The sequence below is a fragment of the Paenibacillus tyrphae genome (assembly GCF_024158745.1).
GTDB lineage: Bacteria > Bacillota > Bacilli > Paenibacillales > NBRC-103111 > Paenibacillus_G > Paenibacillus_G tyrfis_A.
Window position 1 is genome coordinate 57,344 of record NZ_JAMZAW010000022.1, and the last position, 57,671, is coordinate 115,014.

Consider the following 57,671-nt stretch of genomic DNA (forward strand, 5'->3'; position numbering starts at 1 on the left):
CAAAGCGACAATCAAACCGGCGCTTGCCGCAGCGATGGCCGCCGTCTTGGTCAGCTTGCTTCGCCAAGTGCGAAGTCCAAGCTCCCGCCGGGCCTGCTCGATCCCCAGCCTGCTCCGCTCGCGCAGCTCCCGGGGGATTTCGATGGATTCGATTTCTTCGGTCACTTTGTTGCTCATGAAATCTCACCTCTCGTTAAACGTTGCCGGAGCTTGTTCAAGCCTCGGTACAGGATCGTCTTGGTCGAGCCAAGCGGCAGATTCAGCAGCTCGGCAATCGATTGGATCGTATAATCCTGGTAATATTTCAGCATAATGACGCTTTTCTCGTTCGTATCGAGCTTCTCGATCAAATCGTTCAGCGTCACCGAAAGGGCAATTTCCTCGTCGCCGCCGTCGTCCCGGCCCCCACTCAATTGTTCCGCATCTTCCGATTCGAACGGAATGATCTTGTTCCGCTGCCTCAGCACGTTCATGGAACAGTTCATTGCAATTTTGATCAGCCATGTTTTAAAATATTGCGGCTCTCTCAAGCTTTGGATCGATTTGAACGAAAGATAGGCGGTTTCTTGCACAACGTCCAGCGCGTCCTCCTTATTGCCGACGTGGACGTACGCCGTCCGGTAAATCGTCTCTTCGAAGTGCTGGAACAATTGTAAATACGCTTTGTCGTTGCCCTTTTGCGCCTTCTTGACTAGCTTTTCTATATCCATGCGGTCACCCCCGGCTCCTTGCCTTCTCATACTATTAGACCATGGACAGATGCATTTGGCTTTCGATGGCGAAAAATTTTTTCAAAAACGAAAAGCCGCCTCCCGGAAAAATGCCGGAGGCGGCCTGCCATTCATGATTTTGCTAATCCAATCAAACAATTAATACGCCTTCAAAATTTCCTGAAGCTTCAAAGCCAAGCCGACACGCCCGTCCACTTTGAGCGAGCCGAGCATAAACGCCATTGTCGTGTTCAAGTCGTTGCGAAGCAGCTTAACGAAATTGGAGGCTGACAGCTTCAGCGTGCAGTCGGCCGGATGGGGCGTTCCTTCCAGTACTTCGACGGTGCCGGAATCGAAGCGGACCTGAAACGGCTCGTTTTCGTCCAGCTCGAACTGATACACGTAATGAAGCGGCCGGATCGGCTCCGGATTCGCCTGCATCCGCTCTACCATCTCCTGTAAGCTTTCCTTGACCGTCATTTGCCGTCCTTCCCTCCTTCCTCCTAAATGATAATGCCCTGTCACTCCGGTTTATTCGGTCCCCCGCCATTCGACGATACGGAACGTTCCGGTGCCGAAGGCGCAGAGCTGCCCTTCTTCGTTATACACATGCCCTTGCGCGGTGATCATGCGCCCCGAGCTGTGTATGATCTCGGCGGTGACTCTCATTTCCCCCTTGGCGATTGGGGCCATATAATGCAGATTCAGGTTCGTCGTGACGACGTTCTCGTTCGGCCTCGCAGCCATGGCGACAAGCCCCATGGCGGAGTCGAGCAGCGTAGCGTGGACGCCGCCGTGCACGATGCCGATCAGATTATGATGATGCGGCTGGATGCTCAGCGATACGGCCGCCCGATCCTGAGCGAACGTATCGATCCGGGCTCCGATATGTTCCCAGAACGATCCGCGTGCCGCTTGTTCCAGGCGTTTGATAAATGCCGATGCTTGATTGTCCATACCAGGCCCTCCCGGAAATAAAATGTAAGCGTCCTAGCCGTTTTTCTTGAGCTTCTCCGCTTCTTCCTCCGCCAGCTTGTGGCGAAGCACTTTCCCGACCATCGTTTTCGGCAAGCTATCACGGAACTCGTACTGCTTCGGCACCTTGTACGCCGCAAGCCGCTCCTTGCACCATGCCTTGAACGCATCGGCATCGCCCTTCGCTCCGGGCTTCAGCACGATATACGCTTTAACCGTTTCTCCGCGGTAGGTGTCGATGATTCCTGCGACGACCGCCTCCTCGACATCGGGATGCTCGTATAATACTTCTTCGACCTCGCGCGGATAAATGTTGTAACCGCTCGCAATAATCATGTCCTTGCGCCGGTCCAAAATGTAAAAATACCCTTCCTCGTCCATTCGGGCCAAATCCCCCGTATACAGCCAGCCGTCCTTCAATATTTTCGCAGTTTCCTCCGGCTTGTTCCAGTAGCCCTTCATGACTTGCGGACCGCGAACCGTCAGCTCTCCGATTTCGCCGATCCGCATTTCCTCGCCCGTCTCCGGGTTCACGATCCGGGCATCCGTATCGGGGAACGGAATCCCGATGGAGCCCAGCTTGCGCTTCTCCCAAATGTTATTGGCATGCGTCACGGGGGACGCTTCGGTCAAGCCGTACCCTTCGATCAGTTTGCCGCCCGTAATCGATTCGAACGATTCCTGCACTTCCAACGGCAAAGAAGCCGAGCCGCTGATACAGAACCGGATGGACGACAAATCGAAGCGCTTGATGTTCTGATGATGAATAAGCGAAATATACATCGTCGGCGCACCGGGAAAAACGGTCGGTTTCAGCTTATCAATCGTTTGCAGTACCTGATTCACCTCGTAGCGGGGAATCAAAATCAAAGTGCCCGCCGTATACACGGCTTGATTCAGCAGCACCGTCATCCCGAACACATGAAAAAAAGGCAGGACCGCCAAATACGTTTCTTTCGCAATTTGCGAGCGGTACGACCAAAGCCTGCTTTGCATCGTATTGGCGATCAGATTCGTGTGCGTCAGCATGACGCCCTTCGGAATGCCGGTCGTGCCGCCGGTATATTGAAGCAGCGCCAGATCGCGGTCGGCATCGGCCTGCACCTCGTGCGGCGTTGCCGTCGCCTGCTCCAGCAGCTCCATAAACGAAGCGACGCCGTTTCCGTAGACAACGTCGCGTTTCAGATTATCTTTTTTGGCCTTTAACGGATAAAGCACGTTCTTGGGAAAAGGAAGATAGTCTTTGATGGAAGTAACGATCACATGCTTGATCCCGGTCAGCGGGACCACCTTCGCGACGCGCTCGTACAACAGATCGAGCGTAACGATTACATGGGCGCCGGAGTCCTTCATCTGGTACTCCAGCTCCCGCGGCATATACATCGGATTGGTCATGACGACGATGCCGCCCATGAGCAGCGTCCCGTAATAGGCGATCACCGCCTGCGGACAATTGGGCAGCATCACCGCGACCCGATCCCCCCTGCGAACGCCCAGACTCGCAAGGGCGTTCGCAAAGCGGTAAGCGGATTGAAGCAGTTGACGATACGTTATTTTTTTGCCTAAAAAGTATAAGGCCGTTTGGTTCGGATAGTCCGAAGCCGTTTGTACCAAAAAATGCGCTAAGTTTTGCTTCGGGTATTCGCAGGTCGATGGTACTTCGACAGGATAATGTCTTAACCATGGCTTGTCGGACAAGTTCGACCACCCCATTTGTCAGGTTTCAAGCTTAAATTACGTATTTTTCGGCTTCGATGACGCGAGAAGCGATTTCGCGCTTGATCTCGATCGCATTGATCGGGGTTTTGCGGGTCAGTTTTTTCAAGACGGACAACTGGGTGCGCAGCATGTCGCCGGATTCCATCGCAGCCAGCGCTTCTTTCGCCCATTCCTCAATCCGTGCGAACGATTCGTGGACGAAGACGGTCGTCATGTCCGTGGCGTTCAGCGCTTTGCCTTCGCCGCCTGCGGCGATCAGCTTCTTCGTGCGCAGCAGCGCGCTTTCCATCGCGAAGACGGAAATCATGATGTCGGCCAGATGGCTCAAAATTTCCTGCTCCTGGTCCAGCTTCGTCTGATACTTTTGCACCGCTTGCGCACCGACCATAAGAAATATTTTTTTCGCCATGGCCAGCAGATGGTTCTCCTGCTCCAGCGTCCCTTCGAACGTCTGCCCCGGCACCAGCGACAGCAGCTCGGACTGCAGTCCCATCGCTTTTTGCATCAAAGGCAGCTCTCCCTTCATCGCGCGCTTGATCAGTGTTCCGGGGATCAGAAGCCGGTTGATCTCGTTCGTGCCTTCGAAAATGCGGTTAATGCGGGAATCCCGGTAAATGCGCTCGATCCGGTATTCCTGGGTAAACCCGTAGCCGCCGTGAATTTGTACGCCCTCGTCGGCCACGAAGTCCAGTGTCTCGGAGCCGAATACTTTGTTGATCGAGCACTCCAGCGCATACTCGGCGATCGCTTTGGCCGATTGCTGCCCGACGTTGGCGCTGCCATGATCGACTTCGCTCAAGCCTTCGTCGAACAAGCCTGCGTTCCGGTACACCATGCTTTCCAGCACGTACGTACGGGTGTTCATGTCAGCCAGCTTGGCTCCGATGAGCGGGAAGGACGAAATTTTGCGTCCAAATTGCGTCCGTTCGTTGGCGTATTTGGCCGAAAGCTCAATCGCATCCTTGGCGGCGCCGACGCAGCCTGCAGCAAGCTTGAAGCGGCCGATGTTCAGGATGTTGAAGGCGATCAAGTGGCCCTTGCCAACCTCCCACAGAAGGTTTTCCACCGGCACCTTCACGTCTTCCAGAATGAGCGGGCATGTGGACGAGCCTTTGATGCCCATTTTCTTCTCTTCCGGTCCGATGCTCACTCCTTCCATCGTCCGTTCGACGATGAACGTGCTGAAGTCGGTTCCGTTCACTTTTGCGTACACGATGAACACGTCGGCAAAGCCGGCGTTCGTAATAAACTGCTTCGTACCGTTAAGAATATAATGGCTGCCGTCTTCGGACAAGACCGCCGTCGCTTTCGCGCCCAGCGCGTCGGAGCCGGAGGAAGGCTCCGTCAGGCAGTAAGCGGCGACTTTCTGGCCTGTCGCCAGCTGCGGCAAATATTTTTTCTTCTGTGCTTCGGTGCCGAAATACACGATCGGCAGTGTGCCGATTCCGACGTGCGCGCCTACGGTCAACGCGAAAGCGGAAGCCTTGGTCAGCCGTTCGTTGATCAACGTCGAGCTGACCTTGTCAAGGCCGAGCCCGCCGTACGCTTCCGGTACGTCCGCGCCGAGCAAGCCGAGCTCCCCGGCCTTGCGCAGCATTTTCACGGACAGCTCGTAATCGAGCTTCTCGATCTCCTCGTCGTGAGGAGCGATGTCGCCGGCGACGAAGTCTTCCGTCGTCTGCGCGATCATCCGATGCTCTTCCGTAAAGTCCTCCGGGGTCACGACCCGTGTAAAATCGATATCTTCGATAATAAAGCTTCCGCCGATCACTTTGCTCATCATTTTGCTCATGTCCGAATCTCTCCTTCGTTTATTTGGATATGGTGAAAATAGGCTGTGCGAGCGGATCATTCTTCCGATCGCTGTTGTCCCCGAATTCTTTGATTACATAACCCATTTATTGGTTAGAATCCGGGGACAAAGGCGACCAGCTATGCTTACGATGTGACTTTGCTGCGCAAAGTCTGGACCAGAATGATTCCGCTCCCTCCGCTTTTTTTCACTCGGATTTTTAACCCGCATGAACCTCGAACACACCGGCCGCGCCCATGCCGCCACCGATGCACATCGAGACGACACCGATGCCGCCGCCCCGACGGCGCAGCTCGTGAATCAGCGTCGTGGTCAGCTTCGTGCCCGTGCATCCGAGCGGATGACCGAGCGCGATCGCGCCGCCGTTCACATTGACCTTCTCTTCGTCCAAGCCAAGCTCGCGAATGATATGCACGCATTGGGACGCGAACGCCTCGTTGATTTCAAACAAATCGACATCGCCGATCGAAAGGCCGGCCATCCGGAGCGCTTTCGGAATCGCCTCCACCGGCCCGACGCCCATAATTTCCGGGTCGACCCCGGCCAGCGCGAACGAACGGAACGTCGCGAGCGGCTTCAAACCGAGCGCTTCCGCGCGCTCCTTGCTCATCAGCACGGCTGCGGCCGCGCCGTCGCTCATTTGCGACGAGTTGCCCGCCGTTACCGTGCCGCTCAACTTGAAGGACGGCTTCAGCTTGCCCAGCACCTGGGCCGTTGTCTCGGCGCGGACGCCCTCGTCGGTATCGAACGCGAACGATTCGCTCTTGACCTTCCCGCTGTCGTCCACCTGCGTCCATTGCGTCTGCAGCGGAACGATTTCGTCGCGGAATTTCCCGTCGCGGATCGCAGCCGCCGCTTTTTCGTGGGAACGTGCGGAGAACCGGTCCTGATCCTCACGGGAAATGCCGAACCGCTCGGCGACATTTTCGGCCGTATGGCCCATGCCGATATAGACCTCCGGCATTTGTTCCACGATCTTCGGATTCGGCGACAGCTTGAATCCGGTCATCGGCACGTGGCTCATGCTCTCGACGCCGCCGGCAACGATCACGTCGGACGAACCGAGCATAATCCGCTCAGCCGCGAAGGCGATCGATTGCAGGCCGGATGAGCAAAAACGGTTGATCGTCAATGCCGGAACGGTCACCGGAAAACCGGCATAGAGCGACATGATGCGGGCAAAGTTCAGCCCCTGCTCGCCTTCCGGCATGGCGCAGCCGATGATCACATCCTCGACATCCTCTTTTTTCAGACCGGGCGCCCGCTCCATGGCGGCTTCGAGCACGGCCTTGCCCATATCCTCCGCGCGCGTTTGGGCCAACCGGCCTTTTTTCGCTTTGCCGACCGCGGTGCGGGCGACCGATACGATTACAGCTTCTCTCATGGGTTTCACCTCTCCCGGGATTATTAATTGCGCAGCGCTTTGCCTTTGGACAGCATGTGCTGCATGCGCTGCTGCGTTTTCGGCTCGCCGCACAAGCTAAGGAACGCCTCGCGCTCTAGATCGAGCATGTACTGCTCCGTCACCAGCGAGCCTGCGGGCACATCGCCTCCGGCCAGCACGTGCGCCAGCTTATTGGCAATTTTCACATCATGATCGCTGATATAGCCGCTCTGCCGCATCGAATAAGCACCGAGCTGCATCACCGCTTTGCCTTCGGCTCCGGCGACACGGATTTTTTCTTCGCGAATCGGCTCGTAGCCACCTTGCACCATGCGCAAAACGGACTGCTTCGCTTCGTGAATCAAGTGGTCCTGATTGATGACGATCCGGTCCGTCGGCTGGAACAGCCCCAGCTTGAACGCATCGTTGCCGCTGGCCGACACCTTCGCCGTGCCGATCGTCTCGAACGCCTGGTTCAAGTATGGCTGCAGATCAGCGTCCGGATGCGCGGCATGCTGGCTCACGCGAAGCGCCATCTCCTTGCAGCCGCCCCCGGCCGGAATCAAGCCGACACCGACTTCCACCAAGCCGAAGTACGTCTCCGCCGCAGCGACGATCTGATCCGCCGGCATGCACGCCTCCACGCCGCCGCCAAGTGCCATCCGGTGCGGCGCCGCCACGACCGGCTTTTCGAACCGCTTGACTTTGTACATCGTGTTCTGGAACAGGCGGATGATGCTGTCGATTTCGTCCCATTCCTCGTCCTGCGCTTCCATGAGCAAAATCATCAGATTCGCGCCCACGCAGAAGTTCCGCCCCTGGTTGGCGATGACAAGCCCGTCGTAATTGCTTCGCACTTCATCCAGACTTTGCTGGATCATCGTCAGAATGTCCGCCCCGATCGCATTGTTCGGCGAATGGAATTCGAGGCACGCGACCCCGTCGCCGATATCGATAAGGCTGGCGCCGCTATTGGATTTCACGACGCGGTTCTGCTCCTTCAGGCTGCGCAGCGTGATGACTTCCGGCGCCGTTTCCAGCTCCTTATATTGCCCGCTGTGCACGAAGAACGCTGCGCCGTCCTGCTTCTTGTAGAACGACGTATTGCCCTGTGCGATCCATTCCTTCACCCAGCCGGGAACAGCTGTGCCTTCCGCTTCCATCCGCTCAACCGACCGGACCAGGCCGATGGCGTCCCACGTTTCGAACGGACCGAGCTCCCAGCCGAAGCCCCATTTCATCGCTTCGTCGATTTCGCGGATCGAATCGGCAATTTCGCCGAGCTTGGCGGCCGAGTACACGAGCACCTTCTTCAAAATGTTCCACGCCAGCTCGGAGTAACGGTCACCCGCTCCGAGCAGCGCCTTCGTTTTCTCCCGCGCGCCCTTCGCAAGCTTCGCCGCTTCCAACGAGGCGGAGGATACTTTTTTCTGCGGCACGTAGTCCATGGTCGAGAAGTCGAGCGACAAAATTTCGCTGCCGTTCGGCCCTTTTTTCTTCAAATAAAAGCCTTGTCCCGACTTCTCGCCGAGCCAGCCTTTGTCCACCATGCCGCGCAGCACGGGCGATTCGGCAAACACGGCCTTCTCGGTTTCGTCCGAGACGTTCTCGTATACGTTATTCGCCACATGTACGAACGTGTCAAGTCCGACGAGATCGAGCGTGCGGAACGTCGCGCTTTTCGGGCGGCCGAGCGCCGGACCCGTTACGGCGTCCACCTCTTCGACGCGGTACCCCTTCTCCTGCATTTCCTGCAGGGTGACGAGCAGTCCGTACGTGCCGATCCGGTTGGCGATGAAGTTCGGCGTATCTTTAGCCAGGACGACGCCTTTGCCGAGACGGTTCTCGCAAAATTGCTTCATGCCGCTGACGATGGCCGGGTCAGTATGCTCGCCCGGAATCACCTCAAGCAGCTTCATATAGCGCGGAGGATTGAAAAAGTGCGTGCCGAGAAAATGGCGCTTGAACGCTTCGCCGCAATCGGCGGACATGGCATTGATCGAGATGCCGGACGTATTCGAGCTGACGACGGTGCCTTCTTTCCAGTGGGCCTCAATCTTGCTAAGAAGCTGCTTCTTGGCGTCCAAATTTTCGACGATCACTTCAATGACCCAGTCGACGTCCGCAATTTGCGCCAAATGATCCTCCAGGTTGCCCGGCGTGATGCGCTCTGCGAAAGTATTGTCGTACAGCGGTGCCGGCTTCGTCTTTTTCAGCTTGGCTATCGCTTGGACAGCCAATCGGCTGCGCACGGCAGGATGCTCCAGAGTGAGCCCTTTGGCCGCTTCCTCTTCCGTCAGCTGCTTCGGAACGATGTCGAGCAACAGGCAGGGAATTCCAGCGTTCGCCAGATGGGCGGCAATGCCGGAGCCCATGACACCCGACCCGATGACGGCTGCTTTGCGTATCGATCTCATCATGATATTGCTTACCTCCCAATACGTTTTTGATATAGATTGCTTAACCAAACGTGTGAGTAAAGCATTCGGCGGCGTCTTGCAGCCAGGCAGGCGAATCTCATTGCGTAACTATCGGCGCCCACCGTCCCCGCCAAGCATTCGCCTCACAGGGACGGCAGGGGCCGGTCTTACGATCCGCCCACGCCGATTGCATCGTTCGCCGGTTGTATATGGGATTCGCCGAATACGGATTGCTCCAGTATTTCGGCGATATCTCTCGCCTTGACGCGGTCTTCCGCTTCCTTCATCTTCGTGCCGTCCTCCATCATCGTCAGACAGTACGGGCACGCGCTGCTGATGACCGTCGGGTTCGTTTCGAGCGCCTGCTCGGTCCGCGCCAGATTGACGCGCTTGCCCGACGTTTCTTCCATCCACATCATGCCGCCGCCCGCTCCGCAGCACATCCCGTTCTCACGGGTGCGCTCCATCTCAACGAGTTCGACGCCGGGGATCGCGCGCAGCACGTTGCGGGGCTGCTCGTAAACGTTGTTGTAACGGCCCAGGTAACACGAATCGTGATACGTGATCCGCTCGTTCACCGCATGGCGCGGCGTCAGCTTGCCCGACCGGATGAGCCGGTCCAGCAGCTCCGTATGGTGAAGCACCTCCACGCCTTCCAACCCGAAGTCCGGGTACTCGTTTTTGAGCGTGTTGTACGTATGCGGACAAGCGGTAACGATTTTTTTGACGCCATATTTCTCGAAAACGGCGATATTTTCCGCGCACAGCTGTTGGAACAGCATTTCGTTGCCAAGCCTGCGCGGCGTGTCGCCGGAATTTTTCTCCTCGTTGCCGAGAATCGCGAAGCTGACGCCGGCCTCATGAAGCAGCCGGACAAACGCCCGCGATATTTTGCGGCTGCGCAGATCGTAGGAGCCCATCGAGCCGACGAAGAACAAGTACTCGAAATCCGGATTTTCCTTGACCGTCGGGACCGCGATGCCGTCGATTTCCCCGGTCCACTTCACCCGGTCGCTGCGGCTGAGTCCCCAAGGGTTGCCCTGCCGCTCGATATTTTGCATCGCACGCTGGCCCTCGTGCGGCATGCTGCCCTGCATCAGGACGAGATGCCGGCGCAGATCGATAATTTTGTCCACGTGCTCGTTGCCGACCGGACATTGGTCTTCGCAGTTGCGGCACGTCGTACAGGACCAGATCTCGTCCTCGGTCATCACGTCGCCGATCAGCTCCGCTTCCTCAGCGGGCTTCTCCCGCACCTTCCATGCGTTCTTCTGCCATGCCAGCGTCGGACGAATGTCGGTGATCCCTTCGGTCTCCCACCGGACGCCCGGCTCGGCCGCCGCCTCCATCGAATGGGCCCCTGCCGCGGAGAACGCGAACTCCGGCACCCATGGGGACTTGGACGTCACCGCGGTGCCTTTTTCCGTGAGATGATCGCGCAGCTTGACGATCAGGTGCATCGGCGACAGCGTCTTGCCGGTGTTCGAGGCCGGGCATACGCTCGTGCAGCGCCCGCACTCGACGCAGGCATAGAAGTCGAGCATCTGCTTTTGCGTAAAATCCTCGATCTTGCCGACGCCGAACGACTCGGCTTCTTCGTCTTCCAAATCCAGCTTTTTCAACCGTCCTACCGGCTCCTTGCGGCGGAACCATATATTGATAGGCGCGGTCAAAATATGAAAATGCTTCGATTGCGGCACGTACACGAGAAATGCCAGCAGGATCAGCAGGTGGAGCCACCAGCATACATAGAACAGCACCGCCGCCGTCTGGCCGGATAGGCCTTCGAACGCCGCCGCAATCGCGGAGGAGATCGGAGCGTAAGCTGCGCTCGTATGCGAGCCAAGCCACAGCCGCTCGAAGGCGAGCGACAGCAGCACGGACAGCATCAAGCCGAAAATAAAGAAGACGACGATGCTCGGCTTCCAGCCTTTTTTCAGGCGGGGCAGGTTCTCCACATAGCGGCGGTAGACCGCATACCCCATTGCCACGAGGATCGAGAATACCGTAATCTCCTGCAGCAGACCGAAGACGGCGTACCCGGGGAACGATACGCTTGCCCCTCCTCGCAGCCCCTTCACGATCAGATCCAAAGCGCCGAACTGCAGGATGATGAAGCCGTAAAAAATAACGACGTGCATGATTCCGCTTTTTTTGTCCTTCAGCAGCTTCTTCTGGCCGAATATCTCGGCCATAAACTCGCCCAGCCGCTCCTTGCCCTGCTGCCGGAAATCTACGGGCTGTCCGAGCTTCATATACGCATAGCGGTGAGACACGGCTTTCCAAAACAGGCGGATTGCGTACGCTGTTACAGCAAGAAAGGCGAGCAGATTCACGATGAGCCACATCATTTGTTACATCCATCCTTTCCGTCCGATTAGGTCCAAGCTGTGGCAGGCTTGTTTGAAAGCGATAACATTAGGCCCCCATAAAAATCTTATGAGCAAAACACATTGACAAGTAGCAGCGTTTCCCATAAGATGAAATTGAAATGAATGAATGCTCATTCAGTTTCTGACTGAATAATAACATGGTGGTGATTGGATGGCAAGCAAAAAAATGGAGAAGTACAATTTGATACTGGATGCGGCGCTGAAAGTCATCGCCGAAAACGGCTATCATAACGCGCAGGTTTCCCGGATTGCCAAGGAAGCCGGCGTAGCAGACGGAACGATCTATTTATATTTTAAAAACAAGGAAGACATTCTTATTTCTCTCTTCCAAAAAAAATTGGGCGACCTGGTCGGTCAATTTCACAGCAGCATCAACGAGACGGACTCCGCGGACGAGGCGCTTCGCAAAATTTGCGAGATTCATTACACGATGCTGGAGCAAAACGTCGATCTCGCGTTCGTCACCCAGATCGAGCTGCGCCAAAGCTCGCTGGAGCTGCGCAAGGAAATCGGCCTTGTCGTCAAGACGTATATCGAGCTGATCGAAAAGGTGCTGCGCCAAGGGATTGAAGAAGGCATCTTCCGGGCCAACCTGGATGTCAAGCTGACGCGCCTGCTCGTGTTCGGCTCTATGGACGAGGTAGTCACTTCATGGTTGATCGCCGGCCGCAAATATTCGCTCGCGGCGCAGGTCGAAAAAACCGTAGAGTTTTTCATACAAGGGTTGAAGGCTTAATACGTTATATTGTCTTTATTTTGTATGGGAGGAGCATTGGACTTATGAACATTTATGTACTGATGAAGCAAACGTTCGATACGGAGGAGAAAATCGTCATCCGTGACGGCGAGGTATCCGAGGATGGGGCGAAATTCGTCATCAATCCGTACGACGAATATGCCGTAGAGGAAGCGATCCGGCTGAAGGAAGAGCATGACGGCAATATTGTCCTCGTCTCGATCGGCCCGGAACGCTGCGCCGAAGCGCTGCGGACCGCGCTGGCAATGGGCGCGGACGAAGCCGTACTGATCTCGGACGAGCGCATCTCCGGCGACGAGTTCACCGTGTCCAAAGTGCTTGCGGCTTACCTCGGGAAGCAATCGTACGATCTTGTGCTCGGCGGCAATTTCTCCGTCGATCACGGCGCGGGACAGGTCGCGATTCGGGTCGCCCATCTGCTGAACATCCCGCACGTATCGTCCATCGTGAAGCTGGAGCTGAGCGGGGGCCGGGCGACGGCACAGCGCGACGCCGAAGGGGACACCGAGACGCTGGAGGTCGCGCTGCCTGCCCTGTTCACGGCACAGCAAGGCTTGAACGAGCCCCGCTATCCTTCCTTGCCTGGCATCATGAAAGCGAAGAAAAAGCCGTTCCAGCAGCTGACGCTGGATGACTTGGGTTTAACCGAAGCGGATATCGCCCCGAAGACGGCGCGCGACACCCTCTCGCTCCCGCCGGAGCGCAAAGCGGGACAAGTGCTGAAGGGCGATCCGCAGCAGCAAGTCGCGCAGCTCGTTCATCTGCTTCGTACGGAAGCCAAAGCGCTTTAATGCCAAAGGGAGGGAATCGATATGAGCAAAACCTATGTAATCTTTGCGGAAATCCGGGGCGGCAAGCTCCGTCAAGTTACCTTCGAAACGATTCAAGCGACACGGCTCGTCAAAGACGACGGCGACCGGATCGTGGCGGCGCTTCTCGGCCACGGACTGTCCGTGTTTGCCCAGGAGCTGTCCGGCTACGGCGTCGACCAAGTCGTGTCCGTCGACCATGCGGAGCTCGCTCACTATAATCCGGAGACGTATTTCTCCGCACTGGCGGGCATTCTCGACACGGCAAATCCGCACGCCGTTCTGTTCGGCCATACGGCCATCGGCCGCGACTTGGCGCCCAAGATCGCCGCTCACCTGCAGGCAGGACAAATTTCCGACGTCATCGCGCTGGAGAAGACGGGCGACGGTCTTTCCTTTACGCGTCCGCTCTACGCGGGCAAAGCGTTCGAGAAGAAACGGTTTACCCAAGGTCCGATGGTGATCACGATCCGGCCGAATAACGTGCCTGCCGCCGAAGCCGTCTCCGGCTCGCAATCGGAAATGGCCGCCACTCCTTTCTCCCCCGCTGCCGACCTGCGTTCCGTCGTGAAGGACGTCGTGCACAAAGCGTCGGGCAAGGTCGATCTGACGGAAGCGAAAATCGTTATATCCGGCGGCCGGGGCGTGAAGAGCGCCGACGGGTTCCGCACGCTCGAGCCGCTGGCCGAAGCGCTGAACGCTGCCGTCGGCGCCTCCCGCGGTGCTTGCGACGCAGGCTACTGCGACTACGCGCTGCAGATCGGACAGACCGGCAAAGTCGTGACGCCGGAGGTCTATATCGCCTGCGGCATCAGCGGCGCCATCCAGCATTTGGCTGGGATGAGCCAGTCGCGCGTCATTATCGCGATCAATAAAGACCCGGAAGCGCCGATCTTCAAAATCGCCGATTACGGCATCGTCGGCGATCTGTTCGAGATCGTCCCGCTGCTTACCCAAGAGTTTAAGAAAGTGCTGGCTTAAAACGCCACGCCCAGCCCCAGAACTCTACCCCAAAAAAGGCAAGCCCCTTAACCTGAAATACGGTCAAGGGGCTTCAAAGTTGAGAATGTGGTCTAAACAAAAATAGAGAAGCAAACGGAGGTGGGGTATCCACTGGAGAAGCGACAGCGGCCGCCTTTGTTATCGGGAAATGTCCGCTGCTAAGCGGCTTCCAATCAAATTTCCCGATGACAAGAGCGGTCGGAAGTGGATACCCCACCCCTTCGTAACCTCTATTACCTACTTGACCACTTCCTCAACAAGCTTAATCCCCTTAACCCGATAAAAGGTCAAGGGGTTTGCCTTTTCAAATCTAATCCGTCAAACGGCAAGTAAACGTCGACTTCGCCATTCGTTTGCCGTTGCAGAAAATGTCCACTTCGATCTTCCCGTACTTGCGGCTCATCTCCAGCACGTTCGGCACGCATTCGATCACGCTATCAATCGGGATCGGCAGCAGAAAATAATTCGAGGAGCTGTCCACGATCAAATCGCCCCTTTTTTGTTCCCGGATCGTGCGGATCGCGACCTGGCTCATCAGGGTCGTCAAAATGCCTTCCGACACCGTCCCGATCGGATTGGTCATTTGGGCGGTAACGGTTCCCCGGTAATAAAATTCACCGTCTTTGCCCCGCACCTTCTCCATCCCGGACCATATTTGATCCTCGAGGGTTTCCCCGTGCTGCGGCTGCGTTTGCAAGTACTGCATCGCCTTGAGCACATCGTCCCGGCTGATCACGCCGACCATTTTTCCGTCCTTGCCGACCACGGGCAGCAACTCGATGCCCTCCCACACCATCGTATGGCTGACCGAAGCGACGGGCGCCTGATCGCTCACGGTGAGCGGGTCCAACGTCATGAGCTGGTGAATCGGCTGTCCCGCTTCGGCTCCGACGACATCCTTCGCCGTCACCATGCCGATCGGCTTACTCCGTTCGTCTACGACCGGGAAGCGGGTATGCCCGGTTTCGTCCATCCAATGGCGCATGTCCGAGACGGTATCCTCGGCGCGCAGCGAATAGACTCGGGTATCGGTCCGGATAATGTCGCGGACGAGCATAATTTTTTTCTTGATCAACTGGTCGTAGATCGCGCGGTTGATCATCGTCGCCACGGTAAACGTATCGTAGCTGGTGCTGATAATCGGCAGCTCGAGCTCGTCGGCCAGCTCCTTGGCCTCGTCCAGCGTCTGGAAGCCGCCCGTCACGAGTATGCCTGCACCCTGCCCCAACGCATAGAGATGCGCCTGGGTGCGGTTGCCGACAATCAGCAGATTGCCCGGCTCAATGTAGCGTTTCATCGCTTCGAGCTGCATCGCCCCGATCACGAATTTATTCAAAGACTTATGAAGGCCGCTCGCGCCGCCGAGCACCTCGCCGTCCACAATGTTGACCACCTCGGCGAACGTCAGCTTGTCGATCGGCTGCGGTTCTTTTTTCTCCACCCGCACCGTGCCCGTACGGTCCTTCGTACTGACATAACCCAGACTTTCCGCTTCCTTCATCGCGCGGTAAGCCGTTCCCTCGCTGACTTCGAGGGCCTGGGCAATTTTACGGACGGAGATGTGCGTTCCCACGCTCAATTCCTCGATATATCGAATGATCTGCTCGTGCTTGGTCAGCGTCTCTTCCTGCATCGCTTCACCCGCCTAGTTTACAACTGTAACAATCTTTAACAATTATACTATAAGCGGATACACAAAAACAGATCCCCGGCTGACGACAAGTGCGACTTGCATTAATTCTTTTACCGGCTCGCCGATACGTTCTTCTCCCAATCGACTCTATACGAGTACATCCAGTCGGATGCCTTCGGATTCGCGAATAGCTTGAGGAACACCGGCGTCGTCAGATCCCGGAACCACTGTTGGAGCGAACCCGTTACATGCTTGCCGGAATCGCCGTGCCGCCCCACGCCGTACATTTTGACGGTGCGCTCGCGCCTGAGCTGCTCGTAGGTTGCGAAGGCATGCTCCGCGTTAGGGATATCCCGCAAACATTTTGCCAGAACCATGGCATCCTCCAGCGCCATCGAGGCCCCTTGACCGGAGCTGGGGGAAATCGCATGCGCCGCATCGCCGACCAGAGCAATCGGTCCCTTGTGCCAATGGGAAGGCTGCCGGGGAAGAGCGTAGGATGGGAAAAATGGAAACGTCGTTTCCGCTCCCTCAATGATTTTCCGGATCATAGGCTGGTCGTCTTTGTAAATGTCCAGCATCATCTTTTTGCGCTCTGCCTCGGTAATGTCTTTGAATGCATCTCTGGCAGGTTCATTCGCTTGCGGCCAATTCGTATACCAATAAATGAAACCGGTAGGGCTGACGTGATATCCGAAAAAGGCCCGTTTGCAGAAAATGAAGTGAATCGTTTCCGGCTCGCTGGGAACTTCAACACCTGAGGTATATCCTCCGCTGTTGATTAACCCGGTAAAGGCTGGGCCTTGAAATCCCGGATCGATGATCTGACGGGTACGCGAATGAACGCCGTCGCAGCCGATCAGGTAGTCCCCGGAGACGCTGGTGCCGTCCTGGAAAGTCGCAACGGCTCCTCCTTCCGCGGCTGCCTTAATATCTTCCAGCTTTTTGCCGCGAAGGATGGAAATGCCCTGGCGTTCGACTTCATCCGAGATGATGTTGCCTAGAGGAACGCGCTTGATAAAAACGCTTTTCAAGCCCCCTCCCGCCAAAACGCCGCCGCCCAAATGCTTCCCCCTTCCATTCCACATCTTCCATTTACTTACCACGGATCCTTCCTTCAAGACCGCTTGGTCAAGTCCAAGCTCCTGCAGGACAGCCAACCCGTTGCAGGATAAAGTAAGCGAGACCCCCTCCGAAGATGTTCGGGTTTCGTAAATCTCCGTCTCAATGCCCGCTCGTTTCAGAAACAGGGCGAGCGCGGGTCCGGCAATTCCGCCTCCGATGATCAGCGCTTTTTTCTTTGCTTTGGGATTAGTCAGCATACTAACTTTCCTCCACGTATGAGTGATGATGTACGACAGCTACTCTTTGCTGTTGAGACGCATCGCAATTTCACGCAGCCACGCTTCATCCCAGTCGAGATTTCCATTCTGCAAATCGTCGCTGATAGAGCGTACCCATTGCCATTCAGCCGTCAGCACGGCCCGCTTATACTCGGTTTCAAGCATGAACAATCTGGGGATAGTATCTTTGTAGGTTTGCAGATCCGAGCTTACGCGTTGAATTTCTTTTTCAAGAAGAAGCGATCTTCGTTCCAACTGCTTCAAGACGTCATCCGGCGTCAATAGAGACAGGAAAGATACGGCAACGGGAAAATCGGGGAACTCTTGAGAAGGTACAGACAGCATATCCCGAAGCCATTCCCGAAATAGCTTCCGACCGTCCTCCGTAGATTCGTAAACCGTACGGTCGGGTTTTCCGGGTTCTTTCAACGTTTCACGAACAGCGATCAATCCGTCCCGCAGCAAGCGATCGATCGTTTGATAAATACTCGTACGTTGGCGTACGTTAATCACTTCATCCTTTCCTCTTTCTTTAAGCAGCTGCTGCATTCGGTACGGGTGCATCGGTTCACCACTTCCGAACTTGAAAAGGCATAGCATACTAAATTATTATGTTCATTATCATACTAACGCAGAAAGAAGTGGCCGGATTGCATCAGTATATTGCACACCTAGGTTCTTTTCCCATTCGTTCGTACAGCATCTTGTTTGTTTTGGCGATTATCCTTGGCGTTGGATTTACGATCACTTTAGCCAAGCTGCAAAAAAAAGATCATTTGGCAGAGCATTTGATGAACTTGATTGTGCCGATGATGATCGGAGCCATTATCGGTTCAAGATTTTGGACGGTATTTTTCTTTGATTGGGAGTTTTACTCCAAACATCCGGGAGAGATTATCGCGATATGGCATGGCGGTTTGTCAATTCAAGGTGGAGTGATAGGGGCTATTCTCGTAGGGATCTGGTATGTTCGAAAGCACAAACTATCGTTTTGGGAGATGGCAGACTTATGTGCCCCGGGTCTCATTCTTGCCCAAAGCATCGGCCGCGATGCCAACTTAATGAACGGCGATGCTTTCGGAGATCCGACAGGCGGCAATTTTGGCATTCTGTATCCCGAAGGCACCAACGCAAGAGCCACCTATGGCGATCAGCCGCTATGGCCCGCCGAAGTATGGGAAGGACAAATGGATATTATTATTTTTGCCCTGCTCATGATTCTTTTGAGAAAAAAAATAAAACGCGGCTATTTGTTTCTTGCGTACAATATCCTCTACAATATAGGACGATTCCTGCTGGAAATGCTGCGCGGCGATTCGCCAAGGTATTTATTTCATTGGACGGCAGCGCAATGGACATCGGCAACGATCGTTGTTCTTTCCTTAGGCATTGGCGTTTACCTTCATTTTCGAGCTCCCCAAACGAAAGAAGGCATGGCCTAGCCATCCATGACTGACTTCAAAATATTTTTCAGGTCGCGAAAATCGCGGCTTTTTTTTCTTGACCCTCCCCTTGGAGGAGTCTGTACACTAAAATTCGAAAGGAGGAACACGACATACTGTACACGGTCAAAGAAATATCTTCATTGTCCGGCGTAACCGTCAAGACGCTGCATCATTACCATAAAATCGGGCTTCTGCTGCCCTGCGAGGTCAGCGAAGCGGGATACCGGTTATATGGGATGAAAGAGCTGGAACGTCTGCAGCACATTTTGTTTTACCGGGAATTAGAACTTCCTTTGAAGGAAATCGCGCGGCTCCTTGAGGAGGAACCTGAGCGGCACTCGATTCTCGCGCGGCAGGAGGAACTGCTTCTGCTCCGCAAGCAAAGGCTGGAAACGATCATTCAAACCTTACAACAATCCATGTCCAGCATGGAGAAGGGAGAAATCATGAATAGCAAAGATATGTTCAAAGGATTCGAAAGCGCGCAGGAATGGGAAGAGGCATTGGAGGAACAGAATCTGCATTTGAAGGACGCCTACGGCTACGACATGCTCGATTCCGCAGAAATCGATGCGCAAAGCATGAATGAGCAGGCTCTAGAGGCAGCGGCATTTATGAATCATATCGCAGAAGCTTTGCGTACGGGGATCAAGCACAGTGAAGCGGAAATCCAGCGGCTGATCCGGGAGCACCTTGTCTTTATGAACAAGCACGGACATACCGTCACTCCTGCGGATTTTGCAGCCCAAACGCGCTTTTTCCTCGGCGACGACTTTCATCTTCGCATGCTGGAAGGCCAGCAAACCGGATTGGCGTATTATTTGTCCGCAGCAGCCGAGTCCTATGCGGCGGCAGAACAACAATAACTGAACTAGTCGCCCAAAAATTCACAGCTCCCTTCCGCACAGGAAAGGAGCTGTTTTTTTGCGAGTCGATACGGCCCGCTACTCTTGAATCGCCGAGTTGTACATGCTCAGAAAGATGGGCGACAGCGGATAAAATACCGTTTCCGAGCATTTATAGCACTCCGTATGATGGCAATCCGCCAGCTCCTCTACCGTTTCGCCGCAGCGGCTGCAGCACTTGGCCGGAAGCTGCTCGTAAAATTTCGTCGATGATTGAAGCATATTCCTTCTCCTCCATTCATTATAAATGCGCGTAGCTTGGGATGGTCAAAAAGTCCTCGAATGTTGTGGATGTCGTCATATCGCTAAACAGCGTCTTCGCCAGAATATATTGTCCTTGATCGAACCGCTCGGCGCCGACGCGCTCCCGAATCGCCTTCAGCTCTTCTTCAAGCAGCTCTCCGAACAGCTCGGCCGTGACTTTGCGTCCGTCCTCCAGAATGCCCTTCGGATGATGAATCCACTGCCACAGCTGCGCCCGCGAAATTTCCGCGGTAGCTACGTCCTCCATCAGGTTGCGGATCGGCACCGCGCCGTAGCCCCGCAGCCACGCTTCCAAGTAGTGAAGCCCGACATGAATGTTCGTGCGAACGCCGGCTTCCGTAATCGGTCCCTGCGGAACTTCGAGCAGGTCGGCGGCCGTCACTTCGATGCCCGTCAGTTGCCGGTCGATCTGATTGGGCGACGGCATCAGGCGGTCGAACACTTCCCGGGCGACCGGCACAAGGCCCGGATGGGCGACCCACGTCCCGTCATGCCCTTGCGTCGCTTCGCGCGTCTTATCCGCACGGACCTTCCGCATGGCCTCCTCGTTGGCTTCGGGATCGTCCTTGATCGGAATTTGCGCGGCCATACCGCCGATGCAGGGCGCTCCCCGCTTGTGGCACGTCTGGATCGCCAGCAGCGAATAGGCCCGCATAAACGGCGATTCCATCGTCACCAGGCCGCGGTCCGGCAAAATGACATGCTCCTGGTTTCTGAGCTTTTTGATGTAGCTGAAAATATAGTCCCAGCGTCCGCAGTTAAGACCTGCGCTGTGCTCCCGCAGCTCATACAAGATTTCGTCCATTTCAAAAGCCGCCAGAATCGTCTCGATCAGCACCGTCGCTTTGATCGTGCCTACGGGAATGCCCAGCTTCTCTTCGGCAAAGGTGAAGACATCGTTCCACAATCTCGCTTCCAGATGACTTTCCAGCTTCGGCAAGTAGAAGTACGGGGCGCTCCCCCGATCCAGCAGTTCTTGCGCGTTGTGGAAGAAGAACAGACCGAAATCGAATAGTCCCGCCGACATCGGACGCTGATCGATCCATACGTGCTTTTCTTCCAAATGCCAGCCACGGGGGCGAACTTTCAGCACGGCCGTCTGCTCGTTCAGTGCATACGTCTTGCCTTCCGGCGACTCGTATCGAATCGTTCGCCGCACGGCGTCCCGCATGTTGATTTGCCCTTCGATGCAATTGCTCCACTGCGGCGAGTTCGCGTCTTCAAAATCCGCCATATACAGCTTCGCGCCGGAATTCAGCGCGTTAATGACCATTTTCCGGTCGCCGGCAGGCCCGGTGATCTCGACTCTGCGGTCGGTCAGATCGGGCGGGATCGGCGCAATGCGCCAATCCCCGCTGCGAACGTCCGCCGTCTCCTTCAAAAAATCGGGCAGTTCCCCCGCATCGATCCGCTCCTGCCGCTCTTCCCGCTGTTTCAGCAAGGAGAGACGCCGATGACCGAATTTTTTCTCCAATTCCGCTATAAATTCCAGCGCGTCGGGAGTCAAGATTTCAAAGTAAGCCGGGTTATGCATTCGGCCCTTCAGCAGCACGCCTTGTGAAACCGCATGATACGTCATCGCCTCGGCCTCCTTAGCCCGCAAACTGTTCCGCTTCGGTAGAATCCTTGAGCGCCGTCGTCACGGAATCGCCTCCGGACAAGACAAGCGACACTTCATCGAAGTAGCCGGTTCCGACTTCGCGCTGGTGGCGGGTCGCTTCGTAGCCGTAGCGCTCGCTGGCGAACTCCGACTGTTGCAGCTCCGAGTAGGCGGCCATTCCGTGGTCGCGGTACCCTCTGGCCAATTCGAACATGCTGTGGTTCAACGAATGGAAGCCGGCCAGCGTCACGAATTGGAATTTGTAGCCCATCTTTCCTAATTCCCGCTGGAACGCCGCGATCGTCGCATCGTCCAGCTTCTTCTTCCAGTTGAACGAAGGCGAGCAGTTGTAGGCGAGCAGCTTGCCAGGGTACTTCGCGTGGATCGCTTCCGCAAACCGCCGCGCTTCCTCCAGATTCGGCTCGGACGTTTCGCACCAGACCATATCGGCATAAGGAGCGTATGCGAGACCGCGGGAAATGGCTTGGTCCAGCCCGTCTTTGACATAATAGAAGCCTTCCGGCGAACGCTCGCCTGTCAGGAACGGCTTGTCATTATCGTCGATATCGCTGGTCAACAGCTTAGCCGCATTTGCATCCGTTCTGGCGATGATAATCGTATCGACGCCCATGACGTCGGCAGCGAGCCTGGCGGCGATCAGATGGCGGACCGCCTGCCGGGTAGGCAGCAGCACCTTGCCGCCCATATGACCGCATTTCTTCTCGGAGGAGAGCTGATCCTCGAAGTGAACGGCCGCCGCTCCCGCTTCGATCATCGCTTTCATTAATTCGAAGACGTTGAGCGGTCCGCCGAAGCCCGCTTCGGCATCAGCCACGATCGGCAGGAAAAAGTCGATGTTCTCTTTCCCTTCCGCATTCTGGATTTGATCCGCTCTTTGCAGCGTCTGATTGATCCGCTTGACTACGGCAGGTACGCTGTTTGCGGGATACAGGCTTTGGTCGGGATACATCTGGCCGCTCAGGTTGGCGTCTGCCGCCACCTGCCAGCCGCTGAGATAAATGGCCTTCAGTCCGGCCTTCGCCTGCTGGAGAGCTTGATTGCCTGTCAGAGCGCCAAGGGCATGAACGTAATCCTCCGTATGAACCAGCTTCCACAGCTTCTCCGCTCCCCGCTGTGCCAGCGTGTGCTCGATCAGTACCGAGCCCCGCAAGCGAAGTACGTCTTCCGGACTGTAAGGGCGCCGTACCCCTTCGTACCGTTTGGAATTCCATTTTTGCTGAAGCTGTTCCGATTGCGCTTTACGATTATTGGTTGTCATCCTTTTTGCCCTCCTGAAATTGGTTATGAGTATTTATGAGTGATTACGATGTGATAGCGATTGGAAATCGATACGGACTACTCGTGGCTTTCTACGTAGCCGTTGCCGCAGCACCAGAAGCAGATGGTAACCTTCGTGCCGAAAGCGTCCCGGTATTCCGGGGTTTGCTTTTCGTCGTTCTTGGATACGCCGCCGGAATGAAAGTTAGGGGATTCAATTTCGCCGTGACCGTGACATATCGGACAATTCATATGAACTACCTCCATTTGTTATTATTATAGTACAGTGTTTTTGTTTGATGAGGTTATTATATAACAAGATTCCAAACTGTTCAATACTGTTTTTAAAATTTTTTCACTGTTTTATAACAGTGTATGCGAAACAGGCTTTGCTGCATGCTCCAAACCCGCGATACAACGCAAAAAAGCGGCTCCTCCCTTTCGGGAAAAGCCGCTTCTCGGACGTGCATTGAACCCATGTTACTCCGACGAAGAGCGCGCCCGCTCCGAACCGGAATCGTCCGTTTCTCCGGCGAGGCCGTCCATCACCCGCTCTACGAATTTGCTGATTCCATCGGTCGCTGCCATATCCTCCTGATCCGGAGGCGTTGTAACGCTGTTATTCGTAAAATGTTCGAAATACCCTTCTTGTTGTTCTTCCCGCTCCATCGCAAACCTCCACCTGTCAAGATGTGGATAGGGTTGACACCCCGCGCGATATTTATTCACTTAACAAAACAAACTCCCTTATCGCCGGTATGGCAATAAAGGGAGCTTGGTTCATTGGGCAGCGCTATGGCAGTACGATTATTGTACCGCTTTTTCCGCTTCTTTCACCATCTCGGCCACGGAAAGCAAGCCGCCGCCGGACAGGTACCAGTAGTTCGGATCCAGATAAATGATTTTGCCGTTTTTGAATGCTTTCGTCTTCTTCGTCAGCTCATTTTCCACGATTTGCTTCGCCGGCGTTCCGTTGCCGACAACGGCGTCGCGGTCGACGACGAACAGATAGTCCGGGTCTTTCTGCGCCACGTACTCGAACGTTACGCTCTGGCCGTGCGTCTCGACCTTGATATCTTTGTCTGCAGGCGCGAAGCCGAATTCGTCGTGGATGATACCGAAGCGCGAGCCTTGACCGTAAGCAGTGGTCTTGCCGCCGGTCGTCAGGATGACCAATGCGGTTTTGCCGCCTGCGGACGCTTTTTCTTTCAGCTTCTTGACGGAGTCGCTGATGGCGGCGAACTCTTTCTCCGCTGCCGCTTCCTTGCCGAAAATTTGACCGAGCAGCTTCACATTGTCTTCGACCGATTTCATGTAGCTTTTCTCGTCCACGCCCATAAAGATCGTCGGAGCGATCGCTTTGAACTCTTCATATTTCGTCGATTGCCGTGCGGAGATGATGATCAGATCGGGCTTGAGCTGGTTGATCTTCTCAAAGTCCGGCTCCATCAGGCCGCCTACGTTCGCATACTTGCTATCTTTATATTTGGACAAATAGGAAGGCAGGTTTTTCGACGGAACGCCGGCCACTTCTACGCCCAGTTTATCCAGGGAATCCAACGTGCCGAAGTCGAATACAACGACTTTTTTCGGGTTTTTCTTGACTTTCGTTTCCCCAAGCTTATGTTTAACCGTCAGTTCTTCACTATCTTTCGGTGCGGTCGTGTTCGCGTTCTTCGCATCGCCGCCTCCTGCCGCATTATTGGAGCTGCCGGAACCGTTCGTTCCGCACGCCGCGACCACAACGGCCAGGAGCACCATCATGAGCATCCATGAAATTTTTTTCATCTTGACCACCTCGATAATCGTAATATTTATTGCAAAGGACGGTATGGCGTCCCTTGGACAATCGGCTAAGTAAAATAGACGCAAATCTTGTTCTCGTTGATATCTTCGATATGGATATCCATGTCGTAAATGTCCTTGAGCACGGACTCCTCGATGATCTCCGCCGTCGGGCCTTCGCGGACCAGCTTCCCGTCCTTGAGCGCCACAATGTAATCGGCATGGCAGGAGGCAAAATTGATGTCGTGGATCACGATGACAATCGTCTTGCCCAGTTCGTCGACCAGCCGCCGCAGCACCTTCATAATTTGGACCGAATGCTTCATATCCAGATTGTTCAGCGGCTCATCCAGCAAAATGTACTCGGTATTCTGCGCGATAACCATGGCGATGTAAGCCCGCTGCCGCTGGCCGCCGCTCAATTGATCGATATACTTGTGCTGCATGTCTTCGAGTTCCATGTAGCGGATAGCCTCGTCGACGAACGTCCAATCCTCTTTCGTCAGCTTGCCCTGCGAATAAGGGAAACGGCCGAAGCTGACAAGCTCCCGAACCGTCAAACGGATGCCGATGTGGTTGGACTGTTTCAGAATCGAGATTTTTTTGGCCAGCTCGCCGCTCTTGTACTGCCCTATTTCTTTGCCTTCAATCCACACTTCTCCCTCATCCCTCGTCAGAAGGCGGCTCATCATGGACAGCAGCGTGCTTTTGCCGGCGCCGTTCGGCCCGATAAAAGCGGTGATGCTCCCTTTGTTGACCTTGACGGAGACTTGATCGACGACGCGCTTGTTCCCGTATGCTTTCGTTACGTTGCGTACTTCTACCACGATTTGTTCTCCTTCAACAGAAGATATAGAAAGTAAGACCCGCCGATAAAATTCACGATGACGCTGAGCGTGGTCGTAAAGGTGAACACCCGTTCCACCATCAACTGCCCGCCAACCAGGGCGATCATCCCGATCAGGACCGCGCCGACAATAAGCTGGCTGTGCCGGTACGTGCGCAAAAATTGGTGCGTGACGTTGGCGACAAGCAGCCCGAAGAACGTAATCGGTCCGACCAGGGCGGTAGCGATCGACGCCAAAATCGCGACGACGATCAGCAGTCTTTTCACAATACTATCGTAAGGCACGCCCAGATTGATCGCATGCTCCTTGCCTAACGAAATCACATCCAAATAGGTAAGAAGCTTCTTGAAATACAGCGTAATGACCAGCACCGCGACGACCGAGATCGTCAATAGATCTGAGTTGACGCTGCTGAAGCTGGCAAACAGCTTGCCCTGCAGCACCAGGAACGCGTTCGGGTTGATCAGCATCTGCATGAACGAAGACGAGCTTTGGAACAACGTTCCGAGAACAAGTCCGACAAGCAGCAAATAATAAATGTTCGTTCCCTCTTTGCGGAACATCAGTCTATGCAGCAGAAGCGCGAACAGCACCATCAATCCGACGGACAGCGCGAAATTCCATTGATTGCTGATCGTCGTCAGGCCGGTTGCGCCGAAAATAAAGACGATCGCGGTTTGGATCAGCATATAGAGCCAATCGAGCCCGATCATGCTGGGCGTCAGTATCCGGTTGTTCGTAATCGTCTGAAATATCATGGTCGAGAAAGCGATACAGAAACCGGTAAGCAGCAGCGCGAGCACCTTTTTGCCCCGGCGGGGAAGGATGTAATCCCAATTGCCGCCCGACTGAATAACCATAAACAGCACAACCAAAGCCACCGCGATCACGGCAAGCAAGGTTAACTTGGCTTTATTGCTCATATTTCTTTCTCCTCATAAGCAGGTAAAGAAAAATCCCGCTTCCGATAACCCCCACGGTCAATCCGATCGAAATTTCATACGGATAAATGATTACCCGCCCGAAAATGTCGCAGGCCAGAACGAAGACGGCTCCGAGCAAAGCGGTATGGGGAAGATTTTTTTTCAGGTTGTCCCCTTGATAAATCGTGACGATATTCGGAATGATCAGGCCCAGAAACGGAATCATGCCGACCGTCAGCACGACGACCGAGGTCACCAGGGCTGCGATCACAAGTCCGATGTTGACCACCTGCCTGTAATTCAATCCGAGGTTGACGGAAAAATCCTCGCCCATCCCGGCGACCGTAAACTTGTTGGCGAACAGGTAAGCCAGCACCGTAGCGGGAATGCTGATGTACAGCAGCTCGTAGCGGCCTTTCAGCACCACCGAGAAGTCCCCGTGCAGCCACGATGTCATGCTTTGAATCAGATCGTATTTATAGGCGAAAAAGGTCGTCATCGATTCGATGAGATTGCCGAGCATCAGACCGACAAGCGGAATGAAGATCGTATCCTTAAATTTCACCCGGTCGAGAATTTTCATAAACACGTATGTACCGGCCAGCGAAAATATAAAAGCGACGGACATTTTCTGCAGCGGAGTCGCCTCCGTAAAGATCAGCAGGGCGACCAGAATGCCCAGACTGGCCGAATCCATCGTGCCCGCGGTCGATGGGGAGACGAATTTGTTACGGCTGAGCTGCTGCATAATGAGGCCCACGATGCTCATGCTCATGCCGGCGATCAGAATGCTGATCAAGCGCGGGAACCGGCTGATCATCAGCACCTCGACCTTCTCCTCGTTCCACTGCACGATATCGGTCAGCGTCAAATCTTTCGCGCCAATGAATAAAGAAGCAACGGATAAAACAATCAGGGCAAGGACCAAATAAGTTTTTCTCATAACATTTCCTAACAATAGTTTAGTAGTAAAATAATTCGATAATGATTTTCATTATCAGTGAAACGATATTGAGAATCATTCTTAATGGATAATCTTAAACTATATTAGACAACACGGCTGTGTCAGTCAAGGCTTTTTTCGAAATTTACCAGAAACCGCCTATGCAAAAAGGCAACCACGTGAGGCGATTGCCTGAGCTTTGTTAAGAAGCGGTCAATTGAAGGAATAGAGGTGTACGAGTGGATTAGCAGGGTTCAAATATGCGGTATCAGTAAAATGTGCTATATCTTCTCGATAGGGAAAAATAAAGACAATTCACCGTTATGATCTTTAGGGTCATAAAATTCTTGAACTGCTCCAACCAATGTGTAGGTATTATTTGGTAAATAATCTTCAATGATCTGATTAAATGTTTCTTTATAGGAATTTTGATTACACTTAACCACAACATATTTAAATGATGGAATGACCCATTTAACCCAGCCATGCGGGGCTTCAGCATCGTCTAAAACCTCACACCCCGCTAAGTATTTCCCCTCATTTTTCCACCTTTCAAACTTTCCATCAACATCACTCATAGCACCCCAAACCCCAACAATACTACCGTCAGAATTCAATTTTGCAAGATTGCTTATTTCAGCAAATTTACTGTTTGCATCTTTCCATAATGGCGGTATCCAAACAGGACCTTCTATGGCAAGTCCCTCCCCCATCTTGCCGATAACTGTAAATTTCCGTTTAACAATAATATCAACCACTTGTTTTCCCCCTCATAAATAAAGATTTAGCACACCCACACAAACGCATGTTTCTGTTTTGTTTTTTTCATTTGGGCTGGGAAAGGCCGGGTCCTCCGCTTTGACGAGATTAGAAATGCCGAGCAGCTTAAACATTCTCCCCAGGCGGATATTCGAGCCGAAATGGCACCAGTACATCGTAGAAGGCGTCCCCTCGGTGACGGAAAACGACTGCTCCGTTCCGCGGGGATGAACATAAACTCGCCCGGCACCGGACGGTACTGCTCGTTGCCGACCTGAATCCAGCCTTCTCCAATCCCGCACACACACCGACAGCTTGGCGAACGGCAGCTGAACCCGCAAATTCGACAGCTGGCTGTTCAGCAATTGCGCCTTTGCCGTATCCAACCCCGTCTCTCCCCTTAGCTATAAAAATCAAGCATGACGAGGTTCCGCAAGCTGCGGAACACCATCATGCTTTTGGTCATCACTTCATCGCACGAGCCTTCCGGCAAGCTTCATTCCGCCGGCGCTTGGGAATCTCCGCCATGCGCTAAATCGTAGCTGGCTCTCGCCGCCTCGACATGCGAGTAATTTACTCTTACCCATTGCCTCAGCTCTTTCATCGGTTGAAGCAGCGTTTCGCCCAGCGGGGTTAGCGAATAGTCGACGGTTGGGGGCACGGTTGGCGTAACATGGCGTCGGACCAGCCCGTCCCGCTCCAGCTTTCGGACCGTTTGCGTCAGCATTTTTTTGGAAATCCCGTCGATTCTTCTTCCCATTTCTCCGTAGCGGACGCTTCCGTCTTCCAATGCGTAAATGACGAGCGCCGTCCATTTGTCGGATATCAATTCAAGAACTCTGCTGTAGCCGCAAGTCGCCGGTGAGATGCCGGATGGTCTTGTTTTGGGCGAAGATGTCAAATGATTCCCCTCCTATGCACCTCGAAGTACCCAGGACACCAAAAAGTTCCTACTTATGTAATTTTAGTTTATGTACTATTGTATGTCTATACCGCTCATCAAAGTTGAAATCTTTAAGCATGAGCGGGCGTACAAGCGAATATATTGCTTTACTAATGGGAGGAATGAACATGTCAAATCTAATGAAAGCCCGGCCCAAGCTGTATGTGATGGATAACGGCCGGATGAGCATGGACAAAAACTGGCTGATCGCCATGCACAATCCGGCGACGATCAGCAACCCCAATGCGCAGACGAAGTTCGTGGAATTTCCGATCTATACCGTATTGATCGATCATCCGGAAGGGAAAATTTTGTTCGATACGTCCTGCAATCCGAACTCGATGGGCGCCCAAGGACGTTGGACCCAAGCGACCCAGCAGGCGTTCCCCTGGGTAGCAAGCGAGGAATGCTACCTGCCTAACCGGCTGGAGCAGCTGAAAGTAAGACCCGAGGACATCAAGTACGTGATTGCCTCCCACCTGCATCTGGACCATGCCGGATGCCTGGAGATGTTCACGAACGCTACGATTATCGTCCACGAAGACGAGCTGAACGGTGCGCTGCAATCCTATGCCCGCAATCAAAAAGAAGGCGGCTATATTTGGGCGGACATCGATGCGTGGATCAAAAACCATTTGCAGTGGAAAACGATCAAGCGCACTGAAGATAACCTGGATCTGGCCGAAGGCATCAAGATTCTTAATTTTGGAAGCGGCCATGCCTGGGGCATGATAGGCTTGCACGTCGACATGCCGGAAACGGGCGGAATCATCCTCGCTTCCGATGCCGTCTATACGTCGGAAAGCTTCGGCCCGCCGGTCAGGCCGCCAGGTATCTTGTACGATTCGCTCGGTTACCGGAGCGCAGTGGAGAAAATCCGCACGCTGGCTAAGCGAACGAACTCTCAAGTGTGGTTCGGACATGATGCGGATCAATTCAAAACGTTCCGCAAATCGACTGAAGGATATTACCAGTAAAAATTTTTGAACTTTCGAAAGGAAATGCCCTGTTTGTATCGAATAGTTTTGTATCGATATTCTGACGCAAAGCATCAGACAATTGCATACTTGATCGATAAGGTGCCTTTGCGCAGAGCAAAGGGTAACAGGGAATCGGGTGTAAATCCCGAGCGGTCCCGCCACTGTATTCGGGGAGTTTCTTTCCATGACGTCACTCGATTCACCCGTCGGGGAAGGCGAAAGAACACGACGATCCGAGAGCCAGGAGACCTACCTTATAGATGCACCCGAAAGCCTTCGCGGAAAGGAGAGGTGTACGAACCTAGCCGGACAATGACCTGCGCGCATTGTCGTTTAGCGGCGTGCGCGTACCCAAGACCCATCCTACAGGATCGGTCTTTTTTTGGTTTACGAGTATCGTTCAGGAGGAACAATTTATGAAAAAGAAAAAGACGATCGGCACCTTGCTTTTGGTAAGCGGTTTAACGCTGTATTTATCGTTGAACGCGCCCGAATCCGCTTACGCCATGCACATTATGGAAGGATTTCTTCCGTTCGGCTGGGCCGTTTTCTGGTGGGCCGCCTTTCTGCCCTTCTTCATTCTCGGGCTGCGGGCGCTCCGGAAAATAACGAAGGAAACGCCGGAGCTGAAAATTATGCTCGGTCTGGCCGGCGCCTTCACCTTCGTGCTGTCGGCGCTGAAAATTCCGTCCGTGACGGGAAGCAGCTCCCATCCGACGGGCACGGGGCTCGGAGCGGTCATGTTCGGTCCGCTGCCGATGAGTGTGCTGGGCTCCATCGTGCTGCTGTTTCAAGCGCTGCTGCTTGCCCACGGCGGTCTGACGACCCTCGGGGCCAACGCATTCTCCATGGCCGTCGCGGGTCCGTTCGTAGGCTACATGGTGTACAAGGGAATGATGAAGTCGACCGGCAAGCAGAAGCTGTCCATCTTCACGGCGGCGGCGCTCGCCGACTTGTCCACCTACATCGTGACGTCGCTTCAGCTGGCGCTCGCTTTTCCCGCCGAGCAAGGCGGCGTAGCAGCCTCGCTTCTCAAATTCGGCGGCATCTTCGCCGTAACGCAAATTCCGCTGGCGATCAGCGAAGGGCTGTTGACCGTATTAATCTGGAACTGGCTGCAGGCCTACAGCTCGGAAGAGCTGTCGCTGCTGCAGCGTAAAATGAAAGGAGCGCGCGAGCTGTGAAAACCGCAACCAAAAACATCCTGCTGCTTGTCGCCGTCGTCCTGCTGGCCGTGCTGCCGCTGCTCTTCGTAAATGGAGAGTTCGGCGGTGCCGACGGCGCCGCCGAAGAAATGATCAAGACGATCCAGCCGTCCTACGAGCCCTGGTTCTCGTCGCTGCTGGAGCCGCCGGCCGAAACCGAAAGCATGCTGTTCGCGCTGCAGGCCGCCATCGGAGCCGGATTTATCGGGTACGTGATCGGTCTGTTCCGGGGTAAGGCGTCCAAGTCGAAGCCGCAATGATTCGGCTGATCGATTCGCTTTCTTACAGCAACCGGCTGCGCGGCATGTCCCCGATGTGGAAATGCGGCTTCGCGGCCGCGCTGTTCATGCTGTCGTACGGATCGCATCCTCCCGTCCAGGCGGCGATTTTCGCCTGGATGATCGTGTGGGTCGTCCGGTATGCCCGAATTCCGCTAAAAGCCCATATGGTGATGCTGGGAACGGCTTGCCTGTTTTTTATCGCCAGTCTGCCGGCTCTGCTCATCGAGATCCAGCCGGGAAGCGCCGCCGCTCCCGGCTCCTCTGCGTTCGTTCTATGGTCCCGGCCGTACGGGTCCGTCTATATCACCGAGACAGGGCTGCATACGGCTGCGGCGTTGTTCATGCGGGCGGCGGCCTGCTTGTCGGCCGTTTCGTTCGTCATGTTCACGACCCCGGTGGCCGAGCTGTTTCAAGTGATGAAACGGCTGCGGGTTCCGGCTCTCGTGCTTGAGCTGATGCTGATCACGTACCGCTTCCTGTTTATTTTGACGGAGACGGCGCACGATCTGTATACCGCGCAGCGGGCCCGCGGAGGACACAACGGCTTTCGCGGCAAGCTGAACGACACGGCGATGCTGATCGTCCGGCTGTTCGTCAAGACGATGCATCGCTACAAAGGATTGTCGCACGGTCTCGTCTCCAGAGGATTTACCGAGGAAATCCGTCTTGCCCCTTACCGGGCCGGTACGGTTCCTGCCCGATACCGCCTCGAAAGCGGCATCGGCGTCGCGATATTATTGCTGCTGGAGTGTTGGCTCCGCTGGAGGGGAATCGTATGAAACCGATGTTGGAAGCGCTGGACCTCCGGTACAGCTATCCCGGCACCCGGGAGGAAGCGCTGCGCAGCTTGACCTTAACGATACCGCAAGGAAAAAAGACGGCGATCTGCGGCCATAACGGGTCCGGCAAATCGACCTTTTTCCTGCATGCGATCGGCATCCACCGCCCCGCTTCGGGACAGCTGAAGCTGAAGGGCGCGCCTCTATCGTACCGCCACGACGACCTGCTGCGGCTTCGGCGGCAGATCGGTCTTGTTTTCCAGGACCCGGAGCAGCAGCTGATCTTGAATACGCCCTACGAAGACGTCTCCTACGGTCTGCGCAATGCCGGACTCCCGGAGGATGAGATTGCCGTCCGTACGGAGCGGATGCTGCTCTCCATGGGGCTGAAGCCTCTCGCCGCCACCCCGATTCACCAACTGAGTCTGGGGCAAAAGAAGCGCGTCGCGCTGGCGGGCGTGCTCGTGCTGGAGCCCGAGCTTCTGCTGCTGGACGAGCCGACGGCTTACCTTGACCGCTTGTCCGAGCGGCAGCTGCTGGAGGAGTTGGACCTCGCCCAAGAGCAAGGGATTACGGTCGCGATGGCGACCCACGACATGAATCTGGCCTACGCTTGGGCCGATTGGGTGCTGGTCATGGACCAAGGCGTATGCTGCATGGCAGGTCCGCCGCACGAAGTGTTCGCCGACGAAGAGAAGCTGCGCCAGCTTGGTTTGGAGCCGCCGATGCTGCTGGAGCTTTGGCAAGCGCTCCCGGCGGCCGTTCGCAGAAGCCATGCCCCGCCCCGCAGCATCGAAGCGATGAAAGCTTTTTTGCAAAGCGGCTATGGGACCGCAGGCGCTCTTTAGCAGCGAACCAAACGCCCCGTCTTCGCTGGAAATATCGCCGTTTAAAAATAACACTTGTATCATTATCGGTTTAGTTGTATATTGTTACAGAATCACAACTGAATATCGTGGGAACAGGTGCTCCCCTACGTTCGCGTATCGGAGCTTAAAAGGGAAGCCGGTGAAAAACCGGCGCGGTCCCGCCACTGTAACGGAGGAGTTTTACGCCATACTTAGCCACTGATCTGCGGATTGGGAAGGCTGGCGCAAGACCTTGATTCCGGAGCCAGGAGACCTGCCTGTTCTGACAGCACTGCTTTACCTACGGAAGATAGGGAGGTGTTAAAGATGGCAGCCGCCGTGCGTATTCAACGAGGGGCATCTTTATCCTTTTTCGCTTTAGGGTAAAGATGCCTTTTTTGTATGTTCAGGATTCAAATAACAGACAAAAACAAATTTGAGGAGGCTCGTAAACATGAGTCGGATCGTAAGCAGCAATATCGGGTACCCGCGCATCGGGGCGAAACGGGAATGGAAAAAGCTTCTGGAATCGTTCTGGGCAGGCAAATTGCCGGAGGAACAGTTCGTAAGCGGGCTGGAAACGCTCCGCTTGGCACATCTCAAGGTTCAGCAGGAAAAAGGAGTCGGGCTGATTCCGGTAGGCGATTTTTCGTTATATGACCATATGCTTGATACGGCGGCGATGTTCGGGCTCGTTCCGGAGCGTTTTGCTTACGACGGTGGTCCGGTCCCTCTCGCCACCTATTATGCCATGGCCCGCGGAACCCAAGGCGCTCCGGCGTGCGAGATGACCAAATGGTTCAACACGAACTATCACTACATCGTGCCCGAGTTGAACGGTCTGACTCCGGTATTGACCGTGAATAAGCCGCTGGAGGCTTACCGCGAAGCGAAGCTCAAGCTTGGGGTCGACGGGAAGCCGGTCCTGATCGGACCGTATACGTTCCTGAAGCTGTCCAAAGGCTATGCGCCGGAGCAGTTGGACGCCTTGATCGAATTGTTCCTGCCGCTGTATAAACAAATTTTGGCCGAGTTGGAACAGGAAGGCGCCGCGTGGGTGCAGATCGACGAGCCGATTCTGGTTACATCCTTATCCGAGACCGATATGGAGCGAATTGCAGACATTTATTCGCAGCTGCACGCTGCCGCACCCGGTCTGAAGCTGATGCTGCAGACGTATTTCGATTCGGTCGAGCACTACGAGCGGACGGTCGCCCTGCCGGTTCAAGGCATCGGACTCGATTTCGTCCACGGAGCAGAGCGGAATATCGCCGCCCTGCGGACACATGGGTTCCCGGCGGACAAGGCACTGGGCGTCGGATTGATCGACGGGCGCAACGTATGGCTGTCCGACCTCGAAGCCAAGCTGCAGCTGCTGGATGAGGTGTCCGCTTTCGTCCCGTCGGGGACGTTGATCGTTCAGCCTTCCTGCAGCCTGCTGCACGTCCCGGTGACGACCCGGACGGAAGAGCAGGCGAACGTCGATCTGCTGCCTTTCCTGGCCTTCGCCGACGAGAAGCTGGACGAAGTCGTTCTGCTGGGCAAGGCGGCGGCCGGAGAACGAACGGACGCCGTACGGTCCGGGCTGGAAGCAAGCGCACGGCTCGTCCGGGAGCTGAACGCCTCCCCGTTCCGCAACCGGACAACCGTCCGTGTGGCTACCCGGCATATTGCCGGGGGACCATCGGCCAGACAGAGCCCTTATTCCGTGCGCCATATTCTCCAGCAAAATAAATTCCAGCTTCCGCTCCTGCCGACAACGACGATCGGCAGCTTCCCGCAGACGCCGGAAGTGAGACAAGCTCGCAAACACTGGAGAACCGGGGAATGGAACGAAGCGCAGTACCGGACCTTCATTCAGGAACAAATTCAAGCCTGGATCAAGATTCAGGAAGAGCTTGGCCTGGACGTGTTGGTGCACGGCGAATTCGAAAGGACGGACATGGTGGAATTTTTCGGCGAGAAGCTGGACGGCTTCCTGTTCACCCGGAACGGCTGGGTTCAATCGTACGGCTCCCGCTGCGTCAAACCGCCGGTCATCTACGGCGACGTCGAATTCGTCCAACCGATGACGGTGGAAGAAACGGTCTATGCGCAATCGCTGACGGGCAAGCCGGTCAAGGGCATGCTTACCGGTCCCGTCACCATCCTGAACTGGTCGTTCGTCCGCGACGATATCTCCCGGGAGCAAGTCGCCTACCAGATCGCGTTGGCGCTGCGCCAGGAGGTGGAAGTGCTGGAGAATGCGGGCATCGGCATGATCCAGATCGACGAGCCTGCACTGCGCGAGGGCTTGCCGTTGAAACAGCAGGATTGGCAGCATTACCTGAACTGGTCGGTTCATGCCTTCCGCTTGACTTCGGCCACCGTAAATGACACGACGCAAATTCACACGCATATGTGCTACTGCGAGTTTCATGACATTATCGACGCGATCCGCGCTCTCGATGCGGACGTCATTTCCATCGAAACGTCGCGCAGCCACGGCGAGCTGATGCAAAGCTTCGACGAGCACACGTACGATCAGGGCATCGGTCTGGGCGTATACGACATTCACAGCCCGAGGGTTCCGGCCGTCGACGAGATGGTCCGCACGATTGAACGCGCGTTGTCCGTTTTGGAGCCGGATCTGTTCTGGATCAACCCGGATTGCGGGCTCAAGACGCGAGGTGTCGAAGAAACGGTCGCTTCCCTGCGCAACATGGTCGCTGCCGCCGAACAGTTCAGAGCGCGCTGCGCCAAAGCGTAGCCCGCAAAGGGCCCTCCGTAAGGCGTAGAACGGCTTACGGCTCCCCGCTTCGTAAATCGTAAAAAAAAGAAACCGTTTCTTTGCACAATGGAGGCATGATCCTCATTGGAAAAGAGACGGTTTCTTTGTCGTCGCAGCCTTTGACGGAAAAAGGCCGCGCGTTAGCGTTGTTGGCTTAGCGCTGGCGGGTCAGTTGACTTTGACAAACGACCACTTTTGCGCATCCGTTCCATTGTCGCTCCACTGCTGGACCGCCGCGCCGTCAGCGGTCGAGGAGCCGGATACGTCCGCGACCAGTCCGCTCGCTTTGGAAACAAGCTTGTAATAGCCGCCGCCCGCATCGACGATACTCCACCGTTGCGCAGCGGTTCCGTTGTCATCCCACTGCTGCAGCTGCACGCCGCTGGAAGGCGACGAGTTGGGCACATCCAGCACTTTTCCGCTGTGAACGGCTGTGAGCTTGTAGTAGCCGTCCCCGGTGCTCTCCACTTTGAACTTCTGGTTATTGGCGACATAGTTGGTCCATTGCTGTATTTTGGCCCCGCTCTGCGTCGATACGTCCACGACATCCATCACCTTGCCGCTGGCCTTGGAGGCTATCGTATAAATGCCTCCGTTGACAATGCCCGGCTGCGCTTGGTACACACGTACGTAATCCACCAGCATTTGCGCCGGGAACGGTGTTGAAGGATCGGGACTGCCGGGCCAATTCCCGCCCACGGCAAGATTCAGCAGGAGGAAAAACGGCCGTTGAAACTCCTCCGTGTTCCCGGTGCCATTTTCAATATAAAAAGCGTTGTATTCCTGGCCGTCCACAAACCATCTGATATATTTGGAGTCCCACTCTATGCTGTACACGTGATACTGGGAAAAATCGAGATTGCCGGAAACCCGCCCGTAATCGGCGTGTCCTCCCGCATCCCAGTGTACGGTGCCGTTGACATGCGGATTGTTGTTGACCCGTTCCATAATGTCAATCTCGCCGCATCCAGGCCAGCCCACCGCATTGATGTTCGAGCCCAGCATCCAAAATGCCGGCCACAGCCCTTGACCGGAGGGCAGCTTGATGCGCGCTTCGATTTTCCCGTAAGTAAAGCTTTTCAAATTTTGGGTTTTGATTCGCGCAGAGGTGTAATTCATGCCGCCATAAGATTCCTTGCGCGCCGTAATCACGAGATTCCCGTCCGCAACCCGCACATTTTCGGGCCGGTTTGTATAATACTGCAGCTCATTGTTTCCCCACCCGTTCTGGCCCGTGCCGATCTCCGCAGACCAGTTGGCGGAATTTAAAGCATTGCCGTTAAATTCGTCGCTCCAGACCAGATTCCAGTTCGGGGCCGCATTCGCATCGCCGACGGGCACCAGGGCGACCAGGAGAGTCAACAGCAGAAAAAAACTTAGCAGCTTTCCTCTTTTCAACATAAAATTCCCTCCTCATTTTCGGATCAAAGCTTCTGTCCCAAAGCAGATTAAATGATAGCGTTTGCACAAGCTGTGATTTCATTATAAACGGCCTCCAATTGATTGATCAACCTAAAATATGGTTTTGTTTACATTTTGAAGAATTCCATTCATTGTCATGCCACTCGCTCCTGTGCGTCAATAAAAGCGACAGCCTCGGGCGTAACATGAAGTCCCGGGCTGCCGCTTTATTTTTTTCCTGACCGTAATCCGTCAGATTTTTAATTGCATGTTATATAAATTCGCATAGGTACCGCCCGATGCGATTAACCCTTCATGTGTTCCTTGCTCCTCCATCCCACGGTCCGTTAACACGACAATTCTTTGCGCATTTCTGACGGTGGACAACCGGTGGGCGATGACGATGGTCGTGCGATTGTCCGTCAGCTTCTCCAAGGAATCTTGAACGGCCTTCTCGCTTTCATTATCCAAGGCGCTGGTCGCTTCGTCAAAAATAAGAATGGGCGGGTTTTTCAGGAAAACGCGCGCAATGCTCAGCCTTTGCTTTTGTCCCCCGGATAATCTCACGCCGCGTTGACCGATATCCGTATCGTAACCGTCCGGTAGCGACATGATAAAATCATGCGCATTCGCCTTTTTGGCCGCCTCAATAATCTCTTCCCTGCTTGCGTCGATTTTTCCGTAGCGGATATTGTCCGCAACGGTTCCGGTGAACAAGTAGACATCCTGCTGGACAATGCCGATGTTCCTTCTGAGCGAACGCAAGCGAACCTCATTGATATTCGTCCCGTCAAGAAGAATTTGCCCCGTACTGACTTCGTAAAAGCGAGGAATCAACGAGCAGAGGGTCGTTTTGCCGGCGCCCGAAGGTCCGACCAATGCAACGTATTCTCCGGCCTTGACATGCAGAGAAACGTCCTTGAGCACGTGGTCTTGGTCTTCTTTATATTTGAAGCTCACATTTTTAAACTCCACGTTTCCCTGAACGTGCGTCAGTTCGACGGCATTATCCGCATCCCGGATATCCGGCTCCACTTCCAAAATATCCATAAACCGGTCGAACCCGGTAATGCCTTCTTGATAAAGCCCGGCGAAATTCACGAATCGCTGAATCGGCTCGATGAGGATGCCGATAAATAGAAAAAAGGTAAGCAAATCGGCCAGCGCCAAAGAAGTGTTGACGATAGCGGCTCCGCCAAAGACCACCAGGGCGACGGTAATAAGCTGCGTGAACGCAATCAACCCTTCGTGAAACCAGGTCTCGCTTTTATAGCCGTCGCTTCGGCTTTGAACAAACCGTTTGTTTTCGTAAGCGAACTTCTGCTTTTCCACCGATTCGTTGGTAAAGGATTGTACGACTCGAATCCCCGATAACGTATCTTCAAGCTGCGCGTTAATATCGCCGATCCGATCCCTGCTTCTTCTTAGCGCCCTGTTCATTTTCTTATTGAAAAACCACGCGTAAACACCCATCACGGGCAGGAAGAGAAAGACGATGAGGGTAAGCTTAGCGTCGATATGGAACAGGATGATGAAGGCGCCGACAAACTTCAGGACCGAGATGAGGATATCTTCCGGACCGTGATGGAATAATTCCGTCATGGAGAAAATATCGTTCGTCGCCCGGGTCATGAGTTGGCCTGTTTTTTGTTCGTCATAGAAACGAAACGACAGCTTTTGCAAATGATCGAACAATTCGGTTCGCATGTCGCTCTCCATCTTCGCCCCCATCACATGCCCTTGATACGAAACGAACATGTTGCAAAACGTATGCAAGGCGATCAGAACGAGCATGACCGCACCCATCGCGTAGATTTGCTCCAGCGCATGGGGTCCGCCTTCTTCCAAAACGTTTACGGTGATGTATCTGACGCATAACGGAAGTGCCAGAGTAACGGCGGATACCACAAACGCGCAAGCCAGATCCGCAAATAACAAACCTAAATAAGGCTTGTAATAAGATAAAAATTTCTTGAACCGAGTATTCAAGTCGCTTTCCTCCAATGATTTGGAGGGTTAACGAAGCGTTGCCCTCCAAGTTTTTTTCGTTTGGGTTTGGGTTGCTCCTGTTTTTCTCATATTCCTCACTCATTTCTGAAATTTTTTACGAACAACATCCTCAATTTACCATGCCCTGTAAAAAAGGATCAATCGTTTAAATCATTTAAATTGTTTTTTCCGCTTGGTAGAGCTTCCTACCCCCTGATCCAGCCCTTCTCATAGGCATAGCGCATCAATTGCACCCGGTTGTCCAAATGCAGCTTATGCAAAATATTTTTCAAATGGTTTTTCACCGTATGCTCGGAAATGGATAAAATTTCTGAAATTTCTCGGTTCGAGTTCCCTTTGGCCACGCACTCCAAAATTTCCTTTTCCCGCCCGGTGAGCGGCGAATGATCCGGAATGCTCTGCCTGACGGAGGAAAACTCCTGAAGCAGACGCACGGCGATTTCCCGGGACATCGGAGCTTCGTCGATGGCGACGGCCCGCAAATATTCATGCCAGGACGCGGGATGAAGGTTTTTCAGCAAATAGCCCTGCGCGCCTTTTTTCAGCGCCTCGAACAAATGCGTAATATCGTCCGATACCGTAACCATGACAATTTTGACATACGGGAACCGTTCTTTAATCAGCTTCGTCGCTTCCAAGCCGTCTAATTCGGGCATCCGGATATCCATCAGAATGACATCGGGCATCCACTGCTCCGCCAGCAGCACCGCTTCTTTTCCGTTCGTCGCCTCACATATGATCTCGAACTCCGGGTCCGCTTGAATAATTTCCCGCATCGCCTGGCGCGCATGCGCATGGTCGTCGGCCAGCATAATTCGAATCGGTTGACTCATGGAATGGAATCTCCTCTCTCTCCTTACCGGCGACGATCGTTACGCTCCTTCTCGCCGTCCGGATCAACGATCGTACTCCTGTGATTCCATCTAACCATACCCTCCCGCAAACCCCCATGACTCAGTCGGGCTATTTCCCGCCGGACGATCGACAATTTCGTGACAAATCCCCGGGGGAAGCGCTTCAGTCTGACTCCAAAGTGCTATATACAAGCCGGAAACGAAAGTGCTAGGATTATCCTGAAAATGAAAGGAGGCGCGTGTATGCATCGATGGATTATGGTATCCCTGTGCGGAATTGCCTGCGTTCTGGGCATGGGATTTTTGTTCGCCGAGGTGCAGCGGCATTCGAGTGAGGCCAAGCAGGAGGCGGCCGCTCCGGCCCTTCCCGATGCTCCGCTGAACGCCCAGGCCGCCGAAGCCGTCTACAAGCAATCCTGCATCGCCTGTCACGGCAACGACCTGGAAGGCAAAATGGGACCGAATCTTCAGAAGGTCGGCGGCAAGCTGTCGACCGAGCAGCTGTACAAAGTGATCCAAAACGGCCGCGGAGGCATGCCGGCGTTCAAGAGCAGCCTGAAGGACGAAGATATTGCCAACGTCTCCCGCTGGCTCGCCGAAAAGAAATAATACGCGCGGAATAGACGAAACGAACGGCGAAAAGATAACGAAACCGGAGGTTGAACAATTCACGGATGAAGCCATGGATTCAAAAGAATGGGTTTAAATTGACGGTCACCCTCCTGCTGGTCGCTCTTGCGATCTCCCTGTTTACCTGGTTCAACCAAGGGCCGCCCCTGCCGGTTTTGAAGCAGGCGCCGAACTTTGAACTGAGCGGGCTGGACGGCGGGAAGGTTTCTTTAAACGATACGAACGGCAAAGTGCGTCTGGTCGAGTTCCTGTTCACCAATTGCCCGGACGTGTGCCCGGCCACGACGTACAACATGGTCAAGCTGCAGAACGAATTAAAGAAAGAAGGCATGTGGGGAAATAAGGTCCATTTTCTATCGGTCACCTTCGATCCCGAGCGCGATACGCCTCAAGTATTCAAAACGTACGGAGACAAAATGGGGATGGATTACAGCGGCTGGACGCTGCTGACCGGGACGGAGAAACAAACGGCGGACGTCGCGAAAGATTTTGGCGTGATGGTGCAAAAGATGAAGGACGGCGGGTTCGTGCATACGGTGACTTCGCTGTTCCTGGTCGACCAGGAAGGCCAAATCCGCAAAATTTTTACGATGGGCGAAGAGATGGACAACGACGAGATTCTAAAAATGATCCGGCAAATCGCCGGATCAAAATAACGCTTACGGCGTCGGCTCAAGCAGGGGATCGGGAAGGTCCTCTGCTTTGTCTTTTTCTCTCCGATACCACTGGAAGAACACGAGGCCAAGCAGGCAGCCGTACGAAATTTCCTGCATAATCTTCATGATCACGCCCCCCAGCTGCTGGTCGGACAGCGGCGTAAGCCATGGGCTTGAGAACGTCACCGGCTCCACCGGAATCGCATAGAACGGTAAGCAAAGCAGATGCGCCCCAGCGGTGTAGGTCTCGTACATTGGCGCTTTGGCAAAAATGATGAGCGCGCAGGCCGGCGTCAGCAAAATGCCGTTTATGAAAATATACCCCATTTTTTTCAGCTCGCTCATCGCATAGATCGCCCCAGCCGGACTGAACACGGACCACCATAAAGCGAACGCCGAGAAAAACAGCAGCAAATGCAGCGCATTATGAAGCGCATAATTGGACATCGCCGCATCGAAGATCATCGGGATGTGATAGAAAGAAAAAGCGCCGTTGAACAAAAACATCGCAAAGATCGGATTGCCGAAAACAAGGATCACCCTCCGGCTCCACGGATTGTCGCTGAGCGCCCGAAAAAAACCTTCCGGCATCCCCCGGAGTAGCAGCGGCGGAACGATCAGGTACATCACGGACTGCTGAAGCATATGGATGCTGAACCAGAAGTGCCCGCCCAGATTCAGCGGTCCTCCGAGCGCAAAGTACAGCAGGAACAGCCCGACAAAAAAGCTCGCCATCTGCCGCCCGGACACCGTCCTGCCCTTGTAGCGCATGTAAAATACGGCCGCCAGCGCAACCGTCAGAAACATCTCCGGCCCCCATACCACCCGAAATCCGTACGTTTCCATCATCAACTGAAAGTCCAAGCTCAAAGCCTCCTTACCTTCTTCGTCTTCTGGCATCCCCTCCATCTTACCTAATTTCGGCCCCGGTTCCTATGACACGAAAGAGCCATCTCGCTGTCACAAAGGAGACAAGCTTTGTTCACCGGACCGACGACGAAATGACTCATTCGAGGCATGCCCTCCGGCCCGCCTAAGGCTACAATGAGAAGCGTGAAGGAGGAACTGTCATGACCTTAGCTTACAAGATGCTCATCGCCGATGACGAGGACCGGATTCGCCGCATTTTGAACCTATATTTGAATAAAGACGGCGCCGCCGTGGACGAAACCGGAGACGGAGCGCAGGCGCTGCAAATGGCTTTAGATCGCGATTACGATATTTTGCTGCTCGATTGGATGATGCCCGGTCTGAACGGTCCCGAGATTTGTCGGCTGCTCAAACAGGTCAAAACGACGCCGGTGATCCTGTTGACGGCCAAAACGGACGAAAGCGACCGCCTCCTCGGCTTCGAAGCCGGAGCGGACGATTATGTGCTGAAGCCGTTCAGTCCGCGCGAGTTGATCTGCCGCATCCATGCCATTCTGAAGCGTACCGCTCCGGGGAGGCTCCGGCTGGAAAACAAATCGCGCCACGACGTCGTGCTGCCGCATCTGGTCATCGAGCACCTGGCCCGGCGCGTGCTGATCGACGGTCACGAGATCGCTCTGACTTTGAAAGAGTACGACCTGCTGCGTTATTTTGCATTGAACGAGAACAGGACGTTGACTCGTGAAGAGCTGCTGAAGGAAGTATGGAAGTACGAGGTGATCGTCGATTTTCGGACGGTGGACTCCCATATCCGGCGCATCCGGGAAAAAATGCACGCTGTTTCGCCGCATGCTGCCACGATGCTTCGCACGGTTTGGGGCATAGGCTACCGCTTGGATGTGCCTGCTTCGTTTGCGTTGAAGCAAAAAACCGTTATCGAACGATGACGATAACGGTCGGACAGAGCATTGAGACAATAGAGGGGTACGAGGGGTGGGGTATCTACTTCCGGTCGCTGCTCCACCCCACAAAGTGAAGTTGAATCAAGGAAGCCTAGTCCGAATACTTTGCGGGGACCCCGGGTCTGCAGGAAATTTTTATTGGAAGCTGCTTAGCAGCGGGTATTTCCCGCAGACAAAGGCGAACGCTATCGCTCCTCCAGTAGATACCCCACCTCCGTATGTTTCTCTATTCTTATCAAAACCCCTTTCTCAACTAACTCGCCGTTATAGAGGATGACGATAACGTTTTTTTGCTTCCGCACATATACATTTCAAGCAGTTTACAACAGCAGGCCCGCCTCCAGCTTGCTCAACGCTTCGTCCAGCAATACGGCGAAGTCCGCATCCGGATGTTCCGCATAGTATAGCATTACCGAGATATTGACGCCGATGATCGCTCCGGCGAAGGTTCGCACGGCTGCGTCGTCCGGCTCCCGGCCGGTGCGCTTGGCTGCCAGTTCCGCGATCAGTTGCATCGTCTGCGTCAGGCTGTTCAGCGATGCGGCCCGCAGCTCCGGCACCGTCATGATGAGCTCATTTCGTTCGCGCATCGTGGCGAGCTCATCGGCAGACATGTCGGCAATCGCCGAAACCATGGCCCCGCGCACCGCCTGTAAAGGACTCAGATGTGATGGTTGAGCTTCAAATGCGTCAACGAGAACGGGGTCGTAATTGTCTCTTAGCAGCACGTCCTCCTTGGTGGGAAAGTACCGAAAAAAAGTGCTGGGCGAAATCTCCGCTGCCTCCGCAATCTGCTCCACCGTCGTGGCGTTATAGCCCAGCTCGCGGAACAGCCGCAGCGCATGCATTTGAACCACTGCCATGGTCTTTGCTTTTTTGCGCTCGCGCAGCCCCATGGTTCGTTTATCGTCCGGTGACACCTTGCTCACTCTCCGATCTTGTTTTATTTATAGCCTCCTGCCGGGATGGTCCGCTCCAGAAATTGCTCCAATTGATGATCCCGATCCTCCATCGCAAATTCGGCTAACAGCCGCTCTCCCTCGCCCGATACATCGGCGGCCAGCACGGTGCGGACCGCGTCCGCGTTAAAAAATTCCCGCGGCGATAAGATCAAGCTGTTCATCATCATGTATTTTCCGAACAATTCCATATCTAGCTTGCCGACGGCTTGCTTGCGGTACAGTTCAAAATATTTTTGGGCGAAGGCGATCCCTTCCCGCGAATGCGATCCTGCATATTCCACGCCGGGCCAGCACAGGTCGGCAACGGCGGTAAGCCACCAGGCGGGATCGATTGCCTCCTGCATTCGCCTTAATGCCTCGTGTTCGAAGAACGGCTTCGGATGTTTACGCCGTTCGCGCAATTGAGACGCCAGCAATTCCGCTTCGATGGCAGCGACGGTAATCCCTTGACCGTAAATCGGATCAAAGTTGCAGAGCGCGTCCCCCATCACAAGCAGCCCGGACGGCCACCGCTCCATCTGCTCAAAGCGCTGCCGGAAGCATTCCGGCACCCGATACCCGCGCGGCGGCCCCAGAGGCTCGCACGCTTGCAGCAGCTCGGCAATCGAAGGGTCCAGCAGAGCGGCCAACTCCTGTTCGTATAGCCCGGCATCGGTTGTCGGGTAACGCTGCCCGCCCGCGTAATACAGTACGACTTCGGCCGTATCCTGTTCAACCGGTCCGAATACGGCGGTGCCGATTCCTTTGGCCGGAACGCCTTCGGTGACGACAACGCTCCATTGCTCCGCAACATGCGGAGGGATTCTGTAATACCGCGTGCTGTAGCCGAGCGAGGCTTTCAGACGTTCCGGTTCCGGCACGTGATAGCCGAGAGCCTGAAGCCATTTTACCAGCTTGGAGGAGCGACCGCTAGCATCCAGCACGAGATCGGCTTCGAGCGTCGTTGACTGCGCCGTCTTGCTCCGTTCCCGAACCGCAACACCTGTTACTTTTGCGCCGTCCGAAGCCATCTGCAGCCCAGTCGCTTCGTACCCGTTCGCAAACCGCACATTGGGGATCGCTTGAAGGCGCCGGCGAATGACCCATTCCAGCAAAGCTCGGCTGGCGCCCGCACCTTTCCGGTCAACCACTTCCATGGTTCCGTAAACACTGACGGACCGGATGCGCTTGCCCTCTTTCATGAAAGCCCCTTGCGCCAGTAAATCGTCCGTCCAGCCGGGGAACAAGCTCTCCAGAATAAGCTTACCGCGCGGCAACAGCCGGTGCGGATGAAATGCTTGAGGCGTGCCCGGACGGTTCTCGGGCTTGTCCGGAAAGTCGTCCTTGTCCACGACGAGAACTTCGTCGTAATGCTCCGATAGCACCCGCGCAGCCAGCATTCCAGCCATACTCCCCCCGATGACCAATGCTCTTCCCTGATTTGGATCGTTATTCATACTCGCAGCTCCTTTTTCAGATCGTCGGATTATTTTGATAGTTACATTATAATGATAATATATGTCTTTTGATAGTTACTGTCAAATTTTAAAATAAACACCGCTCAACATAAAAAGAAAACCGCTCCCCGGAAGGAACGGTTTACCTGAACGAATATTGTCCGCTGAACGGATAACCCCGATTAGACTGCTTCTGCTCTTAATTTTTTCCGAATCAGCCGGATAAACGATTCTGCGACCGGCGTTAACGGATGATCTTCGGCTGTGCATATCGCAATCGGCCGTTTCAGCTCGACATCCCGGACATACACTCGGGCTACTTCGCCCCGTTCGATATATTCGCGTGCCGCCGAGATGAGATTTGCTCCATACCCCGCTCCGACTGCTCTTATCGTCTCGTGCAGTCCGTTAAACTGCATCCCGATCTTCGGCTGCCTTACGTTATAGGTCCGGCACATCGACAGGAATCTTTCGCGGGTTGAGCTTCCCTCCTCCCGGATGACGAACGTTTCTTCCATCATTTCCTTTAAAGAAGCTTCGCGGTTCGCCAAAGGATGCCCGGCCGGAACGATGAACCACAGCTCGTCGTCGAACAGATGCTCCCATTTCATTCGGGGCTGCTCCCAGCCTCCCGCAATAACGGCCACGTCTGCCCGGTGCTCGCTCAGAAGAGCAAACGCTTCGCGGGTATTGACGGTGATGACGTTGATGGCAACGTCTTCATGCCGGGTTTTGAAATACGCGATCCATCTCGGAAGCAGCACGGTTCCGGGGAGGTTGGTCACGGCAAGCGTCAGCTCTCCCCGTCTTCCCGCCGCAATGTCTCTCATCCGGTTCTCGATTTCGCGCTCCGCAGCGAACAGCTTGCCGGATAGAGCGTACAGCTCCCGGCCCGCATACGTCAAAGCAATGCCCCTGCCCTCAGGCCGAACCAGCTTGAGGCCGATTTCTTTTTCCAAATTTCTTAGATGCTGGGTGACGGCAGGCTGACTGATGCGAAGCTCCTCTGCCGCTTGGGTTACATGGCCGGTCCGGGCTACGGCATGAAACACTTTAAGCGCATGCAAATTCATGGCTATCCTCCGTTCGCACGGAATTCATAAGTATAACTTATCGGTTGGTTATCATTATATATTAGTTTTTTGCGAGGGGGTGAACTATTTTTAGTATGATCGGCTAACGTTAAAGCATCGTATGTGGAAGAGAGTGAATGCGCAATGGATAAGACAACCCTTCGCGGGAAAAAGGAAGTGCTGCGGATCTCATGGATTACGGCGCTTTGTCTGACGGGGGACTCGATGCTGTACATCGTGCTGCCTTTGTACTGGAAGGAAGCCGGTCTGGACTCGCTCGTTCAGGTCGGTATTCTTTTGTCCGTCAACCGGCTGGTACGGCTGCCCTTAAACCCTATCGTCAGCCGGATTTACCGTCATATCAGCCTGCGGCAAGGCATGCTCGCAGCGGTCATGCTGGCGATCCTGACGACCGCCTCGTACGGGTTCATCCACACGTTCCCCCTCTGGATTGCAGCGCGGTGCGTCTGGGGTCTGGCTTGGTCGTTGTTAAGGCTTGGCGCCTATTACGCCATCCTGGAGCTGTGCCGGGACCGCAACGAAGGCCGATTGTTCGGCCTGTATAACGGTCACTACCGGTTGGGGAGCCTCGTCGGGATGCTGCTCGGAGGCGCCCTTGCCGAGATGCTGGGGCTTCGTACCTTGGCATGGCTTCTTAGTGCAGCGACCGTTTGCGGGGTTCCTTTTTTGCTGCGGGGCCTTCCAATAGACGATGTGCAAAAGAAATCCGTCCGGCAGGTGGAGGCTTCCGTTCCGATCCCGCAGCAGCACTCCGGAACAGCCTCATTCATGACCGTGCTGAAAACGAAAGACGTCCCTTGGCTGCTCGCCGCCGCTCTAGGCTCGGCTATGATTTATGAAGGGATGCTGACCTCCACGCTCAGCAATTATGCCGAAACGAGACAAGCCTCGATGACGATCCTCGGCCTTACGCTCGGCAGCGCGTTTATCGCTGGGGGACTGCAGGCGCTGCGGTGGGGCTGGGGCCCCTTCCTGTCGCCGTTCATCGGCAGCCTGTCGGATCGGCAGTCCAATAAAACCCGCCTGCTGACGTGGACGATGGGCGTAGCGGCTGCCCTGCTGTTTTTGTTTCCGCTGCCTTTGCCAACGTGGGGCTGGATTGCTGCAGCCGTGGGGCTTTTGATGACATCGACCTGTACGACGACGCTTATGGATGCCTTGGCCGGCTCCGTCTCCGGCACGCTAAACATGCACAACCGAAGAACCGTCATGACGGCCTATTCCGTCACGTTGGACGTGGGGGCAGCGCTCGGTCCGGCCGTTTCGTTCTGGGTAGTGCAGCAGGCGGGGTATCCTGCCGTTTATTGGGGGGCGGCGGCGATGTGGCTCGGACTTTGTTGTTGTTTTTTCGTTGCGAAATCGTTCGCGAAGCAATGAATCGCTCCATGACTCAGGAAGAAGCCGAAGAGATCGCCGGCTAGCAGTACGAGGAGCCTTATTCTTTTTACAATATGGACGCCGATCCGGACGATTATGAGGAATTTCTTGATCCGGTCAGGAGAGGCAGCCGTTACTACAGCGTTTATACCGATAGCGGACTTATGGGATTCTTTTCTTTTACACCGCAAGAGCAAGAAGCTATTGAAATCGGTCTGGGGATGGCTCCCGGCTGCACCGGCAAAGGACAAGGAGCCGCTTGCGTGCGGGAAGGAATGGCGCTTGCCGAAAAAGCTGGATTTGTGCAGACAGAGACGTTTGTTCAGCAGACGAACGGAGGCAGCTATGATTTTATCCGGATGGTTAAAAAAGCAAACCGGGCTGCCCCGCTGTAAAACGATCGCAGAGCAGCCCTCGCCTTGATAAAGCTATGGTTATTCGAAACCTTTGGCACGTAGGTTATTCAAGCTCGTTTGAAGGCAGTCGAACGGATTTTTGCCGTAGCAATCATCCTGTTCGACGGCTCCCCACTCGATGCCGATCTCCCGGCACGCGTCCAGGATGCGCTCGAAATTCATGTTGCCTTCGCCGACTTCGGCAAAGCGCTGCTCCTGTTTGGCCGTTACGGCCATATCCTTCAGGTGAATGACCTTCATCCGCCCGTCAAGCTTGCGAATCCAATCGGCCGCATCGCCTCCGCCCGCTTGAGCCCAATACACATCCAACTCAAAATGGACCGCCTCCGGATCGGTCTCCCGAATCAGGATGTCCATTCCCGTCGCTCCGTCGAACTTGACAAATTCAAAGCTGTGGTTATGATAAATAAACTTCAGCCCCGCGCTGTCCAACTGTCGGCCGATTCCCGTCGCCTTGGCGGCAAACGCTTCGTAGCCTTCCCGGCTGGTGCGATACTGCTGCGGCATGCCGCCCAAGCCGACATAACGGCAGCCCCATAAGCGATGCTTCGCGATAACCTCGTCCAGCTTGTCCGTCAAATCCTCGTATCCGATATGCGTCGCGCAGATCGTCAAGCCTTCGCGGTCCGTTATCTCCTTAAGCGCCTCCGGTTCGATCGGACCAAGTCCGGACACCTGAATCGCTCGATATCCAATTTCTTTCACCCGCTTAAGCGCAGCTTCGATATCCTCCGGCGTTTTCAGAAAATCCCGCAGCGTGTACAACTGAGCAGCTAATTTCATCAGTATCTCTCCCACGTTTTGTCATCGGTTTAATTGTATTATTTTAGAATAGTCATTCACCCCCATCATACCAAAGTTTCCCAGCCACAGCCATAGGAAAACGGTTACTTTTTCATCCCCGTGCTCGATAAAAAGCTTCCTTCAAACGGCTCTCTAGCCTGCCCAAAGGAAGCTTTTTCTTTTCTTATCCCGTCTGTTGTCCTTCCAGCCAGCGAACCGCTTCTCCGAAATGGTCGCCCGACCGCTCTAAAGCAGCGGACGCTTCCTGCCTGTCGATGCCGAACCGGTGCATCAGAATCGCCAGGCGCGCATCGCCTTCGGCCCGCCGGGCCAGCTCCTCCGCCGCAACCCGGTCCGCTCCGGTCGCTTCGCCTATAATGCGCACGACTCGGTCGCGCAGCTTGGCGTTCGTCGCCTGCACGTTCACCATCAGGTTGCCGTACACTTTGCCAAGCTGAACCATCACCGTTGTACTGATCATGTTCAGCACCATCTTTTGCGCGGTGCCGGCCTTCATGCGCGTCGATCCGGTGACCACCTCGGGTCCGACCGGCACCTCGATGCCGTGTACCGCCGCCCCGCTAAGCTCGGTGCCCATATTGCACGAGATGCCGACGGTCAAGGCGCCGAGGCGGTTGGCCTCGCGGATCGCCCCCAGCACATACGGCGTCCGGCCGCTCGCCGTAAGGCCGACGACCGCGTCCGCCGCCGTCGCATAGCGTGCGATATCCGCCGCCCCGGCTTCGATGTCGTCCTCCGCATTTTCGACGGGGTTCATTATCGCCGTCTCGCCCCCGGCAATAATGCCGCGCACAAGCGATGAATCGACCCCGAACGTCGGAGGACATTCGGACGCGTCCAGAATGCCGAGCCGGCCGCTCGTGCCGGCCCCGATGTAATAAAGCTTGCCGCCCTGCTGCAGCCGCTCCGCAATCGCGGTGATGGCTTCTTCGATTTGCGGCAGCGCAGCTTGCACGGAAGCGGCAATCGTACCGTCCTCGCTGTTGATCGTCTCGATGATTTCCCGCACGCTCATCCGGTCCAAATGAACGGACTGTTCGTTGCGCTGTTCCGTAACCGGCTGCCGTTGTTCGTTATGCGTCATAAAATCTCCTTCCCTTCTCGGCTCCTGATCGCAATAGCTGCCATTCTCATCCCGTCTTACTTGACCGCGCCCGCTGTCATGCCGTCCATAAACTGCCTGGAGGAAACGGCGAACAGCACGATCATCGGCAGCGACGACAAGGTTAGGCCCGCGAACAGCACGCTCCAATCGGTGGAGTATTCGCTGAACAGCGTCAGCATGCCGACGGGAATCGTCTTTTTCACTTCGTCTTGGATGAAGATCAGCGGGAAGAAGAAATCGTTCCACACCGTGATGAAATTCATGATCATGACCGTTCCGAGCGCCGGTCTCATCAAGGGCGCCACGATGCTCAACAGCAGGCGGATATCGGAACAGCCGTCGATCCGCCCCGCCTCCTCCAGCTCCTTCGGCAGCGTCCGAAAAAATCCGGTCAAGATCAAGACCGACATCGGGATACCGATGGCCGTATACATCAGAATCAGCGAAGTAACCGTGTTCATCAGCCCCAAATTTTTCATCAGCATGAACAGCGGGACGATGCCGAGCTTAACCGGAATCATCATGCCGAGCAGGAAGAAGAAGAACAGCGCCGGATTCCAGCGGAACGGATATCTGGCAATATAGAACGAAGCCAGCGACCCGAACAGCAGAATCAGGGCGACGGATATGACGCTGACCGTCAGGCTGTTCCAGAAATAATCGAAGTAAGGCAGCTGGTCCAGCAACTTCTTGTAGGCGGCCATACTCCAGGCCTTGGGCAGCCCGATCGGATTTTTGAAAATATCGATGTTCGTCTTGAACGAAGACAAGAGCATCAGAACGATCGGATAGAGGCTGAGAAACGCAAACAGACTGGCGATAACATAATGCGACGCGCGTAAGGCCGGGTTTGTTTTCACGAAGCGTCCACCCCCTTTCTAATACTCCATGTCCCGCTTGCGAACATAGGCCATAAACAATGCGGACAGTGTAGCGATGATCAAGAACAGCACGACCGCCAGCGCCGAGCCGAGACCGACCGCCACGCCGTCGCCCGAAGAGCCGCCGAAAGCCGTACGATAAAAGAAAACCGCCAGCGTATCCGTCGAATGATACGGCTCCCCTTGCGAGCCTTGCATCGCATACACAAGCTCGAACGCTTCGAACGCGTGGATGAACGTAAATACGGTGAGAATAACGACGGACTGCGTCATCATGGGCAGGATGATCGAGCGGATCAGTCGGAACCCCTGTACCCCATCCAGCCTCGACGCCTCGATCACCTCCTGGGATATCGACTGCAAGCCTGCAAGCAGAATCAGCACCGCGAAGCCGACGCCGAACCAGCTGTTCGCGAGAATGATCGCCGTCAGCGCCGTGCCCGGCTCGCCCAGCCACGGCCTCGCCCATTCGGCAAGACCGATGTTCTTGAGCGCGAAGTTAACGACGCCGGAATTCGGGTTTAGCATCAGCTTCCACAGGAAGCCGACGACGATGACCGACAGCAGCCGCGGCACGAAGTAGGCCATTTTGAACAGCTCCGCGCCCTTCACTTTCGTGTAAATAATGTACGCTAAAATGAAAGCGATGCCATTTTGCACGATCATTTCCAGTATAAAATAATAAACGTTATGCCCGAACGCGTTCCAGAACAGCCCGTTGAACGGCTCCGTCGTGAACAGCTTGACGAAATTGTCGATCCCGACAAAAGCGCCTTTCTGAAGCCCCTTCCAGTCGAACAAGCTGTAGCTGAAAGCCGCTACGATCGGATACACGACAAACAGCGTGTAGACGGCGAGGGCAGGAACCGGGAACAGGTGGATGATCCCTCGTTTCCAGTTCAAACCCGGCTGCCTTTTGCTCGTGCGGTCCCATACCGCCGCTTCTCGATTCATTGCGCCCCGCCCTTTCTATAAAGTTTGGTCGACCGGCAGTTTATTTGGCCGCAGGCTTGAACCAGGAATCGGCGCTCTTCTGCACGATATCCGTCACCGTGTCCGGTTTTTCCTTGCCCAGGAACATTCCTTGGAGAGCCGTCTCCAGCGTAGCCTTGGTCGTCGGATTGCCTGCGCTGAAATGCACGACCATCGCATACGGCGTCGAATTGGCGGCAGCGAGCTGAATCATTTTCGCGACGAGCGGGTCGGAGGATTCCACGCCCGGAATCGTGCTCGGCTTCTTCAGATCGTCGGCCACCATCTTGCCGAATTCTTTCGTCGTCATGAACTCGATAAATTTCAAGGCCGCCTGCTTGTTCTTGGACGCCGCATTAACGGCGAACGAACCGTCCACCCAGTTGGTCACGCTCGCCTTGCCGTCGGCTTTCACCGGAGGAACCGGGAACAGATCGAGCTCAAGCTCCGGGTTCATCTTTTTCATGACTGCAATTTCCCAGTCGCCCATCACGATCATGCCCGCCTGTTCGGTGACGAACAGATTGCGCATATCATCCATGCCGAGACCCGTATAATTTTCCGGGAAATAATTTGTCAATCCTTGGAGTATCGTGATCGAGTCGGCGAACTCTTTGCTTTTGAAGTTCGTTTTGCCTGCGAGCAGGTTATTGACAAACTCGGTGCCGCCGTAAAATTGCGGTCCGAGCGCGCCGTGCGTCAGGGACAAAATCCAGCCTTCCTTGGAGCCGAAGGCAAACGGCGCAATCTTGTTCTGTTTCAGCGTATCGGCCGCCTTCATCAGCTCGTCCCAAGTTTTCGGCTCGGACAGGTTAAACTTTTTGAACAGCTTTTTGTTATAGAAAATTTGCGTCGAGCTGTAGACCGTCGGCACGCCGTATACTTTGCCGTCCTTGCCGGTCGCGGCCATTTTTGCTTCCTTCGGAATCGCTTCGAGCCCCTTGACGCTGTCGAGCGGCTCCAAGTACTTGGCGTCGGCGAGCGCGATGCCGGCCGCATACGGCCTGAGATGGATGATGTCGGGGCCGCTGCCGGTCTGCAGCGCCGTATTCAGCACCGTGTTGTATTCGGTGTTTTTGGTCGGCTTAAATTCGATTTCGATGTCGGGGTTCGTCTTGTTGAACGCTTTGATGATCTTCTCGTATACTTCCTTGTCTTCCGTCCGCCAGCTGCCCATCGTCAGCTTGACCTTCTGGGCTTCCGTCTTCTGTCCCCCGCCGCCGTTTGCCGCCGGAGCTTCCTGGGCCCCGTCCTTCACCGGGCTGCTGCAGCCTGTTGCGATAAGCGATATGGCCGCAGCGAGCGCGATTGCCGATTTCATTGTCTTTGTCCCCTTCATAATTAAGCCCTCCCTTGGGTGATGATTCGCTATTTATCCCCGACGAGCGAGGTATAAACCGTCGTATGCAGAATCGGCCGCAGCTCCCGCATGATCGGACTTCGTCCGAAATGCACCGCGTTGGTCAAAAACACGACAATCAGCTCGTGGAACGGATCGATCCACAGGCTCGTTCCGGTAAAGCCGGTATGCCCGAAGCTGCCGTGCGGCCAAGAGGCCCCGCAGGACGGCGCCCGCTCCTGACCATGCCATATTTCCCAGCCAAGCGCCCGGCCTTGATACGGATTGCGGAAGCAAGCGCCGACCGTTTCCCTGCTCAGCAGCCCGACGCCGTCCGGGTCAAGCCATGCCCGGGCATACTTGTGCAGGTCGGATGCCGTTGTGAACAGTCCCGCGCTGCCGCTGACGCCTCCCAGATGGTAGCTCTTCTCGTCATGAACGACTCCGTGCACATACCCGGTACCGCCGTCCAGCGGTTCCGTGGCGGCGATTCGTCCAAGCAGCTCGGGCCGCGGATTGAACGTCGAATCGGCCATCCCCAGCGGGTCGAACACATACTGGCGCGCGCACGCTTCGAGCGATTGTCCGGATACGACGGCGGCAACTTCCCCGAGCAAAATCATCCCGAGGTCGCTGTACACCGCCTGCTCCCCGGGCTCCGTCACCAGCTCCTGCTTCAGCACGAGAGGGATAACGTCGCGGCGCTCCGTCCGCTTGGCATAAGGAAGCTCGGGAGAAAGCCCGGACGTATGCATCAGCAGGTGGCGCAGCGTCACGTTCGGATGGCGGAAGGCACGAATATACGCTTGGACGGGATCGTCCAGCCGAAGCCTTCCCTGTTCCGCCAGCGTCAGAATGACCGGCAAGGTCACCGTGACTTTCGTTAACGAAGCGACGTCGAACATCGTGCCCTCGGTTATCTGGCACTCGGCGGTGCCGTCCGAATAGGACCCGTAAGCTTGGCTCCATCGAACGTCAGCCCCCAGCGAGATATCCACAACGGCTCCGGGAATCGCTTTTTCCTTCACCCAGCGCCGGATCAACCGGTCTACCGCGTCCCATTTCTTTGGATCGGTCATCTCTCCATCGCCGCCCCTCTTTCTAATGTATTAACACTTTTATAGCAACACTTTTGTAAACGCTATCATTAGCTTCATACTCATATTATAAAATATTATTTCATTTTGTAAATAGTTACATGAAATTTTATTTCCCAAATAAAAAAACTTGCGCCTAAAGCGCAAGGGGAGGCTGTTGAGAAAGTGATCAATTGAGGTAATAGAGGTGTACGAGGGGGCGGGGTATCTACTTCCGGTCGCTGCTCCACCCCACAAAGTAAAGTTGAATCAGGGAAGCTTAATCCAAGTACTTTGTGGGGACCCCGGGTCATCGAGAAAATTGATTGGAAGCCGCTTGTTAGCGGGTATTTCCCGCAGACAAAGGCGAACGCTATCGCTCCTCCAGTAGATACCCCACCTCCGTCTGTTTCTCTATTTTGGTCAAAATCCTCTTTTTGAACAGCCTGACTTGCGCCTAAAGCGCGAGGAGAAGTAGAAAACTCAGACAAATAATAGTGGGATATCCCGTAACAGTTCACAGCCGCCTTTGAAACCCGTGAAAATACCGCTAATTTCAATCAAATTCATGGGTAGATGGGTCCCCGGAAAGTATCAGAACTAAGGGTTACCTTCACTTGCAGGGGAAAAACAGTGGCTGGGGGATATACCCCACCTCAAGCGCAAGGACTCGGTCATTGGGCATCATGAAAAATAAGCCCCAGACTGTAGCGCGTGCCCGATGTAATCGTGCTTACGCCGTGACGGAGCGTCGTCCGGTACGTTCCGCGCGTGCCCTGCACCGGACGATGCTGCGTCGGAAAAATAAGCCCTGCTCCTTGCTCCAGCGCAATCGTATGGCCTCTGGACTGCGCTCTCGGCCTCTGCTCGACCAGCAAAAATTCGCCTCCCGCGAATTCCTTTTCCCGCTGATTCAAGACAAAGACGACCTGGAACGGGAAAAATACATCCCCGTACATATCTTGATGCAAGCAGTTATAGCCCCCAGCCTCATACTTCAAAAGCAGCGGTGTCGGACGGGTCTGTCCGTGCTCATGGCAGCGTTCCAGAAATTGCGCCAGCTCGGGAGGGTACACGGCTTCCTGGCCAAGCTGCGTCTGCCAACGATTCGCCGCTTCGGCCAGCCGGGGGTAAAACGAGACGCGCAGCTCCTGCAGCAGCGGCGGCAGCGGAGCCTGAAAATATTGGTATTCTCCGATGCCAAACCGGTACCGGGCCATATCGATCCGGGTCCGGAAGTGCGACTCCACCTCATACATGTTTATGAGCTCGCGGCACTCGTCGTTCCGCAACAAAGGCGGAAACGCTGCAAACCCTTGCTCGTCCAACGCTTGTTGGATCGAAGGCCAATCCAACCCCGCGACGCGCTTCGTTATTAAATCCGTCATACCAAAGGCTCCTTCCGTGATCGTTTCAAGAACGAAAAATTTTATAGCGGCTGCCTTCATCATAAACAAAAAGCCCGGGCAGCGTCTTTCCATATCATGCTTACCTATTTAGGATGGTGGCAGACGTTGTACAAATCATTATCATAGGCACCTCTATCATTAACAGCAAGGCACTCGCTAAAATTAGCGGAACGAAACCGCATCTATTTCAAAGCAATAGGCCCGTCTACACAAAATAGAGAACCTGTAGTGCGTAAACACCCCGGAATCAGGGAAACTGAACATTTTTCGACACGATTAAGTCACCCAGGTTCCTCTATTTACGGAGATGAGCGTCAAAAGCTTCATTAGCGCACCGCAGTTCCTTTATGTTGAAACCCGGGGCATGCAACCTCTTCAAGCCGCCGCCGATACCAAGCAAGTATCGCAGGTCCCGAATCCCGGTCATCCTCCGAACAAAAAAGGACCGCCCCTCGGCAAAAAACATTTGCCTCTGGAACGATCCCTTACCCCATTCATCTCGCTTCAAGCCTGCTCGTCAATGCCCAGCCGACGGCTGGCATCAAGCCTCGCCGCCCCCGGCGCTCCGGTTCGCCTCTGCCCGGCTCACCGCAAAATCGGCCAGCAGCCGCGCACCGTAGCCGGTCGCACCGGCCGGGTAATAGCCGCGCGCAGCCTTGGCCTGCACGGTGTTCGCCATGTCGATGTGCACCCAGCGCATCGTCTCGGCCACAAAGCGGCGCAGGAACAGCGCCGCTACGATCGCTCCGCCGTACGAAATCGGCGGAATGTTGTTCATGTCCGCGTAATCGCTGCGCAGCAGCTCCTCGTAGTCGTCGACGAGCGGCATCGGCCACAGCCGGTCTCCGCAATGCTCGCCGATGGCGGCCAGCGTGTCGACCAACTGGCGGTCGCCCCACGCCCCGGCGAGGCCCAGCCCGAGCGCTTCCCCGACGTTGCCCGTCAGCGTCGCGATGTCGATCACTTCCCGGGCACCGAGACGCCCGGCGTGCAGCAGCGCATCGGCCAGCACGAGGCGGCCTTCCGCGTCGGTGTTGCCGACCTGAACGGAGAGGCCGTTCGGGTACGTGACCACCGTGGACGGCACGAACGCCGCCGCGTCAGGCATATTGTCCGCGACCGCGATCAGCGCGACGATGTTCGCCTGCAGCTCCGAGCGGCTGATCATATCCATCGCGCCAAGCACGGCGCAGGCGCCGCCCATATCGAACCGTGCGTCGCTGATATCCCGTCCGGACTTGACGTTCATGCCGCCCATATCGAACGTAATGCCTTTGCCCACGAGCGCCAGCAGCGGCTGCGCAGGATCGGTGCAGAACGTCAGCTCGATGAGCGCGGGCTTGTACTGGCTTCCCTGCGCGACGGTCAATAGCCCGTTCATGCCCAGGTCCGCGAGTTCCCGCTCCCCATAGACGCGAACGTTCACCGGCCGCTCCGCAAACCGGTCCCGAACGATCTCGACGAGCGATTCCGGATGCAGCACGTTCGGAGGCTCGTTGCACAGGTCGCGCGCAAACATTGCCCCTTCTGCGCGAATCGCCGTTTGATTCAGCACTTCCTCATAGGAAGCCTCACTTGCGCATACAAGGTGCAGATGCTCCACCGTTCGGGCTTCCTTGCGGGACTTGTACTTGTCGAACGCATACGAACCGAGCAGCCAGCCCTCCGCCCAAGCCCGCACCGCTTCTTCCTCGGAAAGCGAGCCGTTCAGCGCCCGGACGAACGATTCCAGCATGACGGTCACGGTCGCGAAGCCTTCCTTATGAACCACTCTGGCCGCGTTCCCAGCCGCCTCGCGCAGCCGTTCGGCATCGATCCTCGCTTCCGGTCCGAGTCCAACGATCAGCACGTGCGCCTCCTCGCCGCGGCCGTAAAACCAAGTGACCGCGCCGCGGGCTTTCAT

At 55.1% G+C, this 57,671-nt stretch carries 56 protein-coding genes and 2 riboswitches (2 of these 58 running past the window's edge); of the genes, 16 read left to right on the forward strand and 40 right to left on the reverse strand.

The annotated features are described in order from the left end of the window. From NI000_RS27535 to NI000_RS27575, 9 genes are all read right to left on the reverse strand, one after another. On the reverse strand, positions 1-177 hold the beginning of the coding sequence (locus tag NI000_RS27535) for a DUF4179 domain-containing protein (RefSeq protein ID WP_253414572.1). 2,211 nt of this gene lie to the left of the window's left edge; the window shows 177 of its 2,388 coding nt (coding positions 1-177); its start codon is at positions 175-177; its stop codon lies off the left edge, out of view. After that, a complete protein-coding gene (locus NI000_RS27540) occupies positions 174-710 on the reverse strand; it encodes a sigma-70 family RNA polymerase sigma factor (protein ID WP_251602812.1) in 537 nt (178 codons plus the stop codon). Before NI000_RS27540 ends, NI000_RS27535 begins: the two co-directional genes overlap by 4 nt. A 159-nt stretch (positions 711-869) precedes the next feature. Then, on the reverse strand, positions 870-1,190 hold the full coding sequence (locus tag NI000_RS27545; protein ID WP_253414574.1) for an SCP2 sterol-binding domain-containing protein: 321 nt from the start codon (positions 1,188-1,190) through the stop codon (positions 870-872). A 51-nt stretch (positions 1,191-1,241) separates the two neighbouring features. Further along, a complete protein-coding gene (locus NI000_RS27550) occupies positions 1,242-1,667 on the reverse strand; it encodes a PaaI family thioesterase (protein ID WP_253414575.1) in 426 nt (141 codons plus the stop codon). Between the two features lie 33 nt (positions 1,668-1,700). Then, entirely contained in the window at positions 1,701-3,398 is a 1,698-nt protein-coding gene (locus tag NI000_RS27555) for an AMP-binding protein (protein WP_253414576.1), read from the reverse strand. 16 nt (positions 3,399-3,414) lie between these two features. Beyond that, positions 3,415-5,196 (reverse strand): acyl-CoA dehydrogenase family protein, encoded by a 1,782-nt coding sequence (locus NI000_RS27560; protein ID WP_253414577.1) that lies wholly within the window; start codon positions 5,194-5,196, stop codon positions 3,415-3,417. 220 nt (positions 5,197-5,416) lie between these two features. Next, entirely contained in the window at positions 5,417-6,601 is a 1,185-nt protein-coding gene (locus NI000_RS27565; protein WP_253414578.1) for an acetyl-CoA C-acyltransferase, read from the reverse strand. Between the two features lie 23 nt (positions 6,602-6,624). Continuing rightward, on the reverse strand, positions 6,625-9,021 hold the full coding sequence (locus NI000_RS27570; RefSeq protein WP_253414579.1) for a 3-hydroxyacyl-CoA dehydrogenase/enoyl-CoA hydratase family protein: 2,397 nt from the start codon (positions 9,019-9,021) through the stop codon (positions 6,625-6,627). A gap of 167 nt (positions 9,022-9,188) precedes the next feature. Continuing rightward, complete coding sequence (locus NI000_RS27575; protein WP_375541010.1) at positions 9,189-11,369, reverse strand: (Fe-S)-binding protein; 2,181 nt, start codon at positions 11,367-11,369, stop codon at positions 9,189-9,191. Positions 11,370-11,565: 196 nt separating this feature from the next. Between NI000_RS27575 and NI000_RS27580 the strand changes: the two genes are divergently transcribed. The 3 genes from NI000_RS27580 to NI000_RS27590 are packed head-to-tail and all read left to right on the forward strand — an operon-like array spanning position 11,566 to position 13,961. After that, on the forward strand, positions 11,566-12,150 hold the full coding sequence (locus NI000_RS27580) for a TetR/AcrR family transcriptional regulator (protein ID WP_063178830.1): 585 nt from the start codon (positions 11,566-11,568) through the stop codon (positions 12,148-12,150). Between the two features lie 44 nt (positions 12,151-12,194). Beyond that, on the forward strand, positions 12,195-12,962 hold the full coding sequence (locus NI000_RS27585) for an electron transfer flavoprotein subunit beta/FixA family protein (RefSeq protein WP_253414581.1): 768 nt from the start codon (positions 12,195-12,197) through the stop codon (positions 12,960-12,962). Between the two features lie 21 nt (positions 12,963-12,983). Then, positions 12,984-13,961, forward strand: coding sequence for an electron transfer flavoprotein subunit alpha/FixB family protein (locus tag NI000_RS27590; RefSeq protein WP_253414582.1), 978 nt, complete (start codon positions 12,984-12,986; stop codon positions 13,959-13,961). A gap of 331 nt (positions 13,962-14,292) precedes the next feature. Here NI000_RS27590 and NI000_RS27595 read toward each other — a convergent pair whose 3' ends face one another. The 3 genes from NI000_RS27595 to NI000_RS27605 form a co-directional block, all read right to left on the reverse strand. Then, positions 14,293-15,615 carry a DRTGG domain-containing protein gene (locus NI000_RS27595; protein ID WP_253414583.1) on the reverse strand — a complete coding sequence of 441 codons (1,323 nt, stop codon included), beginning with the start codon at positions 15,613-15,615 and terminating at the stop codon, positions 14,293-14,295. A 110-nt stretch (positions 15,616-15,725) separates the two neighbouring features. Next, positions 15,726-16,937 (reverse strand): FAD-dependent oxidoreductase, encoded by a 1,212-nt coding sequence (locus tag NI000_RS27600; RefSeq protein WP_253414584.1) that lies wholly within the window; start codon positions 16,935-16,937, stop codon positions 15,726-15,728. Between the two features lie 39 nt (positions 16,938-16,976). Next, positions 16,977-17,522 carry a PadR family transcriptional regulator gene (locus NI000_RS27605; protein ID WP_253414585.1) on the reverse strand — a complete coding sequence of 182 codons (546 nt, stop codon included), beginning with the start codon at positions 17,520-17,522 and terminating at the stop codon, positions 16,977-16,979. 47 nt (positions 17,523-17,569) lie between these two features. On the opposite strand from NI000_RS27605, the gene lgt reads away from it, so the two are divergent. Continuing rightward, complete coding sequence (lgt, locus tag NI000_RS27610; protein ID WP_253414586.1) at positions 17,570-18,400, forward strand: prolipoprotein diacylglyceryl transferase; 831 nt, start codon at positions 17,570-17,572, stop codon at positions 18,398-18,400. Between the two features lie 113 nt (positions 18,401-18,513). Further along, on the forward strand, positions 18,514-19,269 hold the full coding sequence (locus NI000_RS27615) for a MerR family transcriptional regulator (RefSeq protein ID WP_253414637.1): 756 nt from the start codon (positions 18,514-18,516) through the stop codon (positions 19,267-19,269). A gap of 78 nt (positions 19,270-19,347) precedes the next feature. Here NI000_RS27615 and yhfH read toward each other — a convergent pair whose 3' ends face one another. The 12 genes from yhfH to NI000_RS27675 form a co-directional block, all read right to left on the reverse strand. Then, positions 19,348-19,530 carry a protein YhfH gene (yhfH, locus tag NI000_RS27620; protein ID WP_216794551.1) on the reverse strand — a complete coding sequence of 61 codons (183 nt, stop codon included), beginning with the start codon at positions 19,528-19,530 and terminating at the stop codon, positions 19,348-19,350. A 19-nt stretch (positions 19,531-19,549) separates the two neighbouring features. After that, positions 19,550-21,151 (reverse strand): malate synthase A, encoded by a 1,602-nt coding sequence (aceB, locus tag NI000_RS27625; RefSeq protein ID WP_253414587.1) that lies wholly within the window; start codon positions 21,149-21,151, stop codon positions 19,550-19,552. A gap of 13 nt (positions 21,152-21,164) precedes the next feature. Next, positions 21,165-22,451 (reverse strand): isocitrate lyase, encoded by a 1,287-nt coding sequence (aceA, locus tag NI000_RS27630; RefSeq protein WP_253414588.1) that lies wholly within the window; start codon positions 22,449-22,451, stop codon positions 21,165-21,167. A gap of 77 nt (positions 22,452-22,528) precedes the next feature. Continuing rightward, positions 22,529-22,702, reverse strand: a complete 174-nt coding sequence (locus NI000_RS27635) for a hypothetical protein (protein WP_167670103.1) — start codon at positions 22,700-22,702, stop codon at positions 22,529-22,531. A 228-nt stretch (positions 22,703-22,930) separates the two neighbouring features. After that, the gene (locus NI000_RS27640; protein WP_253414589.1) at positions 22,931-23,119 is read right to left on the reverse strand and encodes a hypothetical protein; all 189 of its coding nucleotides are present in this window, start codon (positions 23,117-23,119) and stop codon (positions 22,931-22,933) included. Between the two features lie 138 nt (positions 23,120-23,257). Beyond that, positions 23,258-24,238: a siderophore ABC transporter substrate-binding protein gene (locus NI000_RS27645; RefSeq protein WP_253414590.1), complete on the reverse strand. Its 981-nt coding sequence runs from the start codon at positions 24,236-24,238 to the stop codon at positions 23,258-23,260. Positions 24,239-24,303: 65 nt separating this feature from the next. Beyond that, positions 24,304-25,062 (reverse strand): iron ABC transporter ATP-binding protein, encoded by a 759-nt coding sequence (locus NI000_RS27650; protein WP_253414591.1) that lies wholly within the window; start codon positions 25,060-25,062, stop codon positions 24,304-24,306. After that, positions 25,056-26,006: an iron chelate uptake ABC transporter family permease subunit gene (locus NI000_RS27655; protein ID WP_253414592.1), complete on the reverse strand. Its 951-nt coding sequence runs from the start codon at positions 26,004-26,006 to the stop codon at positions 25,056-25,058. Before NI000_RS27655 ends, NI000_RS27650 begins: the two co-directional genes overlap by 7 nt. Further along, on the reverse strand, positions 25,996-26,949 hold the full coding sequence (locus tag NI000_RS27660; protein ID WP_253414593.1) for an ABC transporter permease: 954 nt from the start codon (positions 26,947-26,949) through the stop codon (positions 25,996-25,998). Before NI000_RS27660 ends, NI000_RS27655 begins: the two co-directional genes overlap by 11 nt. A gap of 281 nt (positions 26,950-27,230) precedes the next feature. After that, positions 27,231-27,707, reverse strand: coding sequence for a GyrI-like domain-containing protein (locus NI000_RS27665; RefSeq protein ID WP_253414594.1), 477 nt, complete (start codon positions 27,705-27,707; stop codon positions 27,231-27,233). Between the two features lie 12 nt (positions 27,708-27,719). Further along, complete coding sequence (locus tag NI000_RS27670; protein ID WP_253414595.1) at positions 27,720-28,094, reverse strand: hypothetical protein; 375 nt, start codon at positions 28,092-28,094, stop codon at positions 27,720-27,722. Between the two features lie 110 nt (positions 28,095-28,204). Then, the gene (locus NI000_RS27675) at positions 28,205-28,609 is read right to left on the reverse strand and encodes a winged helix-turn-helix transcriptional regulator (protein ID WP_253414596.1); all 405 of its coding nucleotides are present in this window, start codon (positions 28,607-28,609) and stop codon (positions 28,205-28,207) included. 170 nt (positions 28,610-28,779) lie between these two features. Here NI000_RS27675 and ahlS point away from each other — a divergent pair, with 170 nt between their 5' ends. The 6 genes from ahlS (at position 28,780) to metE (ending at position 35,493) form a co-directional block, all read left to right on the forward strand. Further along, positions 28,780-29,628: an AhlS family quorum-quenching N-acyl homoserine lactonase gene (gene ahlS, locus NI000_RS27680; RefSeq protein WP_253414597.1), complete on the forward strand. Its 849-nt coding sequence runs from the start codon at positions 28,780-28,782 to the stop codon at positions 29,626-29,628. An 83-nt stretch (positions 29,629-29,711) separates the two neighbouring features. Continuing rightward, a riboswitch (cobalamin riboswitch) is annotated at positions 29,712-29,902 on the forward strand. A gap of 145 nt (positions 29,903-30,047) precedes the next feature. After that, entirely contained in the window at positions 30,048-30,815 is a 768-nt protein-coding gene (locus NI000_RS27685; RefSeq protein ID WP_216794565.1) for an energy-coupling factor ABC transporter permease, read from the forward strand. Next, positions 30,812-31,096 (forward strand): energy-coupling factor ABC transporter substrate-binding protein, encoded by a 285-nt coding sequence (locus NI000_RS27690; RefSeq protein WP_253414598.1) that lies wholly within the window; start codon positions 30,812-30,814, stop codon positions 31,094-31,096. The genes NI000_RS27685 and NI000_RS27690 overlap by 4 nt, the downstream gene beginning before the upstream one ends. Beyond that, entirely contained in the window at positions 31,093-31,896 is an 804-nt protein-coding gene (gene cbiQ, locus NI000_RS27695; protein WP_253414599.1) for a cobalt ECF transporter T component CbiQ, read from the forward strand. The genes NI000_RS27690 and cbiQ overlap by 4 nt, the downstream gene beginning before the upstream one ends. Beyond that, positions 31,893-32,744 carry an energy-coupling factor ABC transporter ATP-binding protein gene (locus NI000_RS27700; RefSeq protein ID WP_253414600.1) on the forward strand — a complete coding sequence of 284 codons (852 nt, stop codon included), beginning with the start codon at positions 31,893-31,895 and terminating at the stop codon, positions 32,742-32,744. The genes cbiQ and NI000_RS27700 overlap by 4 nt, the downstream gene beginning before the upstream one ends. 98 nt (positions 32,745-32,842) lie before the next feature. Further along, positions 32,843-33,040, forward strand: a riboswitch (cobalamin riboswitch). A gap of 158 nt (positions 33,041-33,198) precedes the next feature. Next, positions 33,199-35,493, forward strand: coding sequence for a 5-methyltetrahydropteroyltriglutamate--homocysteine S-methyltransferase (gene metE / locus NI000_RS27705; protein ID WP_253414601.1), 2,295 nt, complete (start codon positions 33,199-33,201; stop codon positions 35,491-35,493). 189 nt (positions 35,494-35,682) lie between these two features. On the opposite strand, the gene NI000_RS27710 is transcribed toward metE, so the two are convergent. From NI000_RS27710 to NI000_RS27720, 3 genes are all read right to left on the reverse strand, one after another. Further along, positions 35,683-36,915, reverse strand: a complete 1,233-nt coding sequence (locus NI000_RS27710) for an RICIN domain-containing protein (RefSeq protein WP_253414602.1) — start codon at positions 36,913-36,915, stop codon at positions 35,683-35,685. A gap of 252 nt (positions 36,916-37,167) precedes the next feature. Then, complete coding sequence (locus tag NI000_RS27715) at positions 37,168-38,904, reverse strand: ABC transporter ATP-binding protein (RefSeq protein ID WP_253414603.1); 1,737 nt, start codon at positions 38,902-38,904, stop codon at positions 37,168-37,170. Positions 38,905-39,110: 206 nt separating this feature from the next. After that, complete coding sequence (locus NI000_RS27720) at positions 39,111-39,758, reverse strand: response regulator (RefSeq protein ID WP_054973898.1); 648 nt, start codon at positions 39,756-39,758, stop codon at positions 39,111-39,113. Positions 39,759-40,022: 264 nt separating this feature from the next. On the opposite strand from NI000_RS27720, the gene NI000_RS27725 reads away from it, so the two are divergent. Together NI000_RS27725 and NI000_RS27730 are read left to right on the forward strand one after the other, a co-directional pair. Beyond that, on the forward strand, positions 40,023-40,388 hold the full coding sequence (locus NI000_RS27725; protein WP_253414604.1) for a c-type cytochrome: 366 nt from the start codon (positions 40,023-40,025) through the stop codon (positions 40,386-40,388). 65 nt (positions 40,389-40,453) lie between these two features. Further along, a complete protein-coding gene (locus NI000_RS27730; protein WP_253414605.1) occupies positions 40,454-41,065 on the forward strand; it encodes an SCO family protein in 612 nt (203 codons plus the stop codon). 3 nt (positions 41,066-41,068) lie between these two features. On the opposite strand, the gene NI000_RS27735 is transcribed toward NI000_RS27730, so the two are convergent. Next, positions 41,069-41,929, reverse strand: coding sequence for a cytochrome c oxidase assembly protein (locus tag NI000_RS27735; protein WP_253414606.1), 861 nt, complete (start codon positions 41,927-41,929; stop codon positions 41,069-41,071). Between the two features lie 206 nt (positions 41,930-42,135). Between NI000_RS27735 and NI000_RS27740 the strand changes: the two genes are divergently transcribed. Continuing rightward, a complete protein-coding gene (locus NI000_RS27740; protein ID WP_253414607.1) occupies positions 42,136-42,882 on the forward strand; it encodes a response regulator transcription factor in 747 nt (248 codons plus the stop codon). Between the two features lie 335 nt (positions 42,883-43,217). Here NI000_RS27740 and NI000_RS27745 read toward each other — a convergent pair whose 3' ends face one another. The 3 genes from NI000_RS27745 to NI000_RS27755 form a co-directional block, all read right to left on the reverse strand. After that, on the reverse strand, positions 43,218-43,826 hold the full coding sequence (locus tag NI000_RS27745; RefSeq protein ID WP_446030838.1) for an acyl-CoA-like ligand-binding transcription factor: 609 nt from the start codon (positions 43,824-43,826) through the stop codon (positions 43,218-43,220). Between the two features lie 14 nt (positions 43,827-43,840). Further along, a complete protein-coding gene (locus NI000_RS27750) occupies positions 43,841-45,295 on the reverse strand; it encodes an NAD(P)/FAD-dependent oxidoreductase (RefSeq protein WP_253414608.1) in 1,455 nt (484 codons plus the stop codon). A 182-nt stretch (positions 45,296-45,477) separates the two neighbouring features. Continuing rightward, complete coding sequence (locus NI000_RS27755) at positions 45,478-46,368, reverse strand: LysR family transcriptional regulator (protein WP_253414609.1); 891 nt, start codon at positions 46,366-46,368, stop codon at positions 45,478-45,480. Positions 46,369-46,512: 144 nt separating this feature from the next. Between NI000_RS27755 and NI000_RS27760 the strand changes: the two genes are divergently transcribed. Then, entirely contained in the window at positions 46,513-47,766 is a 1,254-nt protein-coding gene (locus tag NI000_RS27760) for an MFS transporter (RefSeq protein WP_253414610.1), read from the forward strand. A gap of 74 nt (positions 47,767-47,840) precedes the next feature. Next, positions 47,841-48,161, forward strand: coding sequence for a GNAT family N-acetyltransferase (locus NI000_RS27765; protein ID WP_253414611.1), 321 nt, complete (start codon positions 47,841-47,843; stop codon positions 48,159-48,161). A gap of 39 nt (positions 48,162-48,200) precedes the next feature. On the opposite strand, the gene NI000_RS27770 is transcribed toward NI000_RS27765, so the two are convergent. The 9 genes from NI000_RS27770 to NI000_RS27810 form a co-directional block, all read right to left on the reverse strand. After that, the gene (locus NI000_RS27770; RefSeq protein ID WP_253414612.1) at positions 48,201-48,965 is read right to left on the reverse strand and encodes a sugar phosphate isomerase/epimerase family protein; all 765 of its coding nucleotides are present in this window, start codon (positions 48,963-48,965) and stop codon (positions 48,201-48,203) included. 184 nt (positions 48,966-49,149) lie between these two features. After that, positions 49,150-50,070: an N-acetylmuramic acid 6-phosphate etherase gene (murQ, locus tag NI000_RS27775; protein WP_253414613.1), complete on the reverse strand. Its 921-nt coding sequence runs from the start codon at positions 50,068-50,070 to the stop codon at positions 49,150-49,152. A 56-nt stretch (positions 50,071-50,126) separates the two neighbouring features. Next, the gene (locus NI000_RS27780) at positions 50,127-50,951 is read right to left on the reverse strand and encodes a carbohydrate ABC transporter permease (protein WP_253414614.1); all 825 of its coding nucleotides are present in this window, start codon (positions 50,949-50,951) and stop codon (positions 50,127-50,129) included. 18 nt (positions 50,952-50,969) lie between these two features. Next, entirely contained in the window at positions 50,970-51,926 is a 957-nt protein-coding gene (locus tag NI000_RS27785; RefSeq protein ID WP_253414615.1) for a carbohydrate ABC transporter permease, read from the reverse strand. Positions 51,927-51,966: 40 nt separating this feature from the next. Next, positions 51,967-53,265: an ABC transporter substrate-binding protein gene (locus NI000_RS27790; RefSeq protein WP_253414616.1), complete on the reverse strand. Its 1,299-nt coding sequence runs from the start codon at positions 53,263-53,265 to the stop codon at positions 51,967-51,969. Positions 53,266-53,312: 47 nt separating this feature from the next. After that, positions 53,313-54,362 carry a serine hydrolase domain-containing protein gene (locus NI000_RS27795; protein ID WP_253414617.1) on the reverse strand — a complete coding sequence of 350 codons (1,050 nt, stop codon included), beginning with the start codon at positions 54,360-54,362 and terminating at the stop codon, positions 53,313-53,315. A gap of 95 nt (positions 54,363-54,457) precedes the next feature. Continuing rightward, the gene (locus NI000_RS27800) at positions 54,458-54,850 is read right to left on the reverse strand and encodes a hypothetical protein (protein WP_253414618.1); all 393 of its coding nucleotides are present in this window, start codon (positions 54,848-54,850) and stop codon (positions 54,458-54,460) included. A gap of 183 nt (positions 54,851-55,033) precedes the next feature. Continuing rightward, entirely contained in the window at positions 55,034-55,747 is a 714-nt protein-coding gene (locus NI000_RS27805) for a 2OG-Fe(II) oxygenase (protein ID WP_253414619.1), read from the reverse strand. A gap of 562 nt (positions 55,748-56,309) precedes the next feature. Further along, on the reverse strand, positions 56,310-57,671 hold the 3' portion of the coding sequence (locus tag NI000_RS27810) for a leucyl aminopeptidase family protein (RefSeq protein ID WP_253414620.1). Its footprint extends 102 nt past the window's final position; the window shows 1,362 of its 1,464 coding nt (coding positions 103-1,464); its start codon lies off the right edge, out of view — the gene reads right to left on this strand; it ends in the stop codon at positions 56,310-56,312.

What these genes read in the sequence shown, in the direction of transcription:
- murQ (WP_253414613.1), bottom strand. Translation starts at nt 50,070, where the DNA reads ATGACGCATAACGAACAACGGCAGCCGGTTACGGAACAGCGCAACGAA.
- NI000_RS27540 (WP_251602812.1), bottom strand. Translation starts at nt 710, where the DNA reads ATGGATATAGAAAAGCTAGTCAAGAAGGCGCAAAAGGGCAACGACAAA.
- NI000_RS27565 (WP_253414578.1), bottom strand. Translation starts at nt 6,601, where the DNA reads ATGAGAGAAGCTGTAATCGTATCGGTCGCCCGCACCGCGGTCGGCAAA.
- NI000_RS27700 (WP_253414600.1), top strand. Translation starts at nt 31,893, where the DNA reads ATGAAACCGATGTTGGAAGCGCTGGACCTCCGGTACAGCTATCCCGGC.
- aceB (WP_253414587.1), bottom strand. Translation starts at nt 21,151, where the DNA reads ATGACGTATCATGCGGTTTCACAAGGCGTGCTGCTGAAGGGCCGAATG.
- NI000_RS27685 (WP_216794565.1), top strand. Translation starts at nt 30,048, where the DNA reads ATGAAAAAGAAAAAGACGATCGGCACCTTGCTTTTGGTAAGCGGTTTA.
- lgt (WP_253414586.1), top strand. Translation starts at nt 17,570, where the DNA reads ATGTTCATTATCATACTAACGCAGAAAGAAGTGGCCGGATTGCATCAG.
- NI000_RS27765 (WP_253414611.1), top strand. Translation starts at nt 47,841, where the DNA reads ATGGACGCCGATCCGGACGATTATGAGGAATTTCTTGATCCGGTCAGG.
- NI000_RS27805 (WP_253414619.1), bottom strand. Translation starts at nt 55,747, where the DNA reads ATGACGGATTTAATAACGAAGCGCGTCGCGGGGTTGGATTGGCCTTCG.
- NI000_RS27795 (WP_253414617.1), bottom strand. Translation starts at nt 54,362, where the DNA reads ATGACCGATCCAAAGAAATGGGACGCGGTAGACCGGTTGATCCGGCGC.
- NI000_RS27655 (WP_253414592.1), bottom strand. Translation starts at nt 26,006, where the DNA reads ATGAGCAATAAAGCCAAGTTAACCTTGCTTGCCGTGATCGCGGTGGCT.
- NI000_RS27640 (WP_253414589.1), bottom strand. Translation starts at nt 23,119, where the DNA reads ATGGAGCGGGAAGAACAACAAGAAGGGTATTTCGAACATTTTACGAAT.
- NI000_RS27660 (WP_253414593.1), bottom strand. Translation starts at nt 26,949, where the DNA reads ATGAGAAAAACTTATTTGGTCCTTGCCCTGATTGTTTTATCCGTTGCT.
- NI000_RS27575 (WP_375541010.1), bottom strand. Translation starts at nt 11,369, where the DNA reads ATGTGGCTCATCGTGAATCTGCTCGCCTTTCTTGCTGTAACAGCGTAC.
- NI000_RS27750 (WP_253414608.1), bottom strand. Translation starts at nt 45,295, where the DNA reads ATGAATAACGATCCAAATCAGGGAAGAGCATTGGTCATCGGGGGGAGT.
- NI000_RS27725 (WP_253414604.1), top strand. Translation starts at nt 40,023, where the DNA reads ATGCATCGATGGATTATGGTATCCCTGTGCGGAATTGCCTGCGTTCTG.
- metE (WP_253414601.1), top strand. Translation starts at nt 33,199, where the DNA reads ATGAGTCGGATCGTAAGCAGCAATATCGGGTACCCGCGCATCGGGGCG.
- NI000_RS27590 (WP_253414582.1), top strand. Translation starts at nt 12,984, where the DNA reads ATGAGCAAAACCTATGTAATCTTTGCGGAAATCCGGGGCGGCAAGCTC.
- cbiQ (WP_253414599.1), top strand. Translation starts at nt 31,093, where the DNA reads ATGATTCGGCTGATCGATTCGCTTTCTTACAGCAACCGGCTGCGCGGC.
- NI000_RS27740 (WP_253414607.1), top strand. Translation starts at nt 42,136, where the DNA reads ATGACCTTAGCTTACAAGATGCTCATCGCCGATGACGAGGACCGGATT.
- yhfH (WP_216794551.1), bottom strand. Translation starts at nt 19,530, where the DNA reads ATGCTTCAATCATCGACGAAATTTTACGAGCAGCTTCCGGCCAAGTGC.
- NI000_RS27720 (WP_054973898.1), bottom strand. Translation starts at nt 39,758, where the DNA reads ATGAGTCAACCGATTCGAATTATGCTGGCCGACGACCATGCGCATGCG.
- NI000_RS27550 (WP_253414575.1), bottom strand. Translation starts at nt 1,667, where the DNA reads ATGGACAATCAAGCATCGGCATTTATCAAACGCCTGGAACAAGCGGCA.
- NI000_RS27760 (WP_253414610.1), top strand. Translation starts at nt 46,513, where the DNA reads ATGGATAAGACAACCCTTCGCGGGAAAAAGGAAGTGCTGCGGATCTCA.
- NI000_RS27635 (WP_167670103.1), bottom strand. Translation starts at nt 22,702, where the DNA reads ATGAATTGTCCGATATGTCACGGTCACGGCGAAATTGAATCCCCTAAC.
- NI000_RS27785 (WP_253414615.1), bottom strand. Translation starts at nt 51,926, where the DNA reads ATGAATCGAGAAGCGGCGGTATGGGACCGCACGAGCAAAAGGCAGCCG.
- NI000_RS27605 (WP_253414585.1), bottom strand. Translation starts at nt 17,522, where the DNA reads ATGCACCCGTACCGAATGCAGCAGCTGCTTAAAGAAAGAGGAAAGGAT.
- NI000_RS27595 (WP_253414583.1), bottom strand. Translation starts at nt 15,615, where the DNA reads ATGCAGGAAGAGACGCTGACCAAGCACGAGCAGATCATTCGATATATC.
- NI000_RS27755 (WP_253414609.1), bottom strand. Translation starts at nt 46,368, where the DNA reads ATGAATTTGCATGCGCTTAAAGTGTTTCATGCCGTAGCCCGGACCGGC.
- NI000_RS27560 (WP_253414577.1), bottom strand. Translation starts at nt 5,196, where the DNA reads ATGAGCAAAATGATGAGCAAAGTGATCGGCGGAAGCTTTATTATCGAA.
- NI000_RS27580 (WP_063178830.1), top strand. Translation starts at nt 11,566, where the DNA reads ATGGCAAGCAAAAAAATGGAGAAGTACAATTTGATACTGGATGCGGCG.
- NI000_RS27555 (WP_253414576.1), bottom strand. Translation starts at nt 3,398, where the DNA reads ATGGGGTGGTCGAACTTGTCCGACAAGCCATGGTTAAGACATTATCCT.
- NI000_RS27790 (WP_253414616.1), bottom strand. Translation starts at nt 53,265, where the DNA reads ATGAAATCGGCAATCGCGCTCGCTGCGGCCATATCGCTTATCGCAACA.
- NI000_RS27545 (WP_253414574.1), bottom strand. Translation starts at nt 1,190, where the DNA reads ATGACGGTCAAGGAAAGCTTACAGGAGATGGTAGAGCGGATGCAGGCG.
- NI000_RS27770 (WP_253414612.1), bottom strand. Translation starts at nt 48,965, where the DNA reads ATGAAATTAGCTGCTCAGTTGTACACGCTGCGGGATTTTCTGAAAACG.
- aceA (WP_253414588.1), bottom strand. Translation starts at nt 22,451, where the DNA reads ATGACAACCAATAATCGTAAAGCGCAATCGGAACAGCTTCAGCAAAAA.
- ahlS (WP_253414597.1), top strand. Translation starts at nt 28,780, where the DNA reads ATGTCAAATCTAATGAAAGCCCGGCCCAAGCTGTATGTGATGGATAAC.
- NI000_RS27600 (WP_253414584.1), bottom strand. Translation starts at nt 16,937, where the DNA reads ATGCTGACTAATCCCAAAGCAAAGAAAAAAGCGCTGATCATCGGAGGC.
- NI000_RS27645 (WP_253414590.1), bottom strand. Translation starts at nt 24,238, where the DNA reads ATGAAAAAAATTTCATGGATGCTCATGATGGTGCTCCTGGCCGTTGTG.
- NI000_RS27570 (WP_253414579.1), bottom strand. Translation starts at nt 9,021, where the DNA reads ATGATGAGATCGATACGCAAAGCAGCCGTCATCGGGTCGGGTGTCATG.
- NI000_RS27710 (WP_253414602.1), bottom strand. Translation starts at nt 36,915, where the DNA reads ATGTTGAAAAGAGGAAAGCTGCTAAGTTTTTTTCTGCTGTTGACTCTC.
- NI000_RS27730 (WP_253414605.1), top strand. Translation starts at nt 40,454, where the DNA reads ATGAAGCCATGGATTCAAAAGAATGGGTTTAAATTGACGGTCACCCTC.
- NI000_RS27585 (WP_253414581.1), top strand. Translation starts at nt 12,195, where the DNA reads ATGAACATTTATGTACTGATGAAGCAAACGTTCGATACGGAGGAGAAA.